Consider the following 43,023-nt stretch of genomic DNA (forward strand, 5'->3'; position numbering starts at 1 on the left):
GGCTGTTGCACTGATCTGTGGGAGTGCACCGGCTCTGGCCTCATCAATCTTATATTCGGCTTTTTTTACCTGTAAAGCAGCTTTTTTAGCTTCTGCCTTATTTTGAAGCGCCTGCTTAATTGCCTCTTGCAGAGAAACCTGCTGCTGGGCAGACACCGATGAAAAGCCGAAAATCATAAATGCTGCAGCTATCCCTATTTTTAGCTTTCTAGCAGTTATACGTTTTCTGTTCATAATTTTATACTTCGTTTATTTTTTATACACTTGTTATTATTTTCTTTCTAAATGACGAATCATTTTTAGAAATACTTTATATTTTTTCTAGTTTTTAAATAACATATTGATAATAATTTCTTTTCGTGCTGAAATAATCTTATCATAATCCTCATCACTAATCATTAGATTCTCCATAAATAGAGGTCTAATTGCACTTGGAAAAACCAATAGTGAAACCATATTCAGAATAAACTGAACAGGGTCCATTGTTTCAATATTTCCCAATTCCATTTCTTTTTCGATATCGCTATACATTTTTTGTAGGATATCTTCTTCTATTTCTCTTTGATGGCAGGTTCCCTTATTGATCTGGGAAACAATATAGCTTTCCAGATAGGGGTACTGAAGACTGGTAGAAAGGCTACTTTCTATAAATTCGCTGATCTTTTCCTTAAAAGGAAGATCTGAATTCTGGATAATCTTTGATTTTTCCTGCTCTACTTTTTGAGCTTCATCAAAGATGATCTGAATCAGTTTATCTCTTGATCTGAAATAATAGTTAATAAGGGTTCTGTTTACTCCCGCTTCATCAGCTATTTCCTGCGTAGTAGCATCAAATTTTCCTTTCACAAAGAACAAATTCTTCGCTGTCTCCTTGATCAATTCCTGTGTTTGGTCTTTTTTTGCTTGATTTGACATTTTTGTTAAACAAATTTGTGCAAATTTATATTAAAAAATATTTTTGACAAAATTGTTAAACAAAAAAATTAAACAAAATTGTCATGACATTCATCATGTCTTTCAAAATAATATGAGAGAATTTATGAGTTGGTATTTAATGAAAAATATATCTTTGCCGCAAATTAATAACTGATGAAAAAAATTCTATTTCTGTTCTCAATATTGAGTGGATCATTTCTATTTTCCCAACAAAACATTTCAGAAAGCAATTCATACAATTTTTATGAAAATAAAGGCCAGATTATTGATCAGAATGGAAAAGAAAATAAAAAAGTAAAATACCTTTTCCACTCCAATGGATTGAATGTACAGCTTCGTTCTGATGGTTTTTCTTATGATATATATGAATTTAAAAAAACAGTCAATCCTAACTTTTCGAAAAAAAAAGACAATACTCTTCCCAGTCCTAGGCTCTACAATGCTGATGAATTCATTTATGAAAAAATAATTCATAGAATAGACATTGAGCTTTTAAATTCTAATAAAAAAGCAATCATTGCATCAGAAGGAAAGTCCCCGGATTATGACAACTATTATAACCTTTCTGATAATTCTAAAGGCGTTACAAATGTCCATCGTTTTCAAAAGATCCGATATAAGGAAATCTATCCCAATATTGATCTTATCTTTTTCAAACCTCATGATACTTTAAAACCCATAGAATATAATTTCATTATCAATCCCGGTGGGAAAATTTCAGATATAAAGATGAAATTCAATGGGGCGCCTACTTTCATAAAAGATGGTAAACTAACCATGAATGTCCGTTTTGGAGAAGTCCATGAAAATATTCCGAAAAGTTGGATTGTGGGAAATGCTAAGAAAAATATTGATGTTTCTTTTAAAGATATTGGAGATCAAACATTTAGCTTCAATTCTCCGCTGAATACTTCAAATAAAACAATCGTGATAGACCCTGTACCTACAAGAATATGGGGAAGCTATGCAGGAGGATATGGAGAAGAGTATGGAAAAATCAAAACCGACAGTCAAAGTACGGGTTATCTCTTCGGATCAACTAATAGTTCTACTAATTTCGCAACTACAGGAACCTATCAACAAGTAGTAATGGGTAACTTTGATGCGTTTTTAATGAAAATAACGAAAAGCGGGCAAAAACTTTGGGGTACTTATTATGGAATGTCTCAAGCAGACTCTTTTACAGCCGTAGACATTGATGAAAGCTTTAATATTTATGCAGGAGGGGAAATAAGCAGATTAACAAGTAATATAGATGTTTGCCTTGTGAAGTTTAATTCAAATGGAGGATTAGTTTATCAAAAAGATTTTATTGGCAGCCAGGTAGACGAAATGTACACAGTCTCTTATGATAGTGGACAGGTTTTTTTTGGCGGATATACAATGAGCTCCAATTTCCCTACTATCAACGCGCCCTACCTTACAAAAATTAGCCCCCCAGGATATAATGACGGATATTTAACCTCTTTAGATGCTTTATCAGGAAACACTCTATGGTCATCATTTTTTGGAGGATCAGACCGTTCAACGTCTATTAATCAAATATTTTCCTCTACCAATGATCTGGAGATTATTGGGGCAACACAGTCACAAAATATACCAATGATAAATCCTTTTCAGCCAACCAACGCTGGAACATCCGATGGATTATATTTGAAATTTTCTAAAAGCGGAACTCTTTTACGTTCAAGTTATTTTGGCGAAGAAGGGCAGGAAAGTGTTTGGGAAGCAAGAATAATTAATAATATACTCATACTTCCTGGTGAATACATGACATTTGACTCTACTGGGGGAGCTATCAGAAAACCAGGAGTCTGGAGAGTGAACTTAGCAACGAATGCTATAGCAAAAACTTATTTCAATTTTAATGCCGGACTTCAGATATCTGCATATCCTGATGTTTTAGGAAATATTTTTTTTACCGGACTTCATGATAGTATTTTACCAGACATTTCTACCCCAGGAGCCTATATGGGAATGCCTACAATGTATCTTTCTACATTCTTAATTAAGTTCAATCAAAATGATGTAAAAGAATGGGGAACTTATTACACAGGAAATAAAGCTACTCAGCTAGGACTAGTAACAAAAGATGGAGACGGTGCTATTTACTTAACAGGTATGTCAAGCGGAAATTCTACGGGAATTGCTACTCCTGGTACTTTTCAACAATCACAGGGTGGTGGGAATGATATATTCATTGCAAAATTTCAAGATTGTAGTTCTTCTGCTGTAGTCTCTTCCAACTCTCCTGTTTGTATCAACTCAACTCTTCAGCTTAATGCTACAGGAGGTACAAATTATAGCTGGACAGGCCCTAACGGGTTTACTTCTAATCAGCAAAACCCAACCATTCCTAATGCTACAACAGCGAATTCGGGAAACTATCTATGTCAAGTTACGGGATCAGGAGTTTGTGATGGAAGTTTTACTGTAAATGTTATTGTAGGTGATAATGTGCCCCCAATTCCTAATATAATAAATTTAGCAGATATAACGGGAGACTGCAATACAACAATCACCAGCTTCCCTACCGCCACAGATAACTGTGTAGGAACGGTTACTGCGACTACAACAGACCCTCTATCTTATTCAATTCCTGGAAGCTATATTATCCATTGGACTTATAATGATGGCCATGGAAATACAGCTACACAAAGTCAAAATATCATTGTTACTGCCGCACAATCTCCGGCTGCAAGTTTAAATCAAACTTTTTGTGCTACTAACATCCCAAAAATATCAGACATCCAAATCACAGGTCAAAATATAAAATGGTATGATGCTGCAGGAAATATTTTACCAGTTACAACTCCTCTTGTAAATGGGCAAACTTACTATGCTTCCCAAACCATTAATAGCTGTGAAAGTGGTAAAACGGCCATTCAAGTAACAATAAATATAACTCCCAAGCCCACAGCTAATATTAATCAGGATTTCTGTGCTTCGGCAAATCCTATATTAGAGAAACTTATGGTAACAGGAACTTCTCTTATATTTTATGATACAATGGGAAATATCCTGCCTGCAACAACACTTCTTGTAAATGGACAAACTTATTATGTAACTCAAACATTAAACAATTGTGAGTCTGAAAAATTAGCAATCTCCGTAACTCTTACCCAAAATAACGTTCCCGCTAATGACCATGCGGTGACTCTATGTAATGACAATACAGGAAATACAATGATTGTTAATCTACTTTCTTATGAGGGCAACATCATCAACAATCCTAACAATTACATTTTCAATTATATAGATTCAGCTGGAAATAATATTGCCAATCCCTTAACCTATACTTTAAATATTGGTACAACAATTTTCCGTGTGAAAGTATCAACTACTGATGGATGTTTTAAGATTGTAAAATTAAGTTTAACTTTAAATCCTAAACCTATTGTTAATCTTCCTGTAAAACTGGATTTCTGTGCAGGAAAATCTGCAATTTTAGATGCGGGGACAGGGTTTAAATCTTATTTATGGAGTACAGGGGCCACTACTCAAACCATTACAGTATCTAACCCTGGAAATTATTCTGTAAGGGTAACTAACAATTTCGGATGTGAGAATACAGCTTCCACACAGGTTACTCATACTATTTTGCCTAATATTACCTCTATAAATATTAACAATACTATAGCTACGGTTATTCTTTCCGAAACCGGCAGCTTTGAATACTCTCTGGACAATTCCACATGGCAGGACTCCAATATCTTTACTAATCTAAGTATGGGAGAGTATACAGTTTATGTAAGAACAAAAGCAGGCTGTATTATTGGACAGAAAAAATTCTCCATATTCAATATCCCAAATGTAATAACACCCAACGGAGATGGAATCAACGATACCTGGAGAATAGCCGGATTAGAAAATTATCCCGGAACTGAAGTTCTCCTGTATGACAGAAGAGGAATGCTTATTTTTAAGGAAACCATAAAGAAAGCCCCTTTCCAATGGAACGAAAAATATGACTTACAACCCATTCCTACCGGAAGCTATTGGTACACCATACAGGTTTCTGATGGAAGAAATTATAGCGGATGGTTATTAATTAAAAATAGAGAATAAAAAAAGAGCAGATAATTCTGCTCTTTTTTGTTTTATAATAGTTTGATTTTGTCTTCTGTAATATCGATGATCTTATCTTTATAAAGTCCTCCGATTGCCTTCTTAAAATTCTTTTTACTCATCTGAAGTTCATCTTTAATCTCTTCAGGTGAAGACTTATCCGAAACATATAGAAGTCCATAATTTTCTTCCAGTTTATCCAAAATCTTTTGTTTGAATTCATCAATGTTTTCAAAGCCTTCAGACTGCAGGGAAACATCAATCTTACCGTCTTCACGAATAATCTTGATAAACCCTTTCTCTTCAGACAAAGGATACAGTTTTTTGAAAACATCCGATGCATATATCAAACCTATATATTGTTTATTGATTATGACATTCCATCCCAGTTCACTCTCATTCATCATGATAAGATCTACTTTATCTCCTTTTTTGAATGGAAGATCCTGATATTGTGGGTTTCTCTTAAACTTTGTAGTTCCTGTGATCAGTTCCATATCTTCATCTACATAAATATAGACAAGATATCTTTTTCCTTCAATAATTTTGGTTTTCTGCTGCTTGTAAGGAATAAAAAGATCCTTAATGATCCCCCAATCCATAAATGCCCCACTAGGAAGACTCTGCACACAACTCATCACTGCAAATTCACCAACTTCTGCCAATGGGATCTCAGTGGTAGCCTTTAATTTATCATCATCCTGATAAACAAAAACCTCAACATACTCTCCTATTTCCTTATCTTCACGAGTGAAAATTTTAGGAAGAAAAGCCTTTTCTCCGGATTCGTCTGTTAAGATCCATCCTGAATTATTTTTATCTAAAATTTCTAAATTCTGAGTTTTTCCGAGTTGCATTGATGATAAATTAGCTGACAAAGGTACGGAAATTTGAAGATTTTAACCTAGTGAATCATTTTAAGAATTATTTTATCTTTCCAAAAGCCTTTAAAACCTCTACATTTGAATAAAAATACCAGGAAAACATGAAAAAATATTTCGCTATACTATTTCTTATTTCTATGACCACTGCAAACGCCCAACTACTGGAAAAAACAGCAGTCAATGTAGCTTATAGATACACCGGAAGAAATGTTTTGCAGGCCGGACTTGAATTCAGACTTGGTGATTCTCGTTATCAATCTGTCATTCTTGGTCCATCCATCCTTTATACACGCATCAATCAAACCGATAAATTTCTGCCGGAAGCCCATGTTTATTATACTAACAATGGACAACTATACGGCGTTTCAGTAAACCCATACTCCTTGGAGCCTAGAATTGGAATTTCATTGTTCAACATGTTATTTCTCAATACCGGATACGCTTTTCCCATACACAAAGAGAAATACTTTAAAGGGATTACCTTTGGAATACAGTTCAATATTGCACCCAATAACTCTAAGTTTTATGACAAAATGAAGATTATGTAGTATCAATTAAAGGTCTATTTTTTTATAGATCTTGTAGATTATTTGGACCGATATAAAGTTTGGCGATCTACCAAAAAGGCATTCACAAAAAAAGAGGTAAAACTTACCTCTTTATTATTCTATGATTTCGCAATAAAATCCATCAGTTCCCTCTTGCTATTTTCAAAATCAAATGCTTCGTAGACTACAAAATACTTGTTCTTATCAGCACAATTACGGTACATAGATTTCGCTAAAGCCAGTTTATTCTTATCAAAACTAAGCGATTTTACCAAGTCTCTTATCTGTACAGCGGTAAACATGGTGTTTCGCATCTGTTGATTAATCATTGCAACTTTACCATCGTCAAAACTTTCATTTCTCTTCAACATCTCAAAAAACTGACGGAAAGTAGCACTATCCATGACATTTCCCGCATTATTCCAGTTTCCGGAGTTATTGCCGTAGGGATTATTCCAGACATCATTCCAATCATTAAATCCGTATTGCCCCTGAACAGGATATGAATCTAAAAGATACAATCCTTCATTTGTAAAAAAGTCCAGCACCATTCTGCCATTATTGCGAAGCATTAAAGTAGTTCTATATATTAAAAAACCATTTTCATAAATAGAGACAGGTACTCTCCCGGATTGTAAATCAAAGAAGCGATATTTTCCTGAGCCATTTGCTATCATCTGATCTCCCACCTCAACCGTAAAAAAACCTTGTTCAGGAATTCGCAGAAAAACCTCTGCATATCCATAGTTTTTATTCCATTGATAACTGGGGCTTTTTATCTTATTACTGGGGCGGTCTGAATTGCGTTCAAAAGTTTTATTTCTTGCATTCATACCGTTTGGAGTCTGCATTTCTGTGGTAGAAGCTTCATTTCTTAGCAGTTCTCCTGCTTTTCCTGCTTCCTGGGCAAATGAACTGATGCCTATCAAAAGCATTGAACTTATAAAAATTTTCTTCATTCCTTATTTTTTCAAAAATCAATCTCCATTTTTATGCCAAAAAAGGGGAAAATCAGTTGATTTCCCCCTTTTATATTGAAATGATTAATTTCTTAATCAAGTATTACATATGAATTGATCTTTTTGCAGTAGCATCCAATGCAGCTTCTTTAATAGCTTCTGCATAGGTTGGGTGAGCGTGAGAACTTCTTGCAATATCTTCAGCACTTGCACGGAATTCCATAGCAATTACTCCTTCAGCAATAAGGTCGGCAGCTCTTGCTCCAATGATGTGCATACCTAAGATCTCATCAGTTTTTTCGTCTGCGATAATCTTCACAAGACCATCAGTATCACCACTTGCACGGCTTCTTCCTAATGCTCTCATTGGGAAAGAACCTACTTTGTAAGCTACTCCCTCCTCTTTCAATTGCTCTTCAGTTTTACCTACTCCTGCAACTTCCGGCCAAGTATATACAACACCTGGAATAAGGTTATAGTTGATGTGAGGTTTTTGACCTGCTAGTATTTCAGCAACAAGAACTCCTTCTTCCTCTGCTTTGTGAGCAAGCATTGCTCCTTTAATAACGTCACCAATTGCGTAAATATTTGCAACATTAGTCTGTAGGTGATCGTTTGTTTTTACTCTTCCTCTTTCGTCAAGCTCTACACCAGCCTTTTCAAGACCAAGACCATCTGTATAAGGTTTTCTACCTACAGACACTAAACAATAATCTCCTTCTACAACTACCTCTTCTCCTTTTTTATCTTTAGCCGTAATTTTTACTGTATCTCCGTTTCTCTCAACTGCAGAAACCGCAGTAGAAAGCATAAACTTCATCCCTTGCTTTTTAAGAACCTTAGTTAATTCCTTGCTTAAAGCTCCATCCATTCCAGGGATAATTTTATCCATGAATTCAACAACTGTTACCTGAGCGCCTAATCTTAAGTATACAGAACCTAATTCAAGACCAATAACTCCACCACCAATTACTACAAGGTGCTTAGGAATTTCTTTAAGGTTTAAAGCTTCTGTAGAAGTGATCACTCTTTCTTTATCAAGAGAGATAAAAGGAAGTGAAGACGGCTTAGAACCTGTTGCAATAATGGTATATTTAGATTCGATCGTTTCAGAAGAACCGTCGTTTTTAGTGATTTTAATCTGAGTAGCAGATTCAAAACTTCCCAATCCTTCAAAAACGGTAATTTTGTTTTTGTCCATCAAAAAGTTGATCCCCTTAGTTGTTTGATCTACAACTTCGTTCTTACGTTCAATGATTCTTGCAATATCTGCTTTTGGTTCATTGATAATAATTCCGTGGCTTGCAAAATTGTGTTTTGCATTCTCGAAATGCTCAGAGCTGTCAAGAAGTGCTTTTGACGGAATACATCCAACGTTAAGACAAGTTCCGCCTAAAGTTGAATATTTTTCAATAATTGCTGTTTTGAAACCTAACTGTGCTGCACGGATCGCAGCTACATAACCCCCAGGACCAGAACCTATTACGGTAACATCGAATTGACTCATGTTATTTTATGAATTTGTTTATTATTATCTAACTTAATTCTTACAAATTTACGTATAAATTACCACGTGAGAAAGTGAGATTTATCAAATTTATTGAATTTTAGCCTTAAAAAAGGAGCTTTTACCGATTGGCATTTATCCAGATAATTACTGCAAAAAATATCAAAGCCATTCCAATTTTAATTCCTCCTGAAACCATCAATATTAATCCAGCAATAATAACAATAAACCCTGCTATATATAATAAGATGCTGACAATAGTACGGTATTTATTTTTTTCCTTTAATATCTCCTGTTTATCAGCATGGATGCCTTTCATTACCTCATCTACATCTTCCTGATTGTAGCCTTCCTGAATTATTAATCGATAAATATATTTTTCACTGTAATTTTCGGCCAGAAATTTTTTATACTTGTTGAATATTTCTCTTTTTAAATCTTCATTCATGGTTAAAAAATGTGATTAATTGGGAAAGTAATTTTTTATTTTATTTATTTTAGAGAACTCATTAATCCACATTCATTTTTCCTTGACCAAATGTACCTGTGCTTTCAAAAAAAGAACCACCATACACATACCAGTCAAGGCTTTCAATATATTCAACTGCATTTTCAGGAGTTATTTGAGGACGGTCTTTTTTCGAAACAATTCCTTTGTACCATCTTCCGGATTTGGAAAAGCTTTCATATTCCACAAAATAATGAATCCATATTCTTTGGCACAACTTACACTGCTGAATGGTTACTTCTCCATACCTTCCGTTAGTATGATCTATACCTAATTCTGAGCTTCTGTATTCAGTATAATTGGAGCCTGGTTTTTCACAAGCACATCCTATTTGAGGAATTTTATTCATTGACATTTATTTTATCAGATCCCAAATCTAAGAAAATAAAACCCCATAAGGCAAATGACAGGACGATACTATTTCATCAAATCCAACAGTACCTTTTCATATTTGCCCATGATGATATTTTTTGAAAATCTGGATTTAATAGAATTTTTTATAGCATCACGATTATAATTTTGCTGCATTGCAGACATTATTTTCTGTGCAAAATCCTCATAATTTTCAATATTACCCACTTCCCCATTGATGTTATGCTGAATAATCTCGTTGATTCCTCCGGGGCAGTTATTGGCTAGGGAATAAGTCCCACAGGCTCCAGCTTCCAAAAGAACATTAGGAAAACCCTCATATCTCGAAGAAAGGATGAATAGATCTGCATACTTCAAAAATTGGTAAGGATTTTCTTGGCGGCCATGAAAAATAACGTTTTTTAACCCTAGAAATTCTTTCATCTGGAGCAATACGTCTTTATCTTTACCATCTCCAAGGATGTGAAGTTGAACATTTTCACTTTTAAGCCTTGAAAATACTTTTAATAAATTGTCAAAGCCCTTTCTTGCAGATAAATTACCGATGGCCACTACATTTTTATAATTGTATTTGAAACATTCAGGTTTGGAAGAGACCGATAATTTTTCATCAATAAAATCAAAATCTACAGGGTTATTGATCTTGACAATTTTTTTCTTTTTAATCTTAAAATTATCAACAAGATCTTTCATCATATCATCACTTTGAGCAATGATTTTCTGGTAGTTATTATAAAAATTATAGAAAAATTTGATTTCCTTTCTGGTAACATGCTGTGTCACCACATTTGTTTCTCTGGCAATAAACTTTGTTCTTGGAAAAAGCTTTATGAATAATGATAAATAAGCATTCACTTCCCCAAACCCGGAAAATACAATATCAGGTTTTCTTCTGTAGATCTCGCCTAAAATAGGCTTTAGTGAATGTCTGATTCTTTCTGTGTTGATGTCTATAATTTCAACATCATTTTTCAGGAAATTAAGATATCCGCCTTGTTTCCGTAAAAGCAAAATCTTAGGCTCAAAGCGATCTCTGGAGAGATGATTTGCAATGGTGGTAACAATTCTTTCTGCGCCTCCGGTTTCTAAGTCCGGCAGAATAAATATGACAGATATTTTTTTCATCAGTTAAAGTTACTAAAAAGTTTGCTTATGTTTAAAGGGAAGCCGGGCTGTAGAATACTTATTAACAGAAATTAACTAAGCTTTAAAAAGGAGTTTATTTCACATTTATTCTTAAAAACAAAACAGGAACAAAAATAAATTAAGCTCTTCGACCGAAGAGCTTAATTTATTTCTTTTAATTATCTTAAAATCTTTAATTTGCAACGTCACTGATAAATTTGATTCTCAGCATTCTGACTTCTTCATCAGACAATTCATCTCCAAATTCATCAAGCAGCACTTTCATGCTGTCACTCTCAGATTCGTTCATAAATTCCATAAAGCCATCAACAATATCTTCATCAAAGTTATCTTCAATATAATAATCAATATTCAGCTTTGTTCCCTGATAAACAATCCTTTCCATTTCTTTCAATAGTTCATCCATAGAAAGATTTTTAGCTCTTGCTATATCTTCAAGATCAATTTTCTTATCTGTGCTCTGAATAATGAAAACTTTATGGCTGGATTTATTGGCAACCTGCTTCAAAACCATATCCTGCGTACGTTCTATATTGTTATCTTCAACATACGTTTTAATATAGTCAGCGAATTCCTTACCGTATTTTTTAGCTTTTCCTTCACCCACCCCATAGATCTTAGTGATTTCATCTACGGTAATAGGATATTGAACCGTCATATCCTCTAAACTTGGGTCCATAAACACCGTGTAAGGAGGAATACCATGCTTTTTAGCTACTTTTTTTCTTAATTCTTTTAGCAGAGTGAACAGATTTTGATCTAAGCCTCCGGCTGCCTGCTGTTGTACCTGATCACTGTCTGCCTTCGCTTGCGTAAGGTCAAATTCTCTGTCTTCTGTAATTAAAAAGAGTTCCTTGGATTTACCATTTAAAACCTCTCTGCCCTTTTCCGCAATCTTTAAAACCCCGTAGGTTTCAATATCTTTTTGCAGAAAATTTTGAACAGTAGCCTGTCTCAGGATTGTTTTCCAATAGTTATCCTTTTCATCTTTTCCGAAGCTAAAATGAGGATTCTGCTCCAGTTTATAAGATTTTGTAACTGCTGTTTCTTTTCCAACGATAACAGAAATTAAATCTTTTGACTTGAATTTTTCTCCGGTATCATTAATCAGTTCTAGTACTTTTTTTAGATCTGTAGTAGCATCCTTTAATTTTGGAGGATTGAATGAGTTATCACACATCTTGGCTCCGTCTCCATTTACAGGATCAAAGATTTCTCCAAAATAATACAGGATATACTGTCTTCTGCTCATTGAAGTTTCGGCATAGCCTACTACTTCATTCAAGAGCTGTAGTCCGATTTCTCTTTCAGAAACAGGCTTTTGCGCCAGGAATTTCTCTAGTTTTTCAATGTCCTTAGGATCATAGAATGCCAGACAATGACCTTCACCACCGTCTCTTCCTGCTCTTCCCGTTTCCTGATAATAGCTTTCCAGAGATTTCGGGAAGTCATAATGAATCACGAAACGAACGTCCGGTTTGTCAATTCCCATTCCAAAAGCAATGGTTGCAACAATAACATCTACTTCCTCCATCAGGAATTTATCCTGATTGGCAACCCTTACCTTTTGATCAAGACCAGCATGGTAAGGAAGTGCATTGATTCCGTTCACCTGAAGCAATTGGGCAAATTCTTCCACCTTTCTTCTGCTCAGACAATATACGATTCCTGATTTTCCTTTATGCTGATTAATAAATTTAACAATCTCCCTGTCTATATTTATTTTGGGACATACCTCATAATATAGATTAGGACGGTTAAAACTTTCCTTGAAGACCAAAGCATTCGTCATACCCAATGTCTTTTGGATATCATCCTGAACCTTTGGCGTTGCTGTTGCCGTTAAGGCGATCACCGGTACATTGGCAATCTTATCAATAATCTGTTTCAAGTTCCTGTATTCCGGTCTGAAATCATGTCCCCACTCTGAAATACAGTGTGCCTCATCAATAGCAAAGAAAGAAATCTTAACTTCTTTCAAAAAGTCCAGATAATCATCTTTAATCAATGATTCAGGAGCAACATACAAAAGTTTGGTTTTCCCGCTTTTTATGTCGTCAAAAACCTGTTTTGTCTGTGTCTTATTTAATGATGAATTTAATACATGCGCTACCCCATTCTCAGATGAAAGTCCGTTTACGGCATCTACCTGATTTTTCATTAACGCTATTAAAGGTGAAACAACTATTGCCGTACCTTCGGAAATAAGTGCCGGAAGCTGATAACATAATGATTTACCACCACCTGTAGGCATCAACACAAATATATCCTTCCCATTCAATAGGTTTTCTATGATTTGTTCCTGCTGTCCCTTAAATGTAGAAAACCCAAAATACTTTTTCAATTCGCCCGATAAATTGGCTTTTTTTGCGCTCATCTAATTTTCTATTGCTAAATTTGCATCTAACCCAAAGTTATAAAAATTCTGCTTAAAATAAAAGCGAACGAATTTATAAAAAATAAAACTTATATTAAATTTTGTTTTTAAAATATAACATTTTTTAAAAACTTTTTTGTATACCTTATTGTCATAAAATGGATAGAACCAACATAATATCAATAGCTAAAAGTACTTTAGAAATAGAAATTTCAGAACTTGAAAAATTAAAAAACAGAATTGACGACCAGTTTGCCCAGGCCGTAGAAATTATTCACTCTGCAAAAGGAAAACTGATTGTAGTAGGTATTGGAAAATCAGCTCATGTAGGTAATAAAATTGTTGCTACACTGAACTCTACAGGAACTCCATCACAATTTCTGCATGCTTCTGAGGCCATTCATGGGGATCTGGGAGTGATCCAGAAACAGGATGTAGTGCTATGCATCTCCAATTCCGGAAATTCTCCTGAAATTGCCAACCTTGTTCCTTATTTGAAAGATTATTCTTCTGCACTGATAGGAATGACTGGTAACAAAAGCAGTAAATTGGCAGAATTCTCTGAAATTATCCTTAATACCCACGTGGATGTTGAGGCTTGCCCTAATAAACTGGCCCCTACAAGTTCTACCACTATTCAAATGGCATTAGGAGATGCGCTTGCCGTAGCTTTAATGGAACTGAATGAGTTCAAAGCAAATGATTTCGCCAAGTTTCATCCCGGAGGAAGTTTAGGAAAAAACCTGACTTCTAAGGTTGAGCAGTTCTTATCTTCACAAAAGCCTCAGGTTTCTGAAGATGCCACCATAAGAGATGTAATTATTTCCATCAGTGCTTCAAGCCACGGAATAACGGTGGTTACCAATGGAGATGAGATTGTGGGAGTTATTACAGACGGTGACTTAAGAAGAATGTTGATGAAAGGAGAGGATATCAGTAAAGTATTTGCCAAGGACATCATGTCTTCTCATCCAAGAACTATTGAAAAAGATGCCAGAGCCAAGGAAGCCATGAAAACTTTGAAAGAAAATAATATTGGCCAGCTTGTAGTTACTGAAAACGGAAAGTATTTCGGAATCATTGACCTGCATAAGTTACTGGATGAGGGAATAAACTAATGCTGATGATATGAGCCATTTTCTACAAGCACATATCCGGGAAATCATTACCCTTACAGATGATGAATTTGAGATTCTGCAAGGTTCTTTCATAAAAAAAAGATTCCGGAAAAGACAATTTCTGATACAGGAGCATCAGCCTGTACAAGAGATTTTTCTGATAGAGAAAGGTATTCTTAAAAGCAGTATAATAGACAATACAGGAAAGGAACATATTCTTCAGTTTGCTTCAGCCAACTGGTGGATTTCAGATTTTGCAGCCTTTTTTAAGCAGGAAAACTCATCGCTAGCTGTAGAATGCATTGAAGATTCTGAAGTGTACGCAATATCTTATGAAGATTTAAATATACTTTGTTCAAAAGTCCCGGCAATGGAACGCTTTTTCAGGATAAAGTCCAATTTCGGATATGTGGCCCTACAGCAAAGAATTCTTTCATTAATGAGTAAGTCAGCCAAAGAACGGTATGAAGATTTTATACAACAATATCCAGGCTTTATAGACCATATTCCCAAACAGCTTATTGCAAGCTACCTGGGAGTTTCCAGAGAAACATTAAGCCGATTATATTCTTAAGATGTGACCTAGGTCACGTCTTTTTTTTGAGGTATGTCCTTATTATGGTTAATTTAAAAGTCCAATCTTTGTATTATAATTCTAATAATAAATACCAATGAAAAAGAAAGCATTAATTGTAGTGACAAGTGTGGAAAAATATCCTAATATGGAAAGAGCAACAGGCCTTTGGCTGGGTGAAGCTGTTCATTTTTATGAAAAGCTAGAAGAAAAAGGCTATGATATTGATTTTGTAAGCCCGAAAGGCGGCTATACTCCACTAGATCCTATTTCCCTTCAAATGTTTGTACAGCCCGTAGACTGGAAATACTATGCTGATGACATTTTCAGAGATAAACTAGCCAATACCTTAAAGCCGGAGGACATCACCCCTAAAGATTATGGCATTATTTACTATGCAGGAGGCCATGGTGTTGTTTGGGATTTTCCTGACAATAAAGAATTACAGGAAATTGCCCGCAGTATTTATGAAGATGGAGGAATTGTATCATCAGTATGCCACGGAGCTGTAGGTCTTTTTAATGTAAAGCTTTCCGATGGAGAAAATCTGATTAATGGAAAAACACTTACTGGTTTTTCTAACTCTGAAGAAATTGCTGCAGAACTAGCCGATCACATGCCTTACCTAACAGAAGATGTACTGAAAAGTAAAGGGGCAAATTATGTAAAAGCAGATCAGGATTTTATTCCTTTTGCTATTTCTGATGGAAGACTTGTTACAGGACAAAATCCTCAATCCGGAGGTGCTGTAGCAGAGAAAGTATTGGAAATTCTGGAAAAATAAATCCTAGAACCGGAAATAAAAAACAGCCAACAGCCCAAAATAGTTATTTTGGGCTGTTGGCTATTCCACCTGAAAGTATCTTTAAGTACGTCAACTGTCTGGAACATAAACTTGAACAAAATCATTGGTAATAAATTCTAAATACTGATTATTATTTCATAATTTCGCAGACTTAAACTGCTTGCCTCACAGGGTTAGCATTTTGATAGATTCTACTATATGGACAATAACAAAGACATGTCCTTTCTTGGGCACATTGGAGAATTAAGAGGGCATTTGGTCCGTTCGATTATTGCTATCATCATTGCAGCCTTTGCGGTTGGTTTCAATATCAATTGGATTATGGACCACGTTTTTTTTGGTCCTACCAGAAATGATTTTCCTACATTCAAAGTTGTTAATCATTTTTCTAGAATGATCTTAGGAGAAGACAGTATTCATCTTCCGAAGGATTTTCCTGTGCGTGTACAGAGGCTGTATCAGCAGTTTAATGTAATGATGTCAGTTTCCATATTTGGAGGAATAGTAGCGGCTTTCCCTTATATTGTATGGGAATTATGGCGTTTCATTGGTCCTGCTTTGCACCCGAGAGAAAGAAAAAATTCCATCTTTATTATTAATGCAGTATGGATGCTTTTCATGACAGGGGTTTTATGTGGTTACTTTTTAATTCTACCTTTTGCAGTAAATTTTGGAGTGATTTTTAAGATTTCAGACATTATTGTTCCACTTTATGACCTGAGTGATTATACTACTTTATTTTTACAGGTGGTATTAGGGATGGGTGTTATCTTTCTTTTCCCTATTTTGATCTATTTCCTTACCACTATTGGAATTTTGACACCAGCATTCATGAAGACCTATCGTCGTCACGCAATTGTATTGATTATGGTAGTGGCTGCAATTATTACTCCTGCAGATGTATTGAGTATGTTGATGGCTGCTTTCCCATTGCTTATTTTATATGAATTCAGTATCATGATGTGTACGTTTACTTATAAAAAGCTACAAAAGAGCAATGGAAATCTTCCTGTTGTACAAAAATAATTAAGAAATAAAATTTTATCATCTATATCAGAAGCCCGGCAATAGTCGGGCTTTTTGATTTTTTTTAACGATTAAAGATGAAAGGATTTTATGTTCGATACATGACACACTGCTGAAATTTCATATTAAATTGGAAACCTCACAGGTGTTTTCTAGATAAATTACTCATCATTTTCACTTCATCTTTATTTAGCTCTTAATTTTATTTTATACTTTTGAAAAGATTATTAATTTAATTTTATATGAAAAAGCTGTCATACACCCTTTTATTTGTTTCCGGAATTGCCTTTGGACAGTTCTTTGAAAAGGGTAAGGTTTATACAAAACAGGATACATTAAAGGGTTCCAATACTGCGTTCAGAGATTTCTGGGATGTCAAAAAATATGATTTTTCCGTAGAACCTGACTTTGAACAAAAAAGCATTAAAGGGACAAATAAAATAAGCTTTGAAATTATAAAAAATGTCACCAATCCTGTCTTTCAGATTGATCTTCAACAGCCCATGAAAGCTGATAAAGTTACAGGAAACTTCCCCATTGCCAGTTATAAGCAGGACGGAGACTTTATTTTTATTACTACCAATAAAAAATTTAAAAAAGGCGAGAAATACACCATAGATGTCACTTATTCCGGAAATCCGTTAATTGCTAAAAATGCTCCTTGGGACGGAGGATGGGTCTTTACTAAGGATCAAAATGGAAATCCTTGGATGAGCCCGGCTGTTCAGGGAATTGGTTCTTCTATTTGGCTACCTACCAAAGATATATGGAGTGATGAACCGGATAATGGTATCATCATGAAAATTATAACACCCAATGACCTTGTAGGAGTTGGAAACGGCAGGCTGATTGATAAAAAAACCAATGGTAGCAAGACTACCTACACATGGGAAGTGAAAAATCCTATCAATGACTACTCTATTATTCCTAATATTGGTAAATATGTCAACTTCAAGGATACCTTTGATGGAGAAAAGGGAAAGCTGGACCTGGATTACTGGGTTCTTGATTATAATCTTGAAAAAGCAAAGAAACAGTTTCAACAGGTAAAGCCAATGCTTTCTGCATTTGAACACTGGTTTGGGCCTTATCCTTTCTATGAGGACTCTTATAAACTGGTAGATTCGCCTTATTTAGGAATGGAACACCAAAGTAATGTTGCCTATGGAAACGATTATCAGAATGGATACCGTGGGAAAGATCTTTCCGGAACCGGAGTCGGGCTAAAGTGGGATTACATCATAGTTCATGAGAGCGGCCATGAATGGTTTGCCAATAACATCACGGCCAAGGATCAGGCAGATATGTGGATCCATGAGAGCTTTACGATGTATTCCGAGGTTCTCTTTACAGAAAACTATATTGATAAAAAGTCGGCAGATATCTACATGGTAGGCCTTAGAAATAAGATTCAGAATGATGCTCCAATCATTGGGCAATATGGGGTGAGAAATGAAGGCAGTGGCGATATGTACCCTAAAGGCGCCTACATGCTGCATACCATCAGACAGGTCATTAATAATGATGAAAAATTCAGGCAGATCCTAAGAGGACTGAGTAAAGATTTTTATCATCAGACGGTTACTACTAAACAAATTGAAGATTATATTTCATCCAAATCAGGAATTGATTTTTCAAGTGTGTTCAATCAGTATTTAAGAACAATTAAGATTCCTACGCTTGAGTATTCTCAAAATGGAGATTCTTTTAAATTCAGATATACGGATGTTGTAAAAAACCTGAAGCTCCCTATCATCATCAATGGAGATCAAACCATAAACCCCACTGAGGAATGGCAGACCGTGAAGCTTAAAAAAAATACTCCGGTTGAATTGAGTAAGAACTATTATATTAATTATAAGAACGTTCAATAAATAAAAATCAAAAGGGCAAAATTGCAAAAATAACACTGCAAATTTTGCTCTTTTTTTGTACAACAATATTCCGTACCGTCAACTTTCTACAGTTTTACTTTTTTGTCTCATCAAATTTTAATAAAAATTTAACACCCTATTTCGTAACAAATTGCAGAAAGAAAATCACTAATTAATTTTAAAATTTAAACCAAATGAGAAAAACAGCACTTAGCTTAGCTCTTTTCGCCGCTTTTTTAGCCAATGCACAGTCTATAAAAACCACTATAGATCTTGTTAATGTAAAAGATGATAAAGTAGCCGTTACTATGGAATTTCCTAAAATGAAATCCGGGGATATTAAGTTTCATTTCCCTAAAACAGTTCCGGGTACTTATTCTGTAGATGATTACGGAAGATTTGTAGAAGGAATTAAGTTTTATGATAACAAAGGCAAAGAACTTACTTATACAAAAGTAAATGACAATACCTATTCATTGAAAAACGCTCAAAACCTGAGCAAAATCTCTTATCTTGTGAATGACAGCTTTGATGAGGAAATGGATGTGTCAAAACATAAAGCCGTATTTTCTCCCTCTGGAACTGATATTGAACAGGGAAAAGTTTACATGATAAATACCCACGGCTTCATTGGATATATTGACAATATGCAGGACGTGCCTTATCAATTGATCATTCAGAAACCTACGGACTTCTATGGTACAACAGCTTTAGTAGACCAGGATAAGTCTGAGTCTACAGATACCTATACACTGGCCAACTATGCCAAGGTAACCGATTCTCCGTTGATGTATACCAAGCCCGATTTCATCACCTTTAATGCAGGTGGCATGGAGCTTGTATTAGGAGTTTATTCACCAACAGGAAAATATAAAGCAGCAGATTTCAAGGCTAATCTTGAAAAAATGGTTGTTGCCCAAAAGAAATTCCTGGGTGATATGAATACCAATAAAAAGTATGCAATTATGCTGTATCTTTCCGGTGGTGACGGACCAAGAATTAAAGGTTTTGGAGCTTTAGAGCATCATGAGTCAACCAGTGTTGTACTTCCGGAAGCGATGCCAAAGGATGCCATTGACCAAACGATTACCGATGTAGTTTCCCACGAATTCTTCCATACTGTTAATCCTTTGAAAACCCATTCTGAAGAAATTCACTACTTCGATTATGCAGATCCTAAAATGTCACAACATTTATGGATGTATGAAGGAGGAACAGAATATTTTGCCAATCTATTCCAGATTCAGGAAGGCTTAATTACCAAGGATGAATTTCTTAAGAGAATTGGAGAAAAGATTGCTAACTCCAAGAATTATGATGATACCATGCCCTTTACGGTAATGAGCAAAAATGTATTGCAGGATGCTTATAAGGACCAATATAGAAATGTATATGAGAAAGGAGCATTACTAGCTATGTGCCTGGACATTGAACTGAGAAAATTATCCAATGGTGAGATGGGCTACCGCGATATGATCAGAAAATTATCTCAAAGATTCGGGGAAAATAAACCGTTCAAAGATGACAAACTGATTGATGAACTGGTGACGGTAACCGGATATCCGCAGATAAAGGATTTTTATAATAAATATATTGCAGGAAGCCAGCCAACTCCTTACGCAGAGTATTTAAGCTCTGTAGGTGTAGAGGTGCATAAACAGGAAACTCCTCCTATTTTCTGGTTTATCAGAGATCCAAACCAAACAGGTTATGATGATAAAACCAAAGCTCTTGCCTTTGATGAAAATTCGGCTTTGTCTCCTTTCGCGAAAAGCATAGGGTTTAAAATTACAGATCAGATCCTTGCTCTGGATGGAAAAACAATAGACATTCAAAAAATTCAGGACTTTATCGGTTACACCAAAACCATTAAGGACGGTCAGAATGTTACCGTAACCATTTTGAGAGACAATGGTGGAAAGAAAGAAAAAATGGACCTTAAAGGAAAGGCTATTTTAGATAAAATGTCCATGGAGGTACTTGGGTTTAAAGCCAATGCTACTCCGGCAGAACTGAAATTACAAAGCCAGTGGCTGACTGGTAAAAAATAAAAACAAAAAGCGGGGACAACATCCCCGCTTTTATTATATTTCAATTTAAGCTTTTCGAATTGTTATTCTAAAGGTAGTTCCCTTTCCTACTTCTGTCTGGGAAATTTTAATATCTCCGTTATGATATTCATGAATGACTCTTCGGGCTAATGACAATCCTAGCCCCCAACCTCTTTTCTTGGTAGAATATCCCGGTTTAAAGGCGTTTCTCGCTTGTTGCTTTGTCATACCACTTCCATTGTCCTTTACTTCGATCAGAATGTTTTTATTTCTCTCAAAAACAGACATGGCAATGGAGCCCTCTCCTTTCATGGCATCCACCGCATTTTTCACAAGATTTTCAATTACCCAGCTCATCAAAATTCTATTGTGAGGAACCAAAACTTTATAGGTAGGAAGGTGAAGGGTAAAATTGACTTTTCTGGAGATTCTGGTTTTTAAATAATCATAATTTTCCTGAATGGTTTCATTAAAATTCATGTCATTTAATTCCGGAACAGAGCCTATCTTTGAAAAACGTTCAGAGATTGTTCTTAGTCTTTCAATATCTTTTTCAATTTCATGCACACCTTCAGAATCCGGAGTATCCAGCTTCATAATTTCCATCCAGCCAATCATTGAGGACAAAGGTGTTCCTATTTGATGAGCTGTTTCTTTCGCCAGACCTGCCCAAAGATATCCCTCATCTGTTTTTTTGATCGTTCTGAAAAACCAAAAAGTGAACCCAAAATACAACAGAATAAACAACCCTAAAATATAAGGTGAATAGCGTAGATTATTCAGTAGACGTGAGTTATCATAATACACAAACTGGTTATTCCCATCCGGAACCTTGATCTCAATCGGAGCATAGTTCTTTTCCATGCTCATCATCAAATCATGCAGCTTTTCAGGATCCTTTATGCTGCTTTCCGGAATATTTCTGTAGTACCCAAGATCGAGAATAGGTTTTTTGTATTTATCCGTCACAATAAACGGAATGGTATTATTGATGTTCAGTATATCGGGAAGAAGATCAAGAACATCGGTATCGGGAGTCTTTACTTCCTGTTGGATTCTTATTGCCTTGGAAAGAAGGCTAATCCTTTTGATTTCCTCTTTTCTGAGAAAATTAATAAGTGATGTAGAGGCCACTACAATGGCAATCACCAGGATAGTCATCACAACAAAAATAATCCAGTTATTCATTCTGGTTAATATGGATTTTCTCAAGGCTATTTTATTTTAAAACATTAAGAATTTTCTGCAGCTCCGCACTTCCACTTCCCTGATAATTATTGATGATAATTGAAAATACATATTTTTTTCCATCCTTGGCTGTATGGTAGCCTGCAAAGGATTTGGTGTCCCTCATGGTTCCGCTTTTCATTTTCATTCCGTTATCCTGAACAGGAAATCCATCATAATAAGATTCAAACCACGATTGCTTTTTAGCGTATAAAAGAGCCTGAACTTCTGCCTTGGCAGCTACGTAGTTCTGGGGAGAAAGTCCACTCCCATCAGCAAAATTGATCATATTTGGATTAATTCCCTTTGATTTCCAGAATTCTTTCAGATACGCTACCCCGCTTTTGAAACTTGGGTTTCCTTTTTTCTCTTTTCCAAGCGTTTTAATGAGGGTTTCTCCATAAAGATTAACGCTTTTTCTCAAAAACCAGTAAACAATCTTATCAAGGGTTGGAGATTGGTATGTTAAAATAACATTGCTTTTAGGTGCTTCCAGGGCCTGTTTACCCTCTATTTCAAGTTGTGAATTGGTTACTGCTTTTCCTGAAAGTTCTATCCCTGATTCTTTTAACCATAACTTTACCTCTGAAGCCAGTTGTAAAGGTGGGTTGGGTGTAGATCCGGAGACTGTCACTGTTTTTCCCCCCGGTAGCATTCCATTGATTAGAGCAACGTTGGAATGGGGTGCTGTAAAGATTAGGCTTTGATCAGAACTACCACCCGCCTTTAGATCATTGAGCCATTTCACGCCCTCCAATGGATAGGAAAAGCTTTTAAAATCTGTCCCGTTAATATTGATATCAAATTGATTTTCTCTCCAATTGATTCCCCAGACCCCTGCTCCATAATAATTTCCAAGATCATCCCACGGCCATCCTCCCGGAATTGTCTGATGGTCAAAATAAGAATCATCAATGATCAGGTCACCGGATATTTTTGTAATTCCTGATTTTTTAATAGCTTCAATCAGTTTCTTTTTAAAATTTTCAGGTTTATAGGCATCATACCTCCAGCTTCCCAGCGTAGGATCACCATTGGAACTGATGAAGAGATTTCCATTTAAAGTGCCTCCTGAAATATTACCGGAATAGCTTGAGGTTGTGGTATAAGTATAGTTCTTCCCCAATATTTCCAATGCAGCGCCTGCTGTAAATATTTTCTGGGTAGAAGCTGTTGAAAGTCCTTTGTTTCCTTGATATTCGTATATAAAATTTCCGTTTTCATCTGATACATAAAACGATAAACCAGAGGAAATTGTTCCCGAAGAATCCATAAGATCCTTGGTTACCTTATCTAATTTCTGGGCTATATTTTGAGCCGAAAAAATCTGTACAGAAAGGGTAAGAACTGCAAGTGTTTTTTTCATTACATTGTAGTTTGGTTGTAAACTTTATTCATGCCTCCAAGGCTATACAACATTTATCAATGCAGTGCCCGGAGTATTTTTATTTAATTTAAATTCTAATCAAATATAGTTAAAATAAAAGCTTTTCATATTCATTGAGATCGTTGTGACTGAAAAGAATCTGATGATCAGGAACTTGTTCAAATGAGCGGTCATATCTGAAGTATTTTTCATAGTCATCTTCATCTATAAAAAGTTCCATCTGACAATCTTTTATGTAGACTGATTTTTCACCATAATCTTCGATAAAGGATTCTGAATCACTCCAGGCTTCGTGATGGCAACGCAGGCATTCTCTTTGATGAATTGCTTTATAGCCACAAATTTCACAATCCTGCAGGTTATTAAACAGCTCTGAAACATCATCTTGTATTTCTTCAGAAAAAAGATGCAATGGAACCGTCTTCAAAAGCAGATAATAATTCGGTTGTTGCCAGGAAAAATAATTTTGTTCTTCCTGATCCAGTTCAGGCCCTGTAAGCCATATACCCTGAAGATCATATTCAACCTCCGCGCTTGTAACGTCTTTAAGGCTCAATATTTTTTTGCCTTTTGATTTCACATTGAGATTTTCATCAATATCAATCACAGGCTGTTGCTCTAGAAAATGGCTTAGGCATAAAGTGGTTTGCCAGGAATCTATTGTTCTCATTTTACCCTCGCTTCCACAGATCTCGCAGGTTTTTGCAGATAATTTTGAGTATTTATCCGTAATATTTTTAAGGTTTACATTGAGTTCTTCATCCGCAGAATAAATAGTACAACGCAATTCTCCGAATTTCTCTTTTCCAAAAACATCATGTTCAATATTCCAGCCTCCAATGGCAAATTCGAACAACATTTTTCTGATCAGATCATGCCATCCGGTACTGTTGACAGAAAAATTTTTCAGATTACGGTCTACAAAGCAGTCTATCTTTTCCTGTTTCATTACAGTGAGCTTCCGGCCTCTATTTCATAAGGTTCCTTGTTTTTTTCAAAAATTCTTGTTAGTTCACTCCCTTCAACGGTAATGGCATCTCCTGTTCTTCGGATCCAGTTTCCTTCTCTAAGGCCTACTACCTTGATGTCATTTTGAGTAAGAAATTCCATGATACGGGTTTCTCTTGTTTCTCCATTATGTTTCAAATCCGGATTTGGATCAAGATAGTGTGGATTGATATTAAAAGGAACCAATCCCATACAGTCAAAGCTTGGTGGGTAAACAATCGGCATATCATTCGTTGTTTTCATATTTTGCCCTCCGATATTACTTCCTGCACTGCATCCAAGATATGCTTTTCCGTTGCTTACATTTTCTTTTAAAACAGACATTAAGCCTTCTTCGTGTAAAGTTTTAACCAATAGAAAAGTATTTCCGCCCCCGGTAAAATAACCTTTTGCCTGATGTATGGCTTCCGCTTTATCTTCAAATTCATGAAGTCCTTTTACTTTAATATTGATAGATTCAAAGAAAGAACGTGCCTTTGCAGTGTACTCATCATGAGAAATACCACCCGGTCTTGCGAAAGGAATAAAGACAATTTCGTTAATTCCGGCATATAGGGTAATAAGTTCTTCTCTTAAGTAGTCTAGATATTCTCCACCAAAAAGTGTGGATGTTGAAGCTAATATGATATTCATACAAGGGTTATATTGATTATAGAAATAATGTGAACAACAAAGATAGCAAACATCAACGAATCAAAAATTAAACTAAAAAAAACATTTTATTCGTTAATATTTTCTAAAAAAACCTAAAGCTTCTAAAATTTTAGATTTTGTGGAATTATTATTGAATTTTAGATTTTAGAATTTTAAAATATTAGATTATGAAAATGACGAGAGTAAATATTAAAAATCTATTTTTAGGTTTAATACTTGTAGGAAGTGCAACTTTTGTAAATGCACAGACTACCCAAACAGACAGTGCCAATAATACAGCGAATGCAGCTGCAACCACTCAAACAGGTAATCCTACCATTGATGGTCTTAAAAAACAAATTGAAGCCAATCCAAAGGATACAGAATCATTGGCAAAACTGGCAGCAGCCTATCAGGAAGCTTCCGACTGGACCAATGCAGTAGAAACATGGAAAAAGATATCCGCTTTATTACCGGATTGGGCACCATCCTACTACAGCCAGGCCTATGCTTATCAATCTGCTAAAGATGATGCCAATGCAAAAATTGCTTATGAAAAGTATATTGCCACTGTAAAACCTGAGGAGGTAGAACAAAATAAGAAAAACCTGGCGTATGCCTATTTCTATATTGCCTTTGCAGAACAACAAACAGATCCGAATAAAGCAAAAGAACATATTGCTAAATCTATTCAATATGACCCAACCAATCAGGATGCTGTAAAACTTAGTAAAGCATTAAATTCATAAACATAAAATCCGGGAAATTTTCCGGATTTTTTTATGCTTTTAAAAGATGTATTATTCAATTTTCTTTCCAAAAAAGTCTGTTTCACCATGCAGATGACGGATAATCTTCTCAATATTCCGCTGAATGCTGGCCTCTGTTTTCAGATTATTGATATAACGGATCAGTTCATGACGCCTTGATGGAATGAGTTTTTCAAAATTAGAAGTCGCCAGAACACTGCTTTTTATTGCATCTTCCAATTGAGGATGAATGCAGATACTTCTGTCCGAATCATCATGTTCTAAACCTACTTCAATGGTTTCTCCAATTCTTTTAGGTGAGTTTTTCAGCATTGTAAGATTAATATACAGTCTCCATTCTCCTAAGTATTTCATCAGGTTTTGCTGAAATTCTTTTCCATTTATGGTTCCTCTTACCGGAATGGGGCTTTTATTTCGTCCTGATTCCTCAAAAATTCTTTCCAAAACTTCTTCAGGAATAAAAACAAAGGGATTGATCCCGATAATTTCCAGGGTAGCTGTAAAACTGTTGCTTCTCATGAGTAACAAATTTAAATGATTTTAGAAAGTGTACCCTATAAAAAGTAGTTGGATGTTAAATATTAAACAGGAGATATTGACAATCAGAGATTCTCATTCTAGAATATGCTTACCCTCCCAGCTGAATCTCTTACCTACAAAATTCATATTTAAGAACTCAATTAAATCGCTTATCTTTGCATAAATAAATCTATTTAACAAAATGAAATTTTTTATTGACACAGCTAATTTAGAGCAAATCAAGGAAGCTAAAGATCTTGGAATCTTAGATGGTGTAACGACCAACCCTTCATTAATGGCTAAGGAAGGTATTCAGGGAACTGAAGCAATCAAAAACCATTATAAGGCGATCTGCGAGCTTGTACCTGGACATATTTCTGCTGAAGTACTTTCTACAACGTATGAAGAAATGATCAAGGAAGGAGACGAATTGGCTGCAATCCACCCCAATATCGTTGTAAAGATCCCAATGATCAAAGATGGTATCAAGGCTTTAAAATATTTTTCTGATAAAGGAATCAGAACTAACTGTACCTTAATTTTTTCTGCAGGACAGGCTCTTTTGGCAGCTAAAGCAGGAGCAACTTATGTTTCTCCATTCCTAGGAAGATTAGATGATATTTCTACTGACGGATTAAACCTTATTCAGGAGATCAGATTAATTTTCGACAACTATATGTTTGAAACTGAAATTCTTGCTGCTTCTATTCGTCACTCTATGCACATCATTGACTGTGCTAAAATTGGAGCTGATGTTATTACTTCTCCACTGCCTCCAATCTTGAGCTTATTGAAGCACCCATTAACGGATAGCGGACTGGCTCAGTTTATTGCAGATTCTCAAAAATTATCATAAGACTTTACGTCATTTCTGATATAAAAATCCCGAAACTTCGTTTCGGGATTTTATTTTATCATTCATAAGATCAATTAAAAATTCTTTTTAAAAATCTCTGTTTTCCTCAGCAATATTTTTCACAACTCTACAAGGGTTACCTACTGCCACTACATTCTCCGGAATATCTTTGGTAACCACACTTCCCGCCCCTATCACTGTATTATTTCCAATAGAAACCCCTGGCAAAACAACTACATTTCCTCCTAGCCATACGTTATCTCCCACTGTAATGGGGTTCGCATACTCCAGGCCTTCATTTCTCTGCTTTACATCAAGGGGATGCCCTGCGGTGTAAAAACTACAGTTGGGACCTATAAAAACGTTGTCTCCAAAATGTACAGGAGCACAATCTAAAATGACAAGATTATGATTGGCATAGAAGTTCTCTCCTACTTTGATATTATACCCATAGTCGCACCAGAAAGTAGGTTCTATGCATAGATTTTCTTCTGTGCTGCCAAGAATCCTTTTCAACAGATTATTTCTACTTTCTGCATCAGAGTTTTTCAACCCGTTATACTCCAGACACAGATCCTTACAGGCCACACGCTCCTGAATTAATTGTTCGTCATAATTGGCATTATATAAAAGTCCTGCTGCACATTTTTCTTTTTCTGTCATAATGGAGAATTCTAAGTCCTGAAATTAATGTTACAAAATACAAAAAAAATACAGCAAGATTATTAACAATCTTGCTGTATTTTAATCTCATAGAAACTGCTATTTATATAGATCTGGTTCTATTTTATTGTTATTTCTTAACTGTTCTTCTTTGGCTCTTTCTGTAATCCCTTTATACATTTCATTCAAATCCATACTCTTACCATCCTGATTTTTCATCTGCATGATAGCTCCGGCAGGAAGAGTACCCATCGTTTGTTTCATATCCTTTGTAGGATCTATAAGATAGTCTTTCCAGGCTTTTTTAAACTGCTTTTTACTTATCTCAATTTCTTTACCTCCTAAACCTATTGTAGTAAGACCTGGGATTTGAAGATCTTCTGCTGAGGCAGCTTCCGATTTCTTGTTACCAATTAAGGTCATGATATGGGAACCTGTTTTATCTTCAATTTTAATAATAAGCCCTGGCAGTCCATAAAATTTATAGGGACCATCCTGAAATGGGATATCCGTAGAAAACCATGCCGTCCAGCTTCTGCCTCCAAAATTGGTAGTTGCTTTTTGAGTATTATAGTCTCCTATTTTTTGTTTTTCAGGAAGAATTTTCCATTCAGGTTTTTGATCTTCCGGCATTTTATAAGCTGTATTGCCAATGTTTTCAGAAAAAGAAACGCTATAGTCCGGGTATTTTTTAGTAACACTTGAAGATATCATTCCTGGTTTTATCTTTTTTTTGATACTAATACTGCCCCCCAATCCAGATTTTATCTGTTTGGCGATATCGGCTTTTGTTGTTGAATCTGACACAAACTTTTCGCGGCTATAGTATTTAGATCCATTTTTATCGATATCCAAAAGCATAATATCACTTTTCACTTCTGCTTTGTTGGTAGAGTCAGAGATATATCTATAATCATAAAAGAATCTGTTAACTTGTGCATTAGCCAATAGACCAAGAAAAAGTAAAATTAAAAAATTGTTTTTCATCATTTTGACTGTGTTTTTAATTAATATTTGAAAAGCTTTGTCAATATGATTTCAACATTATATTGACAAAGCTGATTGGAACTTTATTTTTTGGTCTGAATTCTTATTTCGCTCTCAGTACCTGTCGTTTTATTTTCCTTAGTGACACTCATACTTGAGATGTTTTCGGGTTTTATAATATGAAACTCTTCTTTGGAAACCTCTCTTCCGTCTACAAAGAACTTAGCTTCATCAAAGCCGTTCAAATTATATTTCTTGATTCCATTCATGGCAATGTTTCCATTTCCGTCTTTTTTAATGAAATCTGCCTGCAAAACCATTACATTAGGTGAGGTTCCTGCTTTTGTTAAATTAACTTCTCTAAAATTTTTTCCAACAACTAAAGTGGCTACTTTTTGTGCTTTTATTCTTACTTTCTCTCCCATTTTTCTAGCCTCTTCACCAGCTTTTCTTGCGGCTTCACCATTTATTCTGGCTTCTTCACCGGCTATTCTTGCAAGCTCTCCATCTTTTCGGGCCTGTTCAGCAGCTTCTCTCCCTATTCTTCCGGCTTCTATTCCAATCTTACTGGCTTCTTTTGCCGCTTTTGCTGCTTCTCTACCTGCTTTCGCTGCTTCTCTTTTAATTTTTCGAAGTTCTTTTTTATCAAGAGGATTCAGATTTTCAAGCTCTTTCATTTGATTCTTCCATTCAGCAGAATTGAAATACTCGTCAACTTCTATAGACGCGGCAATATTTCCTATCTCTGATGCCAGAGAACTTATCTCCTCAACTTTTTTGTCAAATGCTTCGCTGTCAGGGCTCAAATTACTCAGTTCATTTTCCTTTTCATTTAATTTTTTTTCGAGTTCAGCCAGCCTTTCATTACTTCCAGATGAATTTGGTGTAGGCTCCGTAATTTCCTTTTTTTCTATTTTCTCTTTTACAGTATCTTTTTTAATTTCTGAAACTACTTTTTTAATAGAAAGATTGGTTTCTTGAATTTCTCTGTTTTTAGCATTTACCAAATAAGCAAAAGCTACGGAAAATAGAACCGGCAACGCTAGGATTCTATGCGCATACCCGAATTTGGTTTTTGGTTTTTGTAACATTTTAAGTCTTTTTTTAAGGTTTGAACTTAGAAACGGACTGGCAACAGCCAACTGTGTTCCGGAAAAGTGGCTTGCTAAAAGCATCTGCGCAAATGCTTTGGTGTCCGAATTCTTTACGGCTTTTTTATCAGCCTGATATTCATGGATTAAATTAATTTCTCTTTTAATGATATGAAAGAACGGATTGAACCAGAAAACAGCTGTAGTGACTTCAATAATAATTTTATCAAATGAATGTTTCTGTTCAATATGTACCATTTCGTGCTTTAAAATTTGCTTTCCAATGTCAGAATCCAGTGTGATGGTATTCTTCCAGAAAAGGTTTTTAAAGTAAGAAAACGGAGCTTCGGTGAGGTTTGTACGGTAAAAATTGATCCCGTCAAAACTTTCTTTCTGAAACTGTGCTTTAAACTGCTGAATCTTAAAGATCCCGTAGAGCAGCTTCCCTAAAAAATAGAGAGAAACCAGTCCCAGAGCTGAAAAAATAATGCTAAAATAAAGGTTACCATGGTCTAATTTTTTTTCTGTTTTAAAATTCTGAATTTTATCAAGAAGCATATACATATCACTATTTACTTCTATCGTAAAATCTTCTACTTTGATAAGCGGCAGTAATAATGATATTAAAATGGCCGCCAGCAGATAAAATCTGTTATAATGATGGAATGTCTTGTCTTTTAAAGACAACTGATAGTACAAAAACATTACACCTGAGCATAAAATTACTTTTCCAAAGTATAAAAGTATTGCTTCCATAATTATTAGTTTTTCTTTTTAAGTTCGTCTAGCAGCATTTCAAGATCTTCTACTGTCATTTCATTTTTTTCCACCAAAAATGAAACAGCACTTTTATAAGAGCCTTTAAAATAATTTTTCACAAGACTTTTCATCGTTTTTCCGGAGTACTGCTCTTTGGTAACCAACGGAAAATATTCATGCTGTCTTCCATGTACATCATAGTCTACAAACTCCTTGTCCTTCAATACCTTTAAAATGGTAGAAACGGTATTGGTATGTGGTTTCGGTTCGGGGAAAAGGTCAAGAATATCCTTAAGAAATCCTTTTTCCAATTTCCATAGATACTGCATTACCTGTTCCTCTGCCTTTGTTAAAGTTTGATGTTTCATATCTTGTCCATTTATCATTATAGTGACATATAACCCATGAAATCCTATATCACTAAGAAATTAGTTATACAAATGTAGAAATAAATTTGAATCAAACAACTATTTTTTTAGTGATAAGAAGTAATTTAAACACAAATAATTGAAAATCAATTAAATAAATTTAAAAATTCATTAATAAGATAAATTATTAACTGGTTAATCAATAGAAAAAAACACAATTCCCAATAAAGGATTTTAAAACTTCTACAAAGAATGGGGCTATAAGGCTCAGGTCTAACATCCTTTTTTGTCTTACTTCTTGATCTCTATAAAACATCAATTCCTATAAATCCTAATAAAAATCAGGTTTTTCAGCTAAAATAAAGCGCTCACAGTGTTTAGAATTATTATAAATAAAGTTATATTTGCAGCTTATCTATTTTTAATAAGACTAAATAACAATAAAATGAGACAAATTGATAAAAAGAAGTCCAAGGGTACTTTCAAAAAATATATTCTGAAAGCTCATTTGTGGCTCGGGCTCCTTTCTGGTATCATTGTCTTAATTGTTTCTTTATCAGGTGCATTTTTTGTTTTCAATGAAGACATTACCGCTGCATTGCGCAAGGAACATACGTTTCATGGAGAGAAAGATATTCAACATAAGAAACCTATTCCTATACGCAAGTTGAAGGACCTGGTTAATGCCCAACTAAAAAATGAAACCGTAAAAACGGAGGAAGTTACGATTCCTATAGACCCTGCGCGCTCTTACCAATTCACGCTGCTTAAAAGCAACCGGGATGGGTGGAATCACTTCAATACGTTTATTATTTACAAAAATGTTTATGTAAACCCATATACAGGAAAGATAATCGCGATATACGATGTAAAAAACAATCCTTTCTTTATCTGCATGACCCTTCACCGTTCATTGCTATTGAGTAATAAAATCGGGGGTACCATTGTAGGAGTATCTACTATCATCTTTGTGATAATGCTGATTACCGGAATTATCCTGTGGTGGCCAAAGAATAAAAAGATGCGTGACCAGCGCCTATGGTTCCGTTGGGAGAAAGTAAAAGGCTGGCGACGCAAGAACTACGATGTACACAATATTCTTGGTTTTTACAGCTCTTTTCTTGCCATTATTGTAGCCATTACCGGCATCATGTATTCGTTTCGTATTACCCAGGTGTGGCTATATGCATTACTTAATGGGTTTTCTTCAGCGACTCCCGATTACAGTCAGTATAAGACAACTGCCCCTGAATCTGTAGAAACGGCAACAACTATAGACCGCATTATAGAAGAGGTAAAAATTCATTACCCGAAAGCATATTCGTTTGGAATTGATTTGGAAGATCATGCTGAAGCAGATCATCAACACGATAATTTAAGCATCTGGATCAAGGAAAAAGAATTCACATATGCAGAGTCTTCCATGATGATTTTTGATGAGCATTCAGGGAAGCTTTTGTTTAACCGTCTGCATAAAGATAAACCTATGGCTGAAAGAGCTACAGACGCTACCTATGATTTGCACGTAGGGGCTTTCTTCGGAATGCCCGGAAAAATACTGGCATTTATAATGAGTCTATTCTGTGCCTCGCTGCCGGTAACCGGATTTATGATCTGGTGGGGCCGAAGAAATAAAAAGAAAACAACAACCTAAATCCATTATCATGAAGAAACACTATATATGGTTACCTTTAATGGCAAGTCTGAATGCCTACGGGCAAATGGAAAGCCCGAACGACTCTTTGCAGACAGAAAAAATTTCAGAGATTAGCGGCATTGTAGTAAAAGGTAATAAAGCGGTTTTTCAGCAGAAAGCCGACAAAATGATTTTTAATGTAGAAAATAGTGTATTATCCGATGGTACTACTGTACTGGAATTACTGGGCAAAACGCCTGGTGTAGTGGTTTCGCAGGAAGGCGAACTATCCCTGCGTGGTAAAAAAGGAGTAAGTGTAATGATTAACGGTAAGCTGAGTTCCCTGTCTACTAAAGAACTGGCCAATCTATTGCGCTCTACCAACTCTACACTGGTGAAGAATATTGAAATTATTGCTAATCCATCTTCCAAATATGATGCTGCAGGAAATGCCGGAATTATTAATATTGTGCTTAAAAAGAGTTCTTCGGAGGGACTTAGCGGTAACTATTATCTGAATGGCGGAAGAGGCCGTAAAAACAGAGTTAATACCGGACTAAGCCTGAACTATACCCATAAGAAACTATCCCTGCACGGAGATTACAGCTATACTTTCCGTGGCGAGGAAGAAAGACGAAATTTTAGTCAGATCTTTTTTGATGAAAAGCAACCTCAACAAATGACGAGGAGAACAGATCAGAATTCAATAACCAATGAGCCCTTAACCTCTAACAATTTTAAGTTCGGGGCAGATTATGCTTTGAGTGATAAAACGACTATTGGTGCTTTATTTGATGCTAAAATAGGGCGATATGAAGATTTTTCAAGTGGTGAAAACAGAATATTCCAACCTGTAGACAATCTGTTTGCCCACGTGCTTTCAGACAACAAAAGCAAAGAGAACTGGTACGATTACACCTATAACCTGAAAGGTACCCACATCTTCAATGATAAGGATTATAAGGTAGATGTAGATCTGGAATATGAGACTTCGCGTTTCAGTTCCCATCAGAATCAGCTTTCAAATGCATTGGTAAATCAGGGAACGGAAAAATTTAACAACAGAAGGGGCAGCATTGCTTCCCGTCTGAAAGTTTTTAATGCTAAAGTAGATTTCACTCTTCCTTTTAGTGAGATGCACAGTCTTGAAACAGGTTTGAAGTCCACGATAAAGTCTAACAACAATCCATCGGAGTATTTTATACAGCAGGGTGAAGACTGGATAAATGATGATAAAGCAAGTAATGAATATGTATACAAAGAGCAAATTCATGCATTATATACCAATTATAAGCTGAATCTGACAAAATGGACATTCCAATTGGGATTGAGAGCAGAAATGACCCATACGGACATTAACCAGAAAACTTCTCAGGAGCAGCGAAAAAGGGATTACACCAACCTGTTCCCGAGTGCGTCAATTAAATATCAGGTGAGCGATCAGCATGGATTTTATGCTTCCTACAGTAAAAGAATCAACAGACCCAGCCACTTTGATCTGAACCCGTTCCGTTTTTATGATGACCCCTTTAACTATTGGCAAGGAAATCCGAATCTGAATCCTGAGTTTACCCACGCAACAGAATTGGGCTATACATGGGGGAAATATATTATAGCATCGGCTTATTTTAGTGTAACAAACGATGTAATGACGGAAGTATACAACTATCAGCCGGATACAGGAATTCTTGTAAAGACCCAGGATAACCTGAATAAATCTTATGTATATGGTGCCAACATAACGGCTACTACAAAGCTTTTCAACTTTTGGTCGCTTACTTCCATGCTTAATGTATTCAACAATGAATATAAAGGGAATTACCAGAATTACTCGGTAAACAGTTCACAGCTGGCATTTACACTGAATGCACAAAACAGTTTCAGTATTGCCAAAGGAGTGAAAGCAGAGGCTAATGCACAGTATTTTTCAAAATCTAATATTGGATTATTTATTCGTGATGCTTACTTTGACCTGACATTAGGGGTTTCTAAAACGCTATGGAAAGACAAAGCCACAGTAAAACTAGCAGTAACGGACTTATTAAAAACCAATAATTACCGTGTAACGGGAGATAACTTCAGCTCAACAATCCGACAAAAATACAATCTGGATAGCCGTGTTGTAACGCTATCATTCAATTATAAGCTTTAAATATTAAAGTATAGAAATAAGGCTATCACATAGCTTTGAATGGTCGGAAGGAACATCCGGCCATTTTTTGTGGGCGGCCTTGCAAAGATGATCAGGTATAAATTAAAAAGCTGTACTCAATAATTTTGAGTACAGCTTTTTAATCAAGTTAATATTCTATATTTTTTACTAAATTGATTTACTATAATTAGTCATAGAACTTATCGAAACGGGCAAAGCCAGAAATATTCTTTGGAAGCTTCATCCCTTTGGTTACCTTGTCCGTTTGCAGATCATAGATCCATACATAATTACCCTCTTTATTGGTATTTACAGCAATGTATAACTTTTTATCCTGAACAAACATGCCTTGTTCATACGGTTCATCACCCGGCAGTTCATCTAATACCCTAACCAATTGTTTGGTTTCGATGTCTATAATAGCATAGCGTCCATTATAGGTATTGCCTAGTGCGGGATCACGATACAGAACTACCATTTTATTGTTCCCAATATATTCGATTACTGTTTCCAAAGGCTTACCTCCTACCAGATCGGTAAGGTTGATCTGATATCCTGTATCCGGCGAAGTTGCACCTTTAAGCGCTCTGAAAAGATAAATTTTACTGGATCCCGCTCCTACACGTGGGAAGCAGGTATAATAAAAGGCTTCTTTATCTTTTGTAAAAGTAGTCTTGAAATAAGGTGAACCATTGGCTACTCCTGAGCTTCGAGTATCGGTTATGGAGTTTTTCACTTTGAAAGTTTGATAATCTATTACAGCAAAGTTGTAGTATTCCGGAGTGAGCCATTTTCCATCACGGAAGCTAAACTGCAAATAGATTTGTCCATCCATATAAGTCATGGCTCCCAGCGAGTAAAAATTATAAGCATTCGGGAAAGGCTGAAATCCTTCAATTTCTCCCTGACGGATAATACTAAGGTCTGAAGCATTGAAAATAGTATACCTTATGTGTTGTCCATCGCCTGTCTCTCCAACAATAACCAGGGTATTATCATCTATCCATACATAGCTGGAAATATCACTAATATAAGTAAATGGGACTTCCTTTACAGTAGTCAGCCGATCTCTTGTATATTTAAATTTTTTGAAAACTCCCTGATCAGTTTTATAGTTATAGATAAAACCATTTTTTACAATGTAGGAATAGGTCCCTTTAGAGTTAATTTCGTCTCCTTCTTTGGTAATATCCATTTCGCCTTTTGTAAGGTCGTTGGTAGCCGTCATATAATGTACGGTATTGGGCCAGCTCCCTAAAGCGGAAAGCAGAAAATACTTATAGTCTTTTTCACCGCTTTCTGAACTTCCGGAGTCTGGCTCGCGCTCACAACCAATGATGGTTAAACATGCAAGTATTAAAAATATACTGTTTCTGAAATATTGTGTCATAATCTTTTACTTAAATAGATATCTGAATTTTACATAGAAAGCACGTCCTTGCTTCTGAAGTTTGAAATTGTCATATGCCAATGCATCAGTAAGGTTATTGACATCGAACGCCACATTATACCTTCCGTTCTTCATAGAATAACTTATACCAATATTGTGCAGGGTCTGTCTTGGAATGAATGGAATATTTCCTGGATTTCCATAGGATTTCCAGTTTTTGTAGAACCATTCAGTCATCTGCAGGCCGTAGTAAAGTTCTACGCGGCTCTCTTTCTGAAACCAGTCATCTTTACCAATGCTAACATTCAAATTCCCGAATAACCAAGGCTGGTTAGGAACATCTTTTTTGTAAGTTGCTGAAACTACATCCTCACTGTTATTGGCAAATTTTGTATTGTCGTAGGCTTTGTTGTAGCTCACATTTATCAAAACATTCAGGAGCCTTTTGTATTGATAACTCAATTCTCCCTCCAAACCGCGGGTTAAGATATTGGAAAGGTTTTCATATTTGAAAGTACTGTTGTACAAATTAGGAACAGTATAGATAAAATCTTTCGTATCACGGATATACCCTGCCGCTTCTACGCGGAAAGCATGTTGCCCCCAGTGATGGTTATAGTACAAACCTACGTTTACATTATTGCTGGTTTCAGGCTTCAGGTTCATATTACTGGTTACAGCAACCCCATCTCCGAAGATTTCCTGTGGCTCCACCAAGCGATAAGAACGTTCAAATGATCCTTTTACACCCAGTCCTCTTGTAATTTTTACAGTGGTAGCAAAACCGTACCCCCAGTTATTAAAATCTTCTTTTTCCGGACTATCGGTTCTGGTCACCGGATCGAAAACCATTTTTTGAAGGCCTACATGGTAGTATTTCGCAAAGAAAACATTAGTCCAGTGCTTATTGAAAAAGTCCTGTTGATAAGCCATAGACAAGATCTGCTTGGTCATCTTCGCAGGAAATACATCATCTTTCTCCTCTTCAAGTTTATTGAATGTAGTATTCTTAAGATAATCAATCACATAGTTGAAGATAAGTTTATGATTTTCAACAATTCTATAAGTCGCTCCAACCTGTGAGTAAAGGCGATCTTCGTGTTGCATTATTATACTTCTACCCCCTTTTTCACTAGTAGCGGAAGGCTCGAAAGTACCATCCCAGCTATATTTACGCATAAGAGTATCCGTTGCTTTCTGAACACTTTTAGAGAAACCGGCATACACATTTACATCCAGGTGACCATTGAAGAGATTTGCTTTTTTATACTTCATAAAGTAATTATTAGCTTCTCCAGTTTGCTTTACCCCACCATACACAACTTCCTGATTAGAACCCGTTTGTATCTGTTTGTCAAAAAACGATTGTGACATTCCTACAAAAAAAGAATCTGCCCAGCCTTTGTTTTCTAATCCAATTTCAGCCATGCCGAAAACAGATTGATATCTGTCATTAAAACGCTTTACATTTCTTGGCTCATATTGGTTTCGGGCAGGGTTCCAGATTTTCATATCTTTCATCAGATAGTCGTTATCCGAATGGTTATAAAAACTGTTAACGCGCATGATCAGCCCTGTTTTATCATCTTTAAACTGTCCATTCAGATTAATACGCTGTGTATTGAAAGATCCCACACTTATACCGGCATCCAAATAGCTCTTGCTGCTTCCGGGAGTAATAATATTCACAGCTCCCCCCATCGCATCAGTACTTAGATGAATAGGAACAACACCTTTATAAATCTCTACCCTATCCGCCATATTCACAGGTAATGTACTCAGGTCTACTCCTTTCCCAAGCATTTCCAAAGGAACACCATCGATAAAGAATTTCACGGCTTTACCAGACATACCGTTGATAGAGAAGTTATAATCGGAACCTACACCCCCTTGTTGGCGGACTTTAATTCCCGTGGTTCTGTTCAGAACCTGATTAAGATCGGCCGTTGTATTCGCCAATTTAGCTACATCTATAGCATTAACAGTAAAAGCACCGTCTTGCAGTGCTTTCACTTTTCCTTTGCCGTGTACTATAACCTCTTCTACAGCCGCCTGATCTTCCACTAGCTGAATACTTAATGGAGTTACTTCACTACCGAAGTTTACTTTCTTTCTGAATTTTTTGTAGCCACCCAAACTGAAGACCAATGTGGCCTCACCGTTCTTGTAACTCATCCTGAAATTTCCGTTTTGATCGGTTTGTGCTTTAATTTTTGTGTTTTCAACAAAAATATTTACTCCACTTAGTCCTCTATTTGTGTGATCTTGAACAACTCCCTGAACCGAAAAATCACCATTTTGTGCTTGGGTGAGGGAAATTGAAAGTGTAAAAATGAGAAAAATAAAAATACGTTGATAAAATTTCATTATTTATAATTATTATAAATAGCAAAATTAAAGGTTCCTTATCAATCTCCAAAGGAAAAGGTCTTTTTATTTTTAACTGTTCTAAATAGAATTAATAAGTAAAATTAACGCAAGCCCATAAATAACTCACTTTCAGTTATAAAATTCAAAACAAAAGTGCATTATACTCTGTTCGTATGAAAAAAATCATCTGCAGAACAAAGCATAATTCAATAGAATTCCCCTGTTTTAATAGAATACAGGAAAATGCTGAGGGGAAATTAATTCCATAGCCATCTTTTAACTCCAATTATAGTAGTATAAATCCGCATTTTTAAAATATTGTAGATTTGATTGCCTTCTACTATTATAAATAGGATACCCCAAATGATCTTCATTTTTAATTTTTAAACTCCTTATAAAAATATTTTTATCATGAATTTTATTTATTATTAAGAAATTTTATAAAAAAATCACTTCAAAAACAAGTGTAAAAACATCATTTATACAACGATGAACAATTTACATTATAGATTTGTTAAATTTTATTAAAGAAAATTAAAATGAATGTGTTTTAACCGGGAAATTATATTTATTTTAGTGCTTTAAAAATTTCTCATGAAAAGATATAATTTATTGATTGTACTACTACTGCTTATTTTTAACGTTACGACAGCACAAAAGAAAAAATCACCAGCTGCAGACCTTAGTATATTAAAGGATACAAAATCAAAAATCGAAGCTACAGTTCCATTAGTAATTCAACATCTTCAGGCCATTGCTACAAAAGAAAGTGACAATAACATCGTTACCAACGGAAAAATTGCCCTAGGAAAAGAATATGGCATCTTGGAATCTGAATGGTTTCTTTACAGAAACAACATGAAGAACTGTATCCTGAACAACTCTTCGAAGAAAGCTAAAAAATGTATGGAATATCATACTCAATACCTAAGAAATACATTCATTAATTATGGCAACTATATTTCTAATCTTACAAGAAAGAATGGGTATTTAGGGGTAGAAGGAGATACAAAATTTGAATTTAAGCCCGCTGATATCACTACAAAATTGAATGAAGCTTACTTCAATGCCAATGATGCTGCAGGAAGAATGAAGATAGACCAGAAAAGAGAGTTTTTAGAGCAAACCATGTCTGAGGAAAATAAACTTGCTCCTTATGCTCAAATAGCTCAATAATATTGAAGTCATTATACTTTTAAAAATATAAAAAAGAGAACTGCAAATGCAGTTCTCTTTTTATTTAGAGCAAAAGAACCTCCGCCCAAAAGCAGTTTTGTGGTACTAATCATAAAACCTGGGGAAAAAGTAGAAAATAGGGCGGAGATAATTTTGCATAAGCTTTACAGGATCAACTGTCCTACCCATGACCTGTAAAGCTGTACAAAAATAGGGCTATGCCGCCTGCCTTTAAAGAGAATCATTGTAGAATTAAATAAAAGCAATTGTAGAAGTAATACTACTAATATCCCTCTTGTGATTCGTAAAGACAGAGGCCGGAAATAAGAATAATTTATTGTTGAAGAAATAATAACTCTTAAGGAAATACCGGTTTTGTACAAAAATGGCTTCTACAAACTTACCGGTACTCATTGCATTCTCTTTCCTCGCCCCTGTTTTATTTATTTCCACCAATGGTAATAATTGTGCAATCCGTCATACTCAAATCCACAACGAGGATATAATGCATTTCCAATATCATTGGTTTTTTCTGTTTCCAACATCAGCCCGCAAGCACCTGTTTCTTCACACCACATCTTGCTACGATCAATTAAGGCTACAGAAAGTCCCTTTCCTCTATAGTCAGGATGTACAAATAAGTCACTCAACAACCATTGCTTTTGCAGCTTCGTATAATGGAACAATTTGTAAAGTTGTACAAACCCTACCGCTTTATCTTCAACCCAGACAAGAAAAATATCAGACTCACTGTTTAAAAATCTTTCTTTAAGAAAGGCCTTTCCTCTTTCAATATCTGATTCCTGTCTATAAAAAATTCGATAAAGATTGAACAATTCTGCGGTTGCATTAAGATCCTCAAGACTTGCTTTTTTAATTGTGTAATTCATCGTTATATTTATTTGTTTAACAGTGCAAAAGTATCTTTAAACAGGACTATCATTATCATCCAGATTAAAGTTATATGTATAGTCCAGAAGATCGCACTCTGTATTCAATCTATCCCACAAATAGAAAAAACCGCACGTTTTGGATTTTATACCACTTTATAAGTTGGGAACTTTGTGATCTAACAATAAAATCAATGACAGATATAATCCATAAAATTGAAAATACAGACTGGCAGTACATTACAGAAACAATGCATCAAAACGGGTATGCCATAATACCTCAATTGCTATCAGAAAACCAATGCCATGAATTAATTTCCAGTTACAGTAAAGCAAATCTTTTTCGAAAAACGGTTGTGATGGCTCGGCATCGTTTTGGCTTGGGTGAATATAAATATTTCAATTACCCTTTACCAGAACTGATTCAGACCATACGAACCCATATCTATCCACATCTGGCACCCATTGCTAACTCATGGTTTAATGCCCTGAATATTGATACTCAATTTCCGTTGGAACACAAGAAATTTCTTCAGGAATGTCATTCTCATGGCCAGCAAAAGGCCACTGTTTTAATCCTAAAATATGAAGATGGCGGTTTTAATACATTGCATCAGGATTTATATGGAGATCATTATTTTCCTATTCAAATCGTATTAATGCTCAGCGAACCGGATGAAGAATTTACAGGAGGAGAGTTTGTCCTTACCCAGCAGATTCCCAGAGCCCAGTCTAAAGCTATAGTTTTGAAACCTAAAAAAGGAGACGTACTCATTTTTACAACTAATTTTAAACCTGAAAAAGGAACCAAAGGATATTACAGAGTGAATATGAAGCATGGGGTAAGTGAAGTAAAAACAGGAAAACGCTATGCATTAGGAATTATTTTTCATGATGCAATCAATTAAGCTAGATAATTTAAAGTAACCAATTTACCCACAAAAAATGATACAACATTCTCAAGTATCAGATACTGAGTTAAGAAGTAAAATCCGAAAGCAGGAAATTGGCTTCGGAGGAAATCAAAAGTTAAAAATTTACGGCTTACTCTGCTGCACTTCCGGAAAAAGAATGAAAAGGGAAAACAGGGTTTTATTCATGAACGAAAAAGAAGCTCTGCAAAGTGGCTATCGTCCCTGTGGACATTGCATGAGAGAAAAATATAAAAGCTGGAAAGACTATAAAAAACATTTGACTATCAGAATTTACGTATATTGTTGACTTTTAAAACTAATACAATGAATTCAGAGAATAATTACCTGGAAATCAATCGGAATTCCTGGAATAACAGAACAGAAAGCCACTTAAAATCAGAATTTTATGATCTTAAGGGATTCTTAAACGGAAATAGCTCATTAAACGACATTGAATTGAACCTTTTAGGAGACCTCAAAGGGAAATCTGTTTTACATTTACAATGCCATTTCGGCCAAGATACTATTTCATTGAGTAGACTAGGAGCAGATGCCACCGGTGTTGATTTATCAGATAAAGCCATTGAAAGTGCCAGACAACTCGCCCTTGATACCCAATCCAATACCAACTTCGTTTGTTGTGATATTTACGATCTTCCCAATCATTTAGATCAACAATTTGATATTGTTTATACCAGTTACGGAACAATTGGATGGCTACCGGATCTGGATAAGTGGGCAAAAGTTATTTCACAATTTTTGAAGCCGGGGGGACAGTTTATATTTGTAGAGTTCCACCCTGTTGTATGGATGTTTGATGACAACTTTGAAACAATAGGTTACAGATACTTCAACTCGGGTGCCATTGTTGAAACAGAAAGCGGGACCTATGCAGACAGAAATGCAGAAATAACTCAATCCTATGTCATGTGGAATCATGGTTTAAGCGAGGTTATCAATAGCCTGATTAAAAATGGCCTTGAAATCAACAATCTGGATGAATTTGACTACTCTCCTTACAACTGTTTCAATAAAACCATTGAATTCGAGCCTAAAAAATATAGAATAGAACATTTGGATAATAAAATTCCTATGGTTTATTCAGTAACAGCGACAAAGAAAAAATAGGTTTTATTGATTTTTTTAATAAAAACTAATCCTCTCGTAGATTTTTAAAATCTCACAGTTGAAAAATCGCTGTGTTATCTGCAAAATCTACGGGAGCTTTTTTTATGATTTTATGAGAAAGCATAGCCTTGCAAAGAAGAAAAAGATCTGGATTTTCAGAGTGAGTAGTTTACTATGTTAATGACAAGACAAAAAAAAGAGAAGCAATATTGAATTGCTTCTCTCATTTAGTAGCGGGAACCGGACTCGAACCGATGACCTTCGGGTTATGAGCCCGACGAGCTACCTACTGCTCCATCCCGCGGTGTATTTTTAGAATGTCTACCGAAGACACTTAACTTAGTAG

At 35.5% G+C, this 43,023-nt stretch carries 37 protein-coding genes and 1 tRNA gene (1 of these 38 running past the window's edge); 16 read left to right on the plus strand and 22 right to left on the minus strand.

From position 1 onward, the window contains the following. Nucleotides 1-234: the start of a TolC family protein gene (locus C7D53_RS17205; RefSeq protein ID WP_106917641.1), read on the minus strand. 1,119 nt of this gene lie to the left of the window's left edge; only the first 234 of its 1,353 coding nucleotides appear in the window; the start codon lies at nt 232-234; its stop codon lies off the left edge, out of view. A gap of 87 nt (nt 235-321) precedes the next feature. Further along, nucleotides 322-915: a TetR/AcrR family transcriptional regulator gene (locus C7D53_RS17210; RefSeq protein ID WP_106917642.1), complete on the minus strand. Its 594-nt coding sequence runs from the start codon at nt 913-915 to the stop codon at nt 322-324. Nucleotides 916-1,089: 174 nt separating this feature from the next. On the opposite strand from C7D53_RS17210, the gene C7D53_RS17215 reads away from it, so the two are divergent. Continuing rightward, a complete protein-coding gene (locus C7D53_RS17215; protein WP_106917643.1) occupies nt 1,090-5,004 on the plus strand; it encodes a DUF7948 domain-containing protein in 3,915 nt (1,304 codons plus the stop codon). 32 nt (nt 5,005-5,036) lie between these two features. On the opposite strand, the gene C7D53_RS17220 is transcribed toward C7D53_RS17215, so the two are convergent. After that, the gene (locus C7D53_RS17220) at nt 5,037-5,861 is read right to left on the minus strand and encodes a CvfB family protein (protein WP_106917644.1); all 825 of its coding nucleotides are present in this window, start codon (nt 5,859-5,861) and stop codon (nt 5,037-5,039) included. A gap of 128 nt (nt 5,862-5,989) precedes the next feature. On the opposite strand from C7D53_RS17220, the gene C7D53_RS17225 reads away from it, so the two are divergent. Next, entirely contained in the window at nt 5,990-6,436 is a 447-nt protein-coding gene (locus C7D53_RS17225) for a hypothetical protein (RefSeq protein ID WP_106917645.1), read from the plus strand. Between the two features lie 119 nt (nt 6,437-6,555). On the opposite strand, the gene C7D53_RS17230 is transcribed toward C7D53_RS17225, so the two are convergent. From C7D53_RS17230 to recQ, 6 genes are all read right to left on the minus strand, one after another. Next, nucleotides 6,556-7,395 carry a DUF4476 domain-containing protein gene (locus C7D53_RS17230; RefSeq protein WP_106917646.1) on the minus strand — a complete coding sequence of 280 codons (840 nt, stop codon included), beginning with the start codon at nt 7,393-7,395 and terminating at the stop codon, nt 6,556-6,558. A 103-nt stretch (nt 7,396-7,498) separates the two neighbouring features. Beyond that, nucleotides 7,499-8,902, minus strand: a complete 1,404-nt coding sequence (gene lpdA / locus C7D53_RS17235; protein WP_076351575.1) for a dihydrolipoyl dehydrogenase — start codon at nt 8,900-8,902, stop codon at nt 7,499-7,501. Nucleotides 8,903-9,023: 121 nt separating this feature from the next. Next, nucleotides 9,024-9,350 carry a hypothetical protein gene (locus tag C7D53_RS17240; protein WP_076351573.1) on the minus strand — a complete coding sequence of 109 codons (327 nt, stop codon included), beginning with the start codon at nt 9,348-9,350 and terminating at the stop codon, nt 9,024-9,026. 61 nt (nt 9,351-9,411) lie between these two features. Beyond that, nucleotides 9,412-9,759, minus strand: a complete 348-nt coding sequence (locus C7D53_RS17245) for a hypothetical protein (RefSeq protein ID WP_162926210.1) — start codon at nt 9,757-9,759, stop codon at nt 9,412-9,414. A 68-nt stretch (nt 9,760-9,827) separates the two neighbouring features. After that, nucleotides 9,828-10,907, minus strand: a complete 1,080-nt coding sequence (locus C7D53_RS17250; RefSeq protein ID WP_106917648.1) for a glycosyltransferase — start codon at nt 10,905-10,907, stop codon at nt 9,828-9,830. Between the two features lie 193 nt (nt 10,908-11,100). Beyond that, entirely contained in the window at nt 11,101-13,305 is a 2,205-nt protein-coding gene (recQ, locus tag C7D53_RS17255) for a DNA helicase RecQ (protein ID WP_106917649.1), read from the minus strand. Nucleotides 13,306-13,463: 158 nt separating this feature from the next. On the opposite strand from recQ, the gene C7D53_RS17260 reads away from it, so the two are divergent. The 6 genes from C7D53_RS17260 (at nt 13,464) to C7D53_RS17285 (ending at nt 20,753) form a co-directional block, all read left to right on the plus strand. Further along, nucleotides 13,464-14,423 (plus strand): KpsF/GutQ family sugar-phosphate isomerase, encoded by a 960-nt coding sequence (locus tag C7D53_RS17260; protein ID WP_106917650.1) that lies wholly within the window; start codon nt 13,464-13,466, stop codon nt 14,421-14,423. Nucleotides 14,424-14,433: 10 nt separating this feature from the next. After that, nucleotides 14,434-14,997, plus strand: coding sequence for a Crp/Fnr family transcriptional regulator (locus C7D53_RS17265; RefSeq protein WP_106917651.1), 564 nt, complete (start codon nt 14,434-14,436; stop codon nt 14,995-14,997). Between the two features lie 97 nt (nt 14,998-15,094). Then, entirely contained in the window at nt 15,095-15,781 is a 687-nt protein-coding gene (locus C7D53_RS17270) for a type 1 glutamine amidotransferase domain-containing protein (protein WP_106917652.1), read from the plus strand. Between the two features lie 219 nt (nt 15,782-16,000). Further along, nucleotides 16,001-16,828 (plus strand): twin-arginine translocase subunit TatC, encoded by an 828-nt coding sequence (gene tatC, locus C7D53_RS17275; RefSeq protein ID WP_106917653.1) that lies wholly within the window; start codon nt 16,001-16,003, stop codon nt 16,826-16,828. A 242-nt stretch (nt 16,829-17,070) separates the two neighbouring features. Continuing rightward, nucleotides 17,071-18,702 carry a M1 family metallopeptidase gene (locus tag C7D53_RS17280; RefSeq protein ID WP_106917654.1) on the plus strand — a complete coding sequence of 544 codons (1,632 nt, stop codon included), beginning with the start codon at nt 17,071-17,073 and terminating at the stop codon, nt 18,700-18,702. Between the two features lie 194 nt (nt 18,703-18,896). Next, nucleotides 18,897-20,753: a M61 family metallopeptidase gene (locus tag C7D53_RS17285; RefSeq protein WP_106917655.1), complete on the plus strand. Its 1,857-nt coding sequence runs from the start codon at nt 18,897-18,899 to the stop codon at nt 20,751-20,753. Between the two features lie 45 nt (nt 20,754-20,798). On the opposite strand, the gene C7D53_RS17290 is transcribed toward C7D53_RS17285, so the two are convergent. From C7D53_RS17290 to pepE, 4 genes are all read right to left on the minus strand, one after another. Beyond that, entirely contained in the window at nt 20,799-21,965 is a 1,167-nt protein-coding gene (locus tag C7D53_RS17290; protein WP_106917656.1) for a sensor histidine kinase, read from the minus strand. A 7-nt stretch (nt 21,966-21,972) separates the two neighbouring features. Beyond that, nucleotides 21,973-23,346: a D-alanyl-D-alanine carboxypeptidase/D-alanyl-D-alanine endopeptidase gene (gene dacB / locus C7D53_RS17295; protein WP_106917657.1), complete on the minus strand. Its 1,374-nt coding sequence runs from the start codon at nt 23,344-23,346 to the stop codon at nt 21,973-21,975. A gap of 109 nt (nt 23,347-23,455) precedes the next feature. Further along, nucleotides 23,456-24,316, minus strand: coding sequence for a hypothetical protein (locus C7D53_RS17300; RefSeq protein WP_106917658.1), 861 nt, complete (start codon nt 24,314-24,316; stop codon nt 23,456-23,458). Then, complete coding sequence (gene pepE, locus C7D53_RS17305; RefSeq protein ID WP_106917659.1) at nt 24,316-25,008, minus strand: dipeptidase PepE; 693 nt, start codon at nt 25,006-25,008, stop codon at nt 24,316-24,318. The genes C7D53_RS17300 and pepE overlap by 1 nt, the downstream gene beginning before the upstream one ends. Before the next feature lie 188 nt (nt 25,009-25,196). On the opposite strand from pepE, the gene C7D53_RS17310 reads away from it, so the two are divergent. Continuing rightward, nucleotides 25,197-25,757, plus strand: a complete 561-nt coding sequence (locus C7D53_RS17310; RefSeq protein ID WP_106917660.1) for a tetratricopeptide repeat protein — start codon at nt 25,197-25,199, stop codon at nt 25,755-25,757. 51 nt (nt 25,758-25,808) lie between these two features. Here C7D53_RS17310 and C7D53_RS17315 read toward each other — a convergent pair whose 3' ends face one another. Further along, a complete protein-coding gene (locus C7D53_RS17315; RefSeq protein ID WP_106917661.1) occupies nt 25,809-26,297 on the minus strand; it encodes a DUF1905 domain-containing protein in 489 nt (162 codons plus the stop codon). 202 nt (nt 26,298-26,499) lie between these two features. Here C7D53_RS17315 and fsa point away from each other — a divergent pair, with 202 nt between their 5' ends. Next, entirely contained in the window at nt 26,500-27,153 is a 654-nt protein-coding gene (fsa, locus tag C7D53_RS17320) for a fructose-6-phosphate aldolase (protein ID WP_106917662.1), read from the plus strand. 87 nt (nt 27,154-27,240) lie between these two features. Here the strand turns inward: fsa and C7D53_RS17325 are convergent, their stop codons facing one another. From C7D53_RS17325 to C7D53_RS17340, 4 genes are all read right to left on the minus strand, one after another. After that, nucleotides 27,241-27,816: a sugar O-acetyltransferase gene (locus C7D53_RS17325; RefSeq protein ID WP_106917663.1), complete on the minus strand. Its 576-nt coding sequence runs from the start codon at nt 27,814-27,816 to the stop codon at nt 27,241-27,243. 99 nt (nt 27,817-27,915) lie between these two features. Next, nucleotides 27,916-28,806, minus strand: a complete 891-nt coding sequence (locus C7D53_RS17330; RefSeq protein WP_228422409.1) for a GLPGLI family protein — start codon at nt 28,804-28,806, stop codon at nt 27,916-27,918. 80 nt (nt 28,807-28,886) lie between these two features. After that, nucleotides 28,887-30,650, minus strand: coding sequence for a M56 family metallopeptidase (locus C7D53_RS17335; protein ID WP_106917664.1), 1,764 nt, complete (start codon nt 30,648-30,650; stop codon nt 28,887-28,889). 5 nt (nt 30,651-30,655) lie between these two features. Continuing rightward, nucleotides 30,656-31,021, minus strand: a complete 366-nt coding sequence (locus C7D53_RS17340; RefSeq protein ID WP_106917688.1) for a BlaI/MecI/CopY family transcriptional regulator — start codon at nt 31,019-31,021, stop codon at nt 30,656-30,658. A 445-nt stretch (nt 31,022-31,466) separates the two neighbouring features. Between C7D53_RS17340 and C7D53_RS17345 the strand changes: the two genes are divergently transcribed. Next, on the plus strand, nt 31,467-32,675 hold the full coding sequence (locus C7D53_RS17345) for a PepSY-associated TM helix domain-containing protein (protein WP_106917665.1): 1,209 nt from the start codon (nt 31,467-31,469) through the stop codon (nt 32,673-32,675). A gap of 10 nt (nt 32,676-32,685) precedes the next feature. Next, nucleotides 32,686-34,809 (plus strand): TonB-dependent receptor domain-containing protein, encoded by a 2,124-nt coding sequence (locus C7D53_RS17350; RefSeq protein WP_106917666.1) that lies wholly within the window; start codon nt 32,686-32,688, stop codon nt 34,807-34,809. Nucleotides 34,810-34,996: 187 nt separating this feature from the next. Here C7D53_RS17350 and C7D53_RS17355 read toward each other — a convergent pair whose 3' ends face one another. Both C7D53_RS17355 and C7D53_RS17360 read right to left on the minus strand, forming a co-directional pair. Then, a complete protein-coding gene (locus C7D53_RS17355) occupies nt 34,997-36,199 on the minus strand; it encodes a YncE family protein (protein ID WP_106917667.1) in 1,203 nt (400 codons plus the stop codon). A 6-nt stretch (nt 36,200-36,205) separates the two neighbouring features. Continuing rightward, the gene (locus tag C7D53_RS17360; RefSeq protein ID WP_106917668.1) at nt 36,206-38,566 is read right to left on the minus strand and encodes a TonB-dependent receptor; all 2,361 of its coding nucleotides are present in this window, start codon (nt 38,564-38,566) and stop codon (nt 36,206-36,208) included. Nucleotides 38,567-39,163: 597 nt separating this feature from the next. Here C7D53_RS17360 and C7D53_RS17365 point away from each other — a divergent pair. After that, nucleotides 39,164-39,745, plus strand: coding sequence for a hypothetical protein (locus C7D53_RS17365; RefSeq protein WP_106917669.1), 582 nt, complete (start codon nt 39,164-39,166; stop codon nt 39,743-39,745). 443 nt (nt 39,746-40,188) lie between these two features. On the opposite strand, the gene C7D53_RS17370 is transcribed toward C7D53_RS17365, so the two are convergent. Then, complete coding sequence (locus tag C7D53_RS17370) at nt 40,189-40,635, minus strand: GNAT family N-acetyltransferase (protein WP_106917670.1); 447 nt, start codon at nt 40,633-40,635, stop codon at nt 40,189-40,191. A 194-nt stretch (nt 40,636-40,829) separates the two neighbouring features. On the opposite strand from C7D53_RS17370, the gene C7D53_RS17375 reads away from it, so the two are divergent. The 3 genes from C7D53_RS17375 to C7D53_RS17385 are packed head-to-tail and all read left to right on the plus strand — an operon-like array spanning nt 40,830 to nt 42,677. Then, nucleotides 40,830-41,543: a 2OG-Fe(II) oxygenase gene (locus C7D53_RS17375; protein ID WP_106917671.1), complete on the plus strand. Its 714-nt coding sequence runs from the start codon at nt 40,830-40,832 to the stop codon at nt 41,541-41,543. A gap of 37 nt (nt 41,544-41,580) precedes the next feature. Further along, nucleotides 41,581-41,856: an Ada metal-binding domain-containing protein gene (locus C7D53_RS17380; RefSeq protein ID WP_106917672.1), complete on the plus strand. Its 276-nt coding sequence runs from the start codon at nt 41,581-41,583 to the stop codon at nt 41,854-41,856. Between the two features lie 17 nt (nt 41,857-41,873). Further along, complete coding sequence (locus C7D53_RS17385) at nt 41,874-42,677, plus strand: class I SAM-dependent methyltransferase (RefSeq protein WP_106917673.1); 804 nt, start codon at nt 41,874-41,876, stop codon at nt 42,675-42,677. A gap of 231 nt (nt 42,678-42,908) precedes the next feature. Here the strand turns inward: C7D53_RS17385 and C7D53_RS17390 are convergent. Beyond that, a tRNA-Met gene (locus C7D53_RS17390) sits at nt 42,909-42,981 on the minus strand. Nucleotides 42,982-43,023 lie beyond the last annotated feature (42 nt).

Origin of the sequence: Chryseobacterium aurantiacum, assembly GCF_003020585.1 — a bacterium.
GTDB classification, from domain to species: domain Bacteria; phylum Bacteroidota; class Bacteroidia; order Flavobacteriales; family Weeksellaceae; genus Chryseobacterium; species Chryseobacterium aurantiacum.

Coding starts and splice junctions, on each gene's coding strand:
- C7D53_RS17210 (WP_106917642.1), bottom strand. CDS start 915: ATGTCAAATCAAGCAAAAAAAGACCAAACACAGGAATTGATCAAGGAG.
- C7D53_RS17215 (WP_106917643.1), top strand. CDS start 1,090: ATGAAAAAAATTCTATTTCTGTTCTCAATATTGAGTGGATCATTTCTA.
- C7D53_RS17220 (WP_106917644.1), bottom strand. CDS start 5,861: ATGCAACTCGGAAAAACTCAGAATTTAGAAATTTTAGATAAAAATAAT.
- C7D53_RS17225 (WP_106917645.1), top strand. CDS start 5,990: ATGAAAAAATATTTCGCTATACTATTTCTTATTTCTATGACCACTGCA.
- C7D53_RS17230 (WP_106917646.1), bottom strand. CDS start 7,395: ATGAAGAAAATTTTTATAAGTTCAATGCTTTTGATAGGCATCAGTTCA.
- lpdA (WP_076351575.1), bottom strand. CDS start 8,902: ATGAGTCAATTCGATGTTACCGTAATAGGTTCTGGTCCTGGGGGTTAT.
- C7D53_RS17240 (WP_076351573.1), bottom strand. CDS start 9,350: ATGAATGAAGATTTAAAAAGAGAAATATTCAACAAGTATAAAAAATTT.
- C7D53_RS17245 (WP_162926210.1), bottom strand. CDS start 9,759: ATGAATAAAATTCCTCAAATAGGATGTGCTTGTGAAAAACCAGGCTCC.
- C7D53_RS17250 (WP_106917648.1), bottom strand. CDS start 10,907: ATGAAAAAAATATCTGTCATATTTATTCTGCCGGACTTAGAAACCGGA.
- recQ (WP_106917649.1), bottom strand. CDS start 13,305: ATGAGCGCAAAAAAAGCCAATTTATCGGGCGAATTGAAAAAGTATTTT.
- C7D53_RS17260 (WP_106917650.1), top strand. CDS start 13,464: ATGGATAGAACCAACATAATATCAATAGCTAAAAGTACTTTAGAAATA.
- C7D53_RS17265 (WP_106917651.1), top strand. CDS start 14,434: ATGAGCCATTTTCTACAAGCACATATCCGGGAAATCATTACCCTTACA.
- C7D53_RS17270 (WP_106917652.1), top strand. CDS start 15,095: ATGAAAAAGAAAGCATTAATTGTAGTGACAAGTGTGGAAAAATATCCT.
- tatC (WP_106917653.1), top strand. CDS start 16,001: ATGGACAATAACAAAGACATGTCCTTTCTTGGGCACATTGGAGAATTA.
- C7D53_RS17280 (WP_106917654.1), top strand. CDS start 17,071: ATGAAAAAGCTGTCATACACCCTTTTATTTGTTTCCGGAATTGCCTTT.
- C7D53_RS17285 (WP_106917655.1), top strand. CDS start 18,897: ATGAGAAAAACAGCACTTAGCTTAGCTCTTTTCGCCGCTTTTTTAGCC.
- dacB (WP_106917657.1), bottom strand. CDS start 23,346: ATGAAAAAAACACTTGCAGTTCTTACCCTTTCTGTACAGATTTTTTCG.
- C7D53_RS17300 (WP_106917658.1), bottom strand. CDS start 24,316: ATGAAACAGGAAAAGATAGACTGCTTTGTAGACCGTAATCTGAAAAAT.
- pepE (WP_106917659.1), bottom strand. CDS start 25,008: ATGAATATCATATTAGCTTCAACATCCACACTTTTTGGTGGAGAATAT.
- C7D53_RS17310 (WP_106917660.1), top strand. CDS start 25,197: ATGAAAATGACGAGAGTAAATATTAAAAATCTATTTTTAGGTTTAATA.
- C7D53_RS17315 (WP_106917661.1), bottom strand. CDS start 26,297: ATGAGAAGCAACAGTTTTACAGCTACCCTGGAAATTATCGGGATCAAT.
- fsa (WP_106917662.1), top strand. CDS start 26,500: ATGAAATTTTTTATTGACACAGCTAATTTAGAGCAAATCAAGGAAGCT.
- C7D53_RS17325 (WP_106917663.1), bottom strand. CDS start 27,816: ATGACAGAAAAAGAAAAATGTGCAGCAGGACTTTTATATAATGCCAAT.
- C7D53_RS17330 (WP_228422409.1), bottom strand. CDS start 28,806: ATGATGAAAAACAATTTTTTAATTTTACTTTTTCTTGGTCTATTGGCT.
- C7D53_RS17335 (WP_106917664.1), bottom strand. CDS start 30,650: ATGGAAGCAATACTTTTATACTTTGGAAAAGTAATTTTATGCTCAGGT.
- C7D53_RS17340 (WP_106917688.1), bottom strand. CDS start 31,021: ATGAAACATCAAACTTTAACAAAGGCAGAGGAACAGGTAATGCAGTAT.
- C7D53_RS17345 (WP_106917665.1), top strand. CDS start 31,467: ATGAGACAAATTGATAAAAAGAAGTCCAAGGGTACTTTCAAAAAATAT.
- C7D53_RS17350 (WP_106917666.1), top strand. CDS start 32,686: ATGAAGAAACACTATATATGGTTACCTTTAATGGCAAGTCTGAATGCC.
- C7D53_RS17355 (WP_106917667.1), bottom strand. CDS start 36,199: ATGACACAATATTTCAGAAACAGTATATTTTTAATACTTGCATGTTTA.
- C7D53_RS17360 (WP_106917668.1), bottom strand. CDS start 38,566: ATGAAATTTTATCAACGTATTTTTATTTTTCTCATTTTTACACTTTCA.
- C7D53_RS17365 (WP_106917669.1), top strand. CDS start 39,164: ATGAAAAGATATAATTTATTGATTGTACTACTACTGCTTATTTTTAAC.
- C7D53_RS17370 (WP_106917670.1), bottom strand. CDS start 40,635: ATGAATTACACAATTAAAAAAGCAAGTCTTGAGGATCTTAATGCAACC.
- C7D53_RS17375 (WP_106917671.1), top strand. CDS start 40,830: ATGACAGATATAATCCATAAAATTGAAAATACAGACTGGCAGTACATT.
- C7D53_RS17380 (WP_106917672.1), top strand. CDS start 41,581: ATGATACAACATTCTCAAGTATCAGATACTGAGTTAAGAAGTAAAATC.
- C7D53_RS17385 (WP_106917673.1), top strand. CDS start 41,874: ATGAATTCAGAGAATAATTACCTGGAAATCAATCGGAATTCCTGGAAT.